General features: G+C 70.7%; 60 protein-coding genes and 1 pseudogene (2 of these 61 only partly in view). 51 read left to right on the top strand and 10 right to left on the bottom strand.

Annotated elements, in window-relative coordinates:
• The 9 genes from ACFW9Z_RS01620 to ACFW9Z_RS01580 form a co-directional block, all read left to right on the top strand.
• A protein-coding gene (locus ACFW9Z_RS01620; RefSeq protein WP_384632647.1) for a hypothetical protein crosses the window boundary here: on the top strand, positions 1 to 734 show its 3' portion. It extends 172 nt beyond the left edge of the window; 734 of the gene's 906 nt are visible here — the last part of the coding sequence; its start codon lies off the left edge, out of view; it ends in the stop codon at positions 732 to 734.
• A complete protein-coding gene (locus ACFW9Z_RS01615; protein WP_384632644.1) occupies positions 731 to 1,909 on the top strand; it encodes a GntR family transcriptional regulator in 1,179 nt (392 codons plus the stop codon). The genes ACFW9Z_RS01620 and ACFW9Z_RS01615 overlap by 4 nt, the downstream gene beginning before the upstream one ends.
• The gene (locus ACFW9Z_RS01610; protein WP_384632641.1) at positions 1,906 to 2,523 is read left to right on the top strand and encodes a DUF6624 domain-containing protein; all 618 of its coding nucleotides are present in this window, start codon (positions 1,906 to 1,908) and stop codon (positions 2,521 to 2,523) included. The genes ACFW9Z_RS01615 and ACFW9Z_RS01610 overlap by 4 nt, the downstream gene beginning before the upstream one ends.
• Entirely contained in the window at positions 2,520 to 2,888 is a 369-nt protein-coding gene (locus ACFW9Z_RS01605) for a DUF6415 family natural product biosynthesis protein (protein WP_384632638.1), read from the top strand. Before ACFW9Z_RS01610 ends, ACFW9Z_RS01605 begins: the two co-directional genes overlap by 4 nt.
• The gene (locus ACFW9Z_RS01600; protein WP_384632636.1) at positions 2,885 to 3,601 is read left to right on the top strand and encodes a DUF6624 domain-containing protein; all 717 of its coding nucleotides are present in this window, start codon (positions 2,885 to 2,887) and stop codon (positions 3,599 to 3,601) included. Before ACFW9Z_RS01605 ends, ACFW9Z_RS01600 begins: the two co-directional genes overlap by 4 nt.
• A 3-nt stretch (positions 3,602 to 3,604) precedes the next feature.
• Positions 3,605 to 4,060 carry a DUF6082 family protein gene (locus ACFW9Z_RS01595; RefSeq protein ID WP_384632633.1) on the top strand — a complete coding sequence of 152 codons (456 nt, stop codon included), beginning with the start codon at positions 3,605 to 3,607 and terminating at the stop codon, positions 4,058 to 4,060.
• A 247-nt stretch (positions 4,061 to 4,307) separates the two neighbouring features.
• Positions 4,308 to 4,736: a hypothetical protein gene (locus ACFW9Z_RS01590; protein WP_384632631.1), complete on the top strand. Its 429-nt coding sequence runs from the start codon at positions 4,308 to 4,310 to the stop codon at positions 4,734 to 4,736.
• A 90-nt stretch (positions 4,737 to 4,826) separates the two neighbouring features.
• Positions 4,827 to 5,615, top strand: a complete 789-nt coding sequence (locus ACFW9Z_RS01585) for a class I SAM-dependent DNA methyltransferase (RefSeq protein ID WP_384632628.1) — start codon at positions 4,827 to 4,829, stop codon at positions 5,613 to 5,615.
• Positions 5,612 to 6,505, top strand: coding sequence for a hypothetical protein (locus ACFW9Z_RS01580; RefSeq protein WP_384632625.1), 894 nt, complete (start codon positions 5,612 to 5,614; stop codon positions 6,503 to 6,505). Before ACFW9Z_RS01585 ends, ACFW9Z_RS01580 begins: the two co-directional genes overlap by 4 nt.
• A gap of 71 nt (positions 6,506 to 6,576) precedes the next feature.
• Here the strand turns inward: ACFW9Z_RS01580 and ACFW9Z_RS01575 are convergent, their stop codons facing one another.
• From ACFW9Z_RS01575 to ACFW9Z_RS01555, 5 genes are all read right to left on the bottom strand, one after another.
• Positions 6,577 to 8,400, bottom strand: a complete 1,824-nt coding sequence (locus ACFW9Z_RS01575) for an ABC transporter ATP-binding protein (RefSeq protein WP_384632622.1) — start codon at positions 8,398 to 8,400, stop codon at positions 6,577 to 6,579.
• Positions 8,401 to 8,640: 240 nt separating this feature from the next.
• Positions 8,641 to 9,057 (bottom strand): lasso peptide biosynthesis B2 protein, encoded by a 417-nt coding sequence (locus ACFW9Z_RS01570; protein WP_384632620.1) that lies wholly within the window; start codon positions 9,055 to 9,057, stop codon positions 8,641 to 8,643.
• On the bottom strand, positions 9,054 to 9,356 hold the full coding sequence (locus ACFW9Z_RS01565; protein WP_384632618.1) for a PqqD family protein: 303 nt from the start codon (positions 9,354 to 9,356) through the stop codon (positions 9,054 to 9,056). The genes ACFW9Z_RS01570 and ACFW9Z_RS01565 overlap by 4 nt, the downstream gene beginning before the upstream one ends.
• On the bottom strand, positions 9,350 to 10,822 hold the full coding sequence (locus ACFW9Z_RS01560; RefSeq protein ID WP_384632615.1) for an asparagine synthase-related protein: 1,473 nt from the start codon (positions 10,820 to 10,822) through the stop codon (positions 9,350 to 9,352). The genes ACFW9Z_RS01565 and ACFW9Z_RS01560 overlap by 7 nt, the downstream gene beginning before the upstream one ends.
• 380 nt (positions 10,823 to 11,202) lie before the next feature.
• Positions 11,203 to 11,376, bottom strand: a complete 174-nt coding sequence (locus ACFW9Z_RS01555) for a hypothetical protein (protein ID WP_384632612.1) — start codon at positions 11,374 to 11,376, stop codon at positions 11,203 to 11,205.
• Between the two features lie 243 nt (positions 11,377 to 11,619).
• Between ACFW9Z_RS01555 and ACFW9Z_RS01550 the strand changes: the two genes are divergently transcribed.
• From ACFW9Z_RS01550 to ACFW9Z_RS01365, 38 genes and pseudogenes are all read left to right on the top strand, one after another.
• Positions 11,620 to 13,035: a hypothetical protein gene (locus ACFW9Z_RS01550; RefSeq protein ID WP_384632609.1), complete on the top strand. Its 1,416-nt coding sequence runs from the start codon at positions 11,620 to 11,622 to the stop codon at positions 13,033 to 13,035.
• Between the two features lie 39 nt (positions 13,036 to 13,074).
• Positions 13,075 to 13,443, top strand: a complete 369-nt coding sequence (locus tag ACFW9Z_RS01545) for a hypothetical protein (RefSeq protein ID WP_384632606.1) — start codon at positions 13,075 to 13,077, stop codon at positions 13,441 to 13,443.
• Positions 13,433 to 13,864 (top strand): DUF6093 family protein, encoded by a 432-nt coding sequence (locus tag ACFW9Z_RS01540; RefSeq protein WP_384632602.1) that lies wholly within the window; start codon positions 13,433 to 13,435, stop codon positions 13,862 to 13,864. Before ACFW9Z_RS01545 ends, ACFW9Z_RS01540 begins: the two co-directional genes overlap by 11 nt.
• Complete coding sequence (locus ACFW9Z_RS01535; protein ID WP_384632599.1) at positions 13,864 to 14,292, top strand: HK97 gp10 family phage protein; 429 nt, start codon at positions 13,864 to 13,866, stop codon at positions 14,290 to 14,292. The genes ACFW9Z_RS01540 and ACFW9Z_RS01535 overlap by 1 nt, the downstream gene beginning before the upstream one ends.
• A complete protein-coding gene (locus tag ACFW9Z_RS01530) occupies positions 14,289 to 14,732 on the top strand; it encodes a hypothetical protein (RefSeq protein WP_384632597.1) in 444 nt (147 codons plus the stop codon). The genes ACFW9Z_RS01535 and ACFW9Z_RS01530 overlap by 4 nt, the downstream gene beginning before the upstream one ends.
• A 133-nt stretch (positions 14,733 to 14,865) precedes the next feature.
• Positions 14,866 to 15,522 carry a hypothetical protein gene (locus ACFW9Z_RS01525; protein WP_384632594.1) on the top strand — a complete coding sequence of 219 codons (657 nt, stop codon included), beginning with the start codon at positions 14,866 to 14,868 and terminating at the stop codon, positions 15,520 to 15,522.
• A 2-nt stretch (positions 15,523 to 15,524) separates the two neighbouring features.
• Positions 15,525 to 16,079 (top strand): hypothetical protein, encoded by a 555-nt coding sequence (locus ACFW9Z_RS01520; RefSeq protein WP_384632592.1) that lies wholly within the window; start codon positions 15,525 to 15,527, stop codon positions 16,077 to 16,079.
• Positions 16,022 to 16,420: a hypothetical protein gene (locus ACFW9Z_RS01515; protein ID WP_384632589.1), complete on the top strand. Its 399-nt coding sequence runs from the start codon at positions 16,022 to 16,024 to the stop codon at positions 16,418 to 16,420. Before ACFW9Z_RS01520 ends, ACFW9Z_RS01515 begins: the two co-directional genes overlap by 58 nt.
• A gap of 34 nt (positions 16,421 to 16,454) precedes the next feature.
• On the top strand, positions 16,455 to 20,723 hold the full coding sequence (locus ACFW9Z_RS01510; protein WP_384632586.1) for a phage tail tape measure protein: 4,269 nt from the start codon (positions 16,455 to 16,457) through the stop codon (positions 20,721 to 20,723).
• Positions 20,723 to 21,673: a phage distal tail protein gene (locus ACFW9Z_RS01505; RefSeq protein WP_384632583.1), complete on the top strand. Its 951-nt coding sequence runs from the start codon at positions 20,723 to 20,725 to the stop codon at positions 21,671 to 21,673. Before ACFW9Z_RS01510 ends, ACFW9Z_RS01505 begins: the two co-directional genes overlap by 1 nt.
• A gap of 13 nt (positions 21,674 to 21,686) precedes the next feature.
• A complete protein-coding gene (locus tag ACFW9Z_RS01500) occupies positions 21,687 to 22,613 on the top strand; it encodes a hypothetical protein (protein ID WP_384632580.1) in 927 nt (308 codons plus the stop codon).
• Positions 22,610 to 23,722 (top strand): hypothetical protein, encoded by a 1,113-nt coding sequence (locus ACFW9Z_RS01495; protein WP_384632577.1) that lies wholly within the window; start codon positions 22,610 to 22,612, stop codon positions 23,720 to 23,722. Before ACFW9Z_RS01500 ends, ACFW9Z_RS01495 begins: the two co-directional genes overlap by 4 nt.
• Positions 23,723 to 24,157 carry a hypothetical protein gene (locus tag ACFW9Z_RS01490; protein WP_384632574.1) on the top strand — a complete coding sequence of 145 codons (435 nt, stop codon included), beginning with the start codon at positions 23,723 to 23,725 and terminating at the stop codon, positions 24,155 to 24,157.
• A 148-nt stretch (positions 24,158 to 24,305) separates the two neighbouring features.
• A pseudogene (locus tag ACFW9Z_RS01485) lies at positions 24,306 to 25,220 on the top strand (peptidoglycan-binding protein); the annotation flags it as partial.
• Between the two features lie 325 nt (positions 25,221 to 25,545).
• Positions 25,546 to 25,791, top strand: a complete 246-nt coding sequence (locus ACFW9Z_RS01480) for a hypothetical protein (protein WP_384632571.1) — start codon at positions 25,546 to 25,548, stop codon at positions 25,789 to 25,791.
• A gap of 83 nt (positions 25,792 to 25,874) precedes the next feature.
• Positions 25,875 to 26,321 carry a hypothetical protein gene (locus ACFW9Z_RS01475; protein WP_384632568.1) on the top strand — a complete coding sequence of 149 codons (447 nt, stop codon included), beginning with the start codon at positions 25,875 to 25,877 and terminating at the stop codon, positions 26,319 to 26,321.
• A 151-nt stretch (positions 26,322 to 26,472) separates the two neighbouring features.
• Positions 26,473 to 27,045, top strand: coding sequence for a hypothetical protein (locus ACFW9Z_RS01470; RefSeq protein WP_384632565.1), 573 nt, complete (start codon positions 26,473 to 26,475; stop codon positions 27,043 to 27,045).
• Between the two features lie 88 nt (positions 27,046 to 27,133).
• Positions 27,134 to 27,337, top strand: a complete 204-nt coding sequence (locus ACFW9Z_RS01465; protein ID WP_384632562.1) for a hypothetical protein — start codon at positions 27,134 to 27,136, stop codon at positions 27,335 to 27,337.
• A 110-nt stretch (positions 27,338 to 27,447) separates the two neighbouring features.
• On the top strand, positions 27,448 to 27,792 hold the full coding sequence (locus tag ACFW9Z_RS01460; RefSeq protein WP_384632559.1) for a hypothetical protein: 345 nt from the start codon (positions 27,448 to 27,450) through the stop codon (positions 27,790 to 27,792).
• A gap of 16 nt (positions 27,793 to 27,808) precedes the next feature.
• Positions 27,809 to 28,789, top strand: coding sequence for a recombinase RecT (locus ACFW9Z_RS01455; protein ID WP_384632556.1), 981 nt, complete (start codon positions 27,809 to 27,811; stop codon positions 28,787 to 28,789).
• Between the two features lie 63 nt (positions 28,790 to 28,852).
• Entirely contained in the window at positions 28,853 to 29,995 is a 1,143-nt protein-coding gene (locus tag ACFW9Z_RS01450; RefSeq protein WP_384632553.1) for a PD-(D/E)XK nuclease family protein, read from the top strand.
• An 88-nt stretch (positions 29,996 to 30,083) separates the two neighbouring features.
• Positions 30,084 to 30,983 carry a helix-turn-helix domain-containing protein gene (locus ACFW9Z_RS01445; RefSeq protein WP_384632550.1) on the top strand — a complete coding sequence of 300 codons (900 nt, stop codon included), beginning with the start codon at positions 30,084 to 30,086 and terminating at the stop codon, positions 30,981 to 30,983.
• A gap of 60 nt (positions 30,984 to 31,043) precedes the next feature.
• The gene (locus ACFW9Z_RS01440; RefSeq protein WP_384632546.1) at positions 31,044 to 31,370 is read left to right on the top strand and encodes a hypothetical protein; all 327 of its coding nucleotides are present in this window, start codon (positions 31,044 to 31,046) and stop codon (positions 31,368 to 31,370) included.
• Positions 31,371 to 31,459: 89 nt separating this feature from the next.
• Complete coding sequence (locus ACFW9Z_RS01435) at positions 31,460 to 32,083, top strand: hypothetical protein (RefSeq protein ID WP_384632543.1); 624 nt, start codon at positions 31,460 to 31,462, stop codon at positions 32,081 to 32,083.
• Positions 32,084 to 32,294: 211 nt separating this feature from the next.
• Positions 32,295 to 33,785 carry a DNA cytosine methyltransferase gene (locus tag ACFW9Z_RS01430; protein WP_384632540.1) on the top strand — a complete coding sequence of 497 codons (1,491 nt, stop codon included), beginning with the start codon at positions 32,295 to 32,297 and terminating at the stop codon, positions 33,783 to 33,785.
• 33 nt (positions 33,786 to 33,818) lie between these two features.
• Positions 33,819 to 34,550 (top strand): hypothetical protein, encoded by a 732-nt coding sequence (locus ACFW9Z_RS01425; protein WP_384632537.1) that lies wholly within the window; start codon positions 33,819 to 33,821, stop codon positions 34,548 to 34,550.
• Between the two features lie 19 nt (positions 34,551 to 34,569).
• Positions 34,570 to 34,977 (top strand): hypothetical protein, encoded by a 408-nt coding sequence (locus ACFW9Z_RS01420; protein WP_384632534.1) that lies wholly within the window; start codon positions 34,570 to 34,572, stop codon positions 34,975 to 34,977.
• A 33-nt stretch (positions 34,978 to 35,010) separates the two neighbouring features.
• Positions 35,011 to 35,820, top strand: coding sequence for a hypothetical protein (locus ACFW9Z_RS01415; protein ID WP_384632531.1), 810 nt, complete (start codon positions 35,011 to 35,013; stop codon positions 35,818 to 35,820).
• Between the two features lie 157 nt (positions 35,821 to 35,977).
• Positions 35,978 to 36,319 (top strand): HU family DNA-binding protein, encoded by a 342-nt coding sequence (locus ACFW9Z_RS01410; RefSeq protein ID WP_384632528.1) that lies wholly within the window; start codon positions 35,978 to 35,980, stop codon positions 36,317 to 36,319.
• A gap of 62 nt (positions 36,320 to 36,381) precedes the next feature.
• Positions 36,382 to 36,882, top strand: a complete 501-nt coding sequence (locus ACFW9Z_RS01405) for a hypothetical protein (protein ID WP_384632525.1) — start codon at positions 36,382 to 36,384, stop codon at positions 36,880 to 36,882.
• A 61-nt stretch (positions 36,883 to 36,943) separates the two neighbouring features.
• Entirely contained in the window at positions 36,944 to 37,546 is a 603-nt protein-coding gene (locus tag ACFW9Z_RS01400) for a hypothetical protein (RefSeq protein ID WP_384632521.1), read from the top strand.
• Positions 37,547 to 37,846: 300 nt separating this feature from the next.
• Positions 37,847 to 38,482, top strand: a complete 636-nt coding sequence (locus tag ACFW9Z_RS01395) for a hypothetical protein (protein WP_384632518.1) — start codon at positions 37,847 to 37,849, stop codon at positions 38,480 to 38,482.
• A gap of 59 nt (positions 38,483 to 38,541) precedes the next feature.
• Positions 38,542 to 38,844, top strand: coding sequence for a hypothetical protein (locus ACFW9Z_RS01390; protein ID WP_384632515.1), 303 nt, complete (start codon positions 38,542 to 38,544; stop codon positions 38,842 to 38,844).
• 88 nt (positions 38,845 to 38,932) lie between these two features.
• Entirely contained in the window at positions 38,933 to 39,940 is a 1,008-nt protein-coding gene (locus ACFW9Z_RS01385) for an N-6 DNA methylase (RefSeq protein ID WP_384632512.1), read from the top strand.
• Positions 39,937 to 40,461 carry a hypothetical protein gene (locus ACFW9Z_RS01380; RefSeq protein ID WP_384632509.1) on the top strand — a complete coding sequence of 175 codons (525 nt, stop codon included), beginning with the start codon at positions 39,937 to 39,939 and terminating at the stop codon, positions 40,459 to 40,461. Before ACFW9Z_RS01385 ends, ACFW9Z_RS01380 begins: the two co-directional genes overlap by 4 nt.
• On the top strand, positions 40,458 to 42,101 hold the full coding sequence (locus tag ACFW9Z_RS01375; RefSeq protein WP_384632506.1) for a DUF4192 domain-containing protein: 1,644 nt from the start codon (positions 40,458 to 40,460) through the stop codon (positions 42,099 to 42,101). The genes ACFW9Z_RS01380 and ACFW9Z_RS01375 overlap by 4 nt, the downstream gene beginning before the upstream one ends.
• A gap of 57 nt (positions 42,102 to 42,158) precedes the next feature.
• Positions 42,159 to 42,743: a DUF6349 family protein gene (locus ACFW9Z_RS01370; RefSeq protein WP_384632502.1), complete on the top strand. Its 585-nt coding sequence runs from the start codon at positions 42,159 to 42,161 to the stop codon at positions 42,741 to 42,743.
• Positions 42,740 to 43,246, top strand: a complete 507-nt coding sequence (locus ACFW9Z_RS01365; protein ID WP_384632499.1) for a hypothetical protein — start codon at positions 42,740 to 42,742, stop codon at positions 43,244 to 43,246. Before ACFW9Z_RS01370 ends, ACFW9Z_RS01365 begins: the two co-directional genes overlap by 4 nt.
• Before the next feature lie 334 nt (positions 43,247 to 43,580).
• On the opposite strand, the gene ACFW9Z_RS01360 is transcribed toward ACFW9Z_RS01365, so the two are convergent.
• Positions 43,581 to 44,582: a LysR family transcriptional regulator gene (locus ACFW9Z_RS01360; protein ID WP_384632496.1), complete on the bottom strand. Its 1,002-nt coding sequence runs from the start codon at positions 44,580 to 44,582 to the stop codon at positions 43,581 to 43,583.
• 135 nt (positions 44,583 to 44,717) lie between these two features.
• On the opposite strand from ACFW9Z_RS01360, the gene ACFW9Z_RS01355 reads away from it, so the two are divergent.
• Entirely contained in the window at positions 44,718 to 45,923 is a 1,206-nt protein-coding gene (locus ACFW9Z_RS01355) for an MFS transporter (RefSeq protein WP_384632493.1), read from the top strand.
• A 179-nt stretch (positions 45,924 to 46,102) separates the two neighbouring features.
• Here the strand turns inward: ACFW9Z_RS01355 and ACFW9Z_RS01350 are convergent, their stop codons facing one another.
• Together ACFW9Z_RS01350 and ACFW9Z_RS01345 are read right to left on the bottom strand one after the other, a co-directional pair.
• Complete coding sequence (locus ACFW9Z_RS01350; protein WP_384632490.1) at positions 46,103 to 46,996, bottom strand: hypothetical protein; 894 nt, start codon at positions 46,994 to 46,996, stop codon at positions 46,103 to 46,105.
• The gene (locus ACFW9Z_RS01345; RefSeq protein WP_384632487.1) at positions 46,993 to 47,382 is read right to left on the bottom strand and encodes a hypothetical protein; all 390 of its coding nucleotides are present in this window, start codon (positions 47,380 to 47,382) and stop codon (positions 46,993 to 46,995) included. The genes ACFW9Z_RS01350 and ACFW9Z_RS01345 overlap by 4 nt, the downstream gene beginning before the upstream one ends.
• 234 nt (positions 47,383 to 47,616) lie before the next feature.
• Here ACFW9Z_RS01345 and ACFW9Z_RS01340 point away from each other — a divergent pair, with 234 nt between their 5' ends.
• Both ACFW9Z_RS01340 and ACFW9Z_RS01335 read left to right on the top strand, forming a co-directional pair.
• Entirely contained in the window at positions 47,617 to 52,527 is a 4,911-nt protein-coding gene (locus tag ACFW9Z_RS01340) for a CHAT domain-containing protein (RefSeq protein ID WP_384632484.1), read from the top strand.
• A 99-nt stretch (positions 52,528 to 52,626) separates the two neighbouring features.
• Positions 52,627 to 53,910, top strand: coding sequence for an MFS transporter (locus ACFW9Z_RS01335; protein ID WP_384632481.1), 1,284 nt, complete (start codon positions 52,627 to 52,629; stop codon positions 53,908 to 53,910).
• 62 nt (positions 53,911 to 53,972) lie between these two features.
• Here ACFW9Z_RS01335 and ACFW9Z_RS01330 read toward each other — a convergent pair whose 3' ends face one another.
• On the bottom strand, positions 53,973 to 54,713 hold the full coding sequence (locus tag ACFW9Z_RS01330; RefSeq protein WP_384632478.1) for an SDR family NAD(P)-dependent oxidoreductase: 741 nt from the start codon (positions 54,711 to 54,713) through the stop codon (positions 53,973 to 53,975).
• Positions 54,714 to 54,818: 105 nt separating this feature from the next.
• On the opposite strand from ACFW9Z_RS01330, the gene ACFW9Z_RS01325 reads away from it, so the two are divergent.
• The gene (locus tag ACFW9Z_RS01325; protein ID WP_384632475.1) at positions 54,819 to 55,442 is read left to right on the top strand and encodes a TetR/AcrR family transcriptional regulator; all 624 of its coding nucleotides are present in this window, start codon (positions 54,819 to 54,821) and stop codon (positions 55,440 to 55,442) included.
• Positions 55,443 to 55,540: 98 nt separating this feature from the next.
• On the opposite strand, the gene ACFW9Z_RS01320 is transcribed toward ACFW9Z_RS01325, so the two are convergent.
• Positions 55,541 to 56,429, bottom strand: the 3' portion of a protein-coding gene (locus ACFW9Z_RS01320; protein WP_384633354.1) for a carboxyl transferase domain-containing protein. 473 nt of this gene lie beyond the right edge of the window; only the last 889 of its 1,362 coding nucleotides appear in the window; the start codon falls outside the window, past its right edge; the stop codon is at positions 55,541 to 55,543.

Below are 56,429 nucleotides of genomic sequence, written 5' to 3'. Positions count from 1 at the left end.
GACGGTGCGGCCTGCTTCGAAGCGCGACGTCGAGGCCGAGCGACGAGGAGGCGGCCGAGTTGAGCCGAGCCGTCACTCGGCTCGACCGGATGCTCGAACGACTCGTGGCGATCGCGGAGTTCCGCGAATGGGAGCCCCCGTACCCGAGTGTTCAGGCCGCCATCGTGCAGGCCAAGGCAGTGCGAGGTCAGCAACCGCAAGTGGTAGGCGGGTTCGAGACCGACCGTGCCCATCTGCGCCTGATGGCGATGGCGGCCTCGGACATCCTCGCCCGGCTGATTGACGACGAGGAGCGAGTTATGAGCCTCCCGCGAACGTACTGGTGCCACGCAGCTCTGGAGGCGAGCACGCCCGGAGCATCGCGAACTGAGGGGTGTACCAAGGCATCGGCCGAGGCCGCCGTCGACTGGGTGCGCGAGTCTGTCCGGCAGGTGAGTCCGCGCCTCGACCGCAGTACGTTCCACCGGGTGTGGGGATGGCTCGGTGACCACCGTGCCGTGCGGGCGGCCGTGATCGCGCTCCGTCAGAGCGAGCCGTACAACTTCTCCATCGACATCCCCGCCGGCCGCCTGGTCTGGACCGTGCACCACGTCGGCCAACTTCCGCTCGCCTCCCCGTGCGGATGCCGCCCGTTCAGCTGCTACAGCTCCTTGTCTACTCCGCCTCGCCTAGGTGCTCCGCCTGCTGGTTCGGCCCGCCTGCCCATGCCGTCCACCGTCATCGGAGCGTCATGACCACCGCGTCCACGACCACGCAGCAGTGCGCGGAGGGTGCTCCGTCTGAGATGGAGTATCAGACTGTTCGTCTGCATCTCGTTGCGTTGCAGCGGACCACGAACAGGTTCGTGATCGCGTCCGCCGCGGATATCGTCCGTCACTGCGAAACGGTGTGGGGCCTGGTCGAGCCGTGGCTGCCGCAGGCACAGGCCCGGCTCCGTGCGGCCGATGGATCGGCTTCGGACGCGGCCCGATGGAGGTCGACTATCGGTGCCGTTAGCCGAGTTGACAGCCACGCGCTGACGAGTGACGACCTGCTGGAGCTATGCTCTGCGGCCCGTCGCCTGCTCGGGCGGCTCATGGAAGCCGAGCGGCCAGGACCCAGCGTCGCGGAAATAGCGGCCCGGCTTCGGGAACTCATCGCCTCCGGCGCCTTCCCGCCCGGCAGCCCGTTGTCTGTCGCTCGGATCGCTGCGGGCCTGGGGTGCGACCGAGCTTCGCGCGTGCGGGTTGAACTGGCTCTCCGCGATCTGGAGATCAAGGGCGAGGTGACCTTCGGCCGCTCCAAACGTGCCACGGTTGTCGGGGAGCGGGAGGCCATCGACCGGCCTGCACAGATCGCTGAGTGGCTGCGCGCCCTCATCCAGGCCGGCGTCTACCCGCGCACGACCGAATTGCCCTGGGTGGATCTGCTCTCCCGGAGCTTCGTATCCCCGCGCGACACCGTCGTGCGCGCTCTCGACATCCTCGTGGACGAGGAAGTTCTGCTCCGGGGACCGAAGAAGCGCCCCGCCGTCTGCTGGAAGCTGCCCTTTCCCGTTGCGTCCCCTCCGGACATCGACAGCTTGCTCGCGCGGCTCACCGACATCGTGCCGCCCGACGTGGACCTCAGTCCCTTTCGCGTAGAGGAGGCTTGCCGTCGTGCCCGTTCCACGTGGAGCTGCCGCATTTCCCCGCTGCCCGAAGACCTGACGCACACGATCGACGTGCTGGTCGGTGCGGCCGAGCAGTTGATCCCCCTTGCCGCCTTGCGGTACGCGGATAACGAGGAGGTGGAAACCCGTCTGCGTCGTACGGCGGTGACCGCGCTCGCGGACCCTCCACCGGACGTGCTCCGGCGGACATGGCACGCGGCCTGCTTAGGCGCAGCGGTCCAGGACATCCTTCTCCTCCTTGCAGGAGACCTCACGTGAGCACTGACCCTCGACCCGACGACGGTGCGGCGGGCACAGCCCCGTGCCGACGACCAGACATCGCCAGAACGCTGATCGGCTGCGTGGGAAACGCAGTGTCCCAATGGGCCCGGATCGCCCGCTCCCAGGTCACGGAACACGAGATCGAGATGTTCCGCCACGTCGACCACGCGAACGCGCAGCTCCTCGGCCGGGTGATCAGGGACCACGGCTGGCCGGGATATCGCCTGGTGGGCGAAGACGGGGCCAGTGCCGCATGGTGGATTGCCCTTCATGCCGACAGCCTGCTCACCGTCCAGAATCTTGCCCTCCAACTGATGTACGAAGCCGTACGGCAGGGTGACGCGAGCCTCCCGCAGTGGGCGCACCTCACCGACCGGGCTTTGACAAATGCCCACAAATTGCAAGAGTTCGGCACGCAGTACCGCCAGGGCGCCACCGGGTTGGAGCGGCAGCCGGTGCATGCCCCGGACACCCTCGACCAGCGCCGCATCGCGATTGGACTTGTGCCCGCTGCCGATGCCCTGGAGACGCTGCGTCGACGCCTCGACGCCCCACCACGCTATGGGGCGCTCCCCGGAGAGCCGCCCGCCGATTTGTCGGGTACGGCGTGAACGGGCCTGGCGGCGTCCGTACGGAGGGCGCGCGCAAGCTCACGAAGAAGGTCCTCGCCTGGAGCACGAGCGAGGAGGAGGCCCCGACGCTGGAGGAAGCCGACACAGCCTTGGCCCTCCTCACGACGTACGGGAAGGAGTTCCGCGACACCGTAACGACGGCGTACCGCCAACTGCCTGCCGGCTCCGCCGTGGCCGAACGAGTGCAGGCCACGCTCGGCGAAGCGAGCCGTCGCCTCGACCACCCGCTGCCCGAACGTACGCGTAAAGCCGTCGTGGGCCGCGCTCAGAACATCGCGCGGCTGCTCGAAGCCCTGCTTCGCGCGGCCGCCACGACCGAGCATGAAGATATGGATCGCCCGTGACCTCGTTCCGGCCGGATCTGGCCATCAATCTCTTCGCCCGCGTTGACGCGGCACGCCCCGTCTGGTCTGCCCGACTCTCGTACGAAGAGCGGGTCAAGCAGGTGGTACTCCCCGGCAGATGGGATGTGGACCGCGAAAACACGGAGTTCCTGCGGGCAACCATCGAGGAGCACGGATGGCCGGGGCACCGTCTGGTGGGTGAGGGCGGAGCCCACGCTGCCTACCTCATTGCCCTGCACGCTGACCACGACGTCGATTTCCAGTGGCTCGCGTCCAATGCGCTCGGCGAGGCATCGGCCATGAGGGACGCCAGTTCGGTGGACTGGGCTCACATGTACGACCGGTGTCACGTGAACAGCGGCAAGCTCCAGATCTACGGCACTCAGTACCGCTACGGCCTGAACGGCCCCGAGCTGCTGCCTGCCAGCCTCGACGACATCGACTGGCGCCGTGAGTTCGTGGGCCTACGGCCGATCGCGGAGGCCCGCGCTGCCGTTCTGCACCGGCATAGCCCGGATCGGCCACCGGGAGACGGACTGGAGGAAGAACCCGGACCGCGAGGTCGGCTGCTCTGGGCGCTTCGGCCCCACGCCCAAGCCCGAGCGCCGCCGGATCGATCACGCAAGTCGTCCGCCCCTCAGCAGGTGAGGAGGGCACCCACTCCCTTGCGAGGGCGGATTCGCAGGTCCCCATCCGATCGAAAGGGCTGTTGACGAATGAAGATCACCACCGCCGTCCTCGTGGCGGGCGCAGCCGCTGCCGGAGTTGGCGTCGCCCACCTCTGGCAGGCGGAGCGACACCAGCGCCAGCGGAACGCGCTCTCGGCTGCCGCGATGCACCAGGAGTACCTGCGCTACGTGGAGGGCAATCCGGAACTGCAACGCCTCTGGGTGCCCGAGGACGGATCGCTGGACCCTGAGGAGTACCTCCGGCGGACACATGCCAACCACCTGTTCTCCGCCCTCGCCGTGCGATTCCGGGTCGGCATCATCGACGAAGAGAATCTGCGCGTCCAGGCGAATTGGATGATGTCCCGCGCGGTCGGCCGGGACTACTGGTCGTCCTTCTCGGGCTTCCGCGAGTCGGAGGCCCGCGACAAGCTCGATCGTCGGTTCAACAGGATCATGACCAGCGAATGGCTCGCCCGCCCGGAAGTTGACGCCCTCGTCTGACCCGCCGCAGACGCGCGTCACCCACAACTCCCTGCCCGTGCTGTGGCATCGCGCGGATGCAGGGGCACAACCCCGCTCCGGACGTCACGAATCCGACGAGCGGGTAGCGCCCCGGCCGGCAGACCAATGCCGACCGCGACACGGACGGACAGGTCACCAGACCCGGCCAGGGCGCGCGCATCCCACACACCTTCCATCGGGTGCAACCGACGGGAGGCTCTCTCCACCGGAGTCAAGAGGAGCACACATGCATTCTGCACTGCTCGAATCGCCCGACACCCAGGTCCGCTACCGCGTGATGACCGGCGAGGACGACGACCGCGCCCGTCGCGGTGCCAAGAAGATCGTCGGCCGCTCCGAGGTGTCCCTGCACTGCAAGGACGCCGCGACCATCGAGAAGACCGTCGAGGCCCTGCGCCTGTCCGACGCCGAGCTGGTCAAGCGCCCCGAGGCGTCGAAGAAGTACGACTGGCAGTCCGTGTTCGTGGAGCCCGAGCAGGGCAACGCGGACGGCGGCGGCAAGGTCCTGTTCGGCGTCGCCTGGTACGACTGGGTGTACTTCGCCGAGAAGGCCGGGGTGTACGGCGACAAGATGCACAGCCACATGTTCGGCAACCTCGGCATCACCGAGGAGGACGTGACCGTCACCCACTGGCGGGCGGGCGTCGCGGCCTGACGTAGCCCCTACAGCACACCGCCAGGGCTCGGCTCCGGTACACGGAGCCGAGCCCTGGCCATGCCGTGCCCATCACACCGAGGAGGAAAGATGACCGATCGCACGGAGCAGGGAGCACGTTGGGACCTCTGGGCCCCGCACTACGACCAGGACACTGCCGGGCAAGATCACCAGCCGACCGCCGCGGGCCTGGCGGACCTCGCCGGACCGGGGCCGATGCTGGAGCTGGGCATCGGCACAGGGCGGATCGCCTTCGCTCTCGCGGAGTGGGGCGTGCCGGTCACCGGGATCGACGCCTCACCGCGGATGATCGCGCGACTCGAAGCGCGCGCCGCCCAGGACCCGCCGCGCGTCGCGGTGCGGGCCGTCACCGGGGACATGGCCCGCTTCGCCCTCGGGGAGCTCTTTCCGCTGATCTACGTCAGCGTCAGCACGATCTTCCTGCTGACCAGCCAGGACGATCAGGTCGCATGCTTCCGCAGCGCGGCGAAGCATCTCCGGCCGGACGGCCACTTCGTCGTTGAGGCTGCCGTGCCCTACGCCTCCGGCCTGGCTACGGAACGTGACCAGATGATCGTCCGCGAGATGAGCGAAGATCACCTGAAGTGGTCGGCCTTCCTCCACGACGCCGCCACGCAGACCGTCCGCGCCCAGGAGATCCGTATCGGCACGGAGGAAGGCTTCCGGATGCTGCCCAACCTCATGCGCTACGCCCATCCCGCCGAGCTCGACCTGATGGCCCAGCTCGCCGGACTGCGCCTGGAGCGTCGTACGGCGGACTGGGCGGGGAACCCCTTCACCTCGACCAGCACGCACCATGTGTCCGTATATAGTCACCTGCCAGCCGAACCCGCCCTGCCGACCGGAGCGCCCGCATGACGACCCTCCTCCCGCAGCTCCTCCCAGAAGCTTTCGGCACGGCGGAAACCGCCCATGTATCCCTTGTTGCTGATCGACGCGGCACCGCCTTGTGGCAAGTACACCTGGACGACGGCAGCCGCTACGCGCTGAAGGCGACCACCGCGTGCACGGACCCACAAGGCCACGTCGACTCCGAGCACCTGGCGCTGGTCGAAGCAGAGCTGCTGATGGCCTTGGAGCACGACGGTGTGTTCAGCGACCTCTACCGGGCGCACGGCGAGCTGCCGGACGGCACCGGTACGTGGCTGACGCTGCGCTGGCTACCCGGCGAGGAGGCGGAGACCGCCTACGGCAAGCTCCGCACGACGCCCGATGACCAGACCGCCGCCCGGTACGCGGCGGCGATGGCCGGCGCGGTGGCCGACCTGCACGAGGCGGGATGGACACACGGCGACATGCAGGAAGTCCACTTCATCCTGGACGGCGACAGCGCGCACCTGCTCGACTTCGCGATGGCCCAGCCTCCCGCCGACATCCGGATCGCCACCCGCCGTGCGCCGTACCGGGGGGCCTACGACTTCTTCATGTCCCCGGAGCTGGCCGCTCGCCGCCTCGCCACGAAACCGTCCGAGCACCTGGAGCTGACCACGGCCTCCGAGGTGTGGTCCCTGTGCGCGACGATCTATGCGTGCTGGACCGGGGTGTACCCGATCAGCGAGAAGGACACGAAGCTCAGCACGCCTGACCTCCGCGCCGAACTCGCCCGCGGGCAGTACCGCCCCCTGCCGACCGTTCGTCCCTGGGCGTTCCCCGAGTTTGAGGACATCGTCTCCACCGGACTTGTCGTCGATCCCGCCGAGCGACCGACAGCCCGCTGCCTTCAGCACATGTTCGAGGAACTCCTGTAGCAGGACGCTCGCTCGAAGGTACGGCGGCCGCTCTGCGTCTGGGTTGGCCGCCGTATCGTCATGACCGCTGCTCACCGGTCCATCTGGAGCTTGTGCAGCGCGTAGAACTGGCCCCCCAAATCCAGTAGTTCGTCAAAGGTGCCCGACTCTACGATCCGTCCTTGGTCGAGAACGATGATGCGATCAGCCAGCCTTGCGTTGTCCAGGCGATGGGTGATGAACAGCGTGGTCCGACCTCGCGCCAGGGTCTTGAGACGGTTGAAGATCCTGTGCTCGGCACGGGCGTCCATCGCGGCAGTCGGTTCGTCCATGATCAGAACGGCGGCGTTCCGGTGGAAGGCACGGGCGACGGCGATGCGCTGCCACTGGCCGCCGGACAGGTCGTGCCCACCCCACCAGGAGCGGGCCAGCGACGTGTCCAGCCCGTTCGGCAGAGCCTCCAGGGCTTGATCGGCACCCGCGTGCTCGGCCGCCTCGTGGACAGCTGCGTCGCCTTCCGGGCGGGGGCTGCCGAGGGTGATGTTCTCGCGGGCGGCCATCGGCCACCGCGTGTAGTCCTGCGGTACGAGCCCGACGTGCGACCACACGCTTGCCGGATCGGCGTCGGAGAGGTCGGTGGTGTCCCACCGCACGGTGCCGGCCGTGGGCAGAAAGAGTCCGGTCAACAACCTGGCCAGCGTGCTCTTTCCGGAGCCGTTCTCACCCACCATGGCGATCACCTCGCCCCGCCGGATGTGCAGGTCGATGCCGTGGAGTGCGGGCCCGTCGGCCCCGGGATAGGTGAAGGACACCCCGGTCGTGGTGATGGTGTCCGGCCCGTCATCCGGGATCGTGGCGGTGCCGCGCTCGCACCGCCACGTCTTGGCGTCGGTGAGGAACTTCGCCCAGTCGTCCAGCGACAGGGAGGTACGGAAGACGGACGCACCGGCCCGGACGAGGGATCGCAGGGCGCCAGTGGACGTGCGTACCGCGATCACCGCCGCACCCGCGACGGCGAGGTCCATGCGGCCGGTGGAGACGAGGAAGACCAGGGCGGCCCAGGTGCCCATGGTGGCGACTGTGCCGAGGGCATCGCCCGTGGTCTGGACGAGAAGGGCGTGCCGTGTGGCGGTGAGCTGTTCGTTCTCCAGGCGCTGCGAGACGATCCGGTACTGGCTGGTCAGGAAGGGAGCCATGGTGCCCGCGCGGACCTCGTCGGCGTTGTTGCGGTCGGTGGTGTAGGTCCGCAGGACGTTACGCAGCCGGGAGTCGGAGAGGTTGCGGTGCTTGGCCGCGTGCTCGATGCGGGCCCCGCGCACGGCCCCCCAGCCGCAGGGCAGGACCGACAGGACGAGCAGCGGCAGCATGATCCAGTGCAGCGCCGAGACGACGACAGCCGCAGCCAGCAGCTGGGCGGCGGCACTGGTGAGGACCTGGGTGTCCGTGATCAGGTCGCCGGTCTTCTCCGCGCCGCTGCTGGCGGCTTCCTGAGCGTCCTCGAAGTCGGGGTGCTCGTAGGCGGACAGCTCCGCGGTGGTGCTCGCGGCGATGACGGCGAGGTCGGCTTCGCGTACGGCTTTCGGGGCGAGGCGCGCGGCAGCGGCGCGGGCGCCGAGGTCGAAGAGGTAGCGTCCGGCGACGGACGCTCCGGTGATGATCAGGGCCGGGGTGGAGTGGGTCAGGCCCTCCGTCAATTCGTCGGCGGCGAACAGGCTGCTCAGTACGCGGGCAGTCGCGGCAAGGGCGCTGGCGGTGAGAGCGGCGGCGGCGATCTGGCAGAACAGGAGTGTCAGTACGGCCGTACGATCCGTACGCCAGCCGAGGACGGCCGCCTGCTTGAGGCTGCGGGGGAGCCGGGCCGCGATAGCCCGGGTGCTGAGGTTGCCGTATGCCTTGTCGTGAGGGCTGGTCTCCATGCGCATCACGGGTGGAGGCCCAGGCGTCACGTCGGGAGCGACGGTTGCTGGTGAAGTCACCGCTCCATGAAGACGGGCAGCCGAGCGGGCGGCAACGCGTTTTGAACAGCTACGGGGCAACGGCCCTGGTGGACCCGGACGGGCGTCAATTCAAGAGCACCGGGTTCACTCGTATGGGTGAACCGTGGTCCGGGGCGAGGAGGCTCAATCCGACCCCGGACCACGGGGTTCGGGAGCCGCTCAGAGAACGGTGATCACGGGGGTCCACGGACGGTCGAAGGCGTCGCCCTCATCCCGGCCGGCCGCGCCTCCGGGGACCTCGGCCCAAGCGTGCGCGCCCTGCGGCATGAACCGGGCGCCGAGAACCCACTGGGCACGGCCGCCGGTCAGTGATGCTGCGATCACCGTGGCGAGGCTTATCTCCAGGCAAGCGACCCGTCCCGGCCACCAGTCCGGTGTCATCGCACGCACAGCGGTGTGGAGCGCCCGAACCCGCGCAGGCGAGACGTACCGCCGTCGGGGGAGTGCGCGGACACAACGGACCTGGGCGTGGAGTGGGGCCTTGGAGAGGGGCAGGGCGACGGCGAGCGCGAGCCGCGCGACGAGGCGGTCCCGAGCCGGGATCGCGGGCAGGACATGAGGGGTCATCATGGTCATCGGCGGTGCCACCACTTCCGGGGACGTCGGGGTTGAGCGGTTTTCAGGTCGGTCAGTACGCCCAGGTCCAGCAGCTCGTCGACGACCCGGTTGACGGCCGCAGCCACGGTCTCCGGGTCCAGACCGGCCGGTACTGCGATCTCGTCGGCAAGGCCCGCCGTTCCTCCACGCCGGGTGATGGCCGTCCAAACGCGGCTGGAGTCCGCGTCGAGGATGTGCCAGGTACCGGCCGGCAGGTTGAGTACGGCGGTCCCGTGCTCGGTGGTCGCGTAGTGGATGCCGGGCGCCAGGGTCAGCACGATGATTCCTTGGGTTCCGCGACGGTGGGGCGCTCGGTAGCCCCGAGCCACCAGCACGTCACGAGCAGCTGGTGGAGTTCCGCCAGCCCGAGCGCGCTCTGTCCGCGGGCTGCACGATTGAGGGTCTGGACGGCTGCCGTGCCGTCGATCAGCCCGGCCTTCACCAGCGGGCTGTCCAGAATCAGGGAGTGCAGGGCGGCGTGATGGAGCGCGAGCCCGGCTATACGTTGCGTGGTGAAGCTCCCCTTGGACCGGCGGTCGGTCAACCACTCGGGCAGGGCGGGCAGTGCCGCCCGCAACAGTGGCTTGTAGACGGCGACACCGCGGCGGGCGGACGGCGGAACGGCGAAGGCGGCTCGGACGACACGGTTGTCGATGAAGGGATGGGTGGGGCGGATACCCAGGGAATGAGACATCGGCTCCTCGGCGCGGGCATCGGCGCCGACGGACCGCAGCGCAGACCACTGGTCGAACTCGTCCGCAGGCTCGCCCGGCACCGTCGTGGCCGCGCTCCGCAGCAGGGCTGCGACCGAGTCACGGCCCTGATCGGTGAGCCAGCTCGCCGCCGTACCGAGCTTGCACCACGACCAGCTGCCCGACGCCGTCGGTGTCACGGGCCCTGCCTCCAGCGCACTGGCCGCAGCGAGGAGTGAGCCCTGGTGACCCAGCCGGGCGGAGTTCTGTACGGCGCGCCACACCAGGCCGGGCGCCTGGTTGCGCAGACGGGCCCACGCGACGACCTGGCGGTGCGCCTCACGCCGGTGCCCCCGCTCGTACTGAGCCACCCAGCTGGCGGAGGAGCCGTCGAGGACCACGTCACCGCCATGGCCGGTGAGGTGACACGGCAGTCCAACGGCCGGGACCTGGTAGCAGGCGTCGAGCGTGTAGTTCGCCGCCCCTGCCGATGGCTCGTCACCGGCCGGTACGGGAGAGCTGAAGTCGAAGGGAAGCTGTGCTTCACCGCCTCGGGCGACGTGGTGCGGTACCCGTGCGATCTTGGCGACGCGGGCGGCGTAGACGGCGTCCTCCTTGCTGGTGAAGCCGTCGGTGTAAGTCACCGCCGTCACCTGCCCAGCCTCGGCGGCGAGCAGGACTGCGGTCGATGAATCCACACCGCCGGAGAGATCCGCCCCCACCCTGCCGTGCGCGTCCCGGACCCGGTCGCGGACGGCTGCGGTGAGCTGCTGCCCGAATACCTCGGCGGCTGCTCCCGGGTGTTCGGCGGGCTGGACCCGCCGAACATCAATCAGTTCGGGAACGGGGCCACGCAGCAGCAGCCCGTACCCGCCCGGTACCCGGCGGACTCCGCCGAACGCAGTAAGGGCGGGCCAGTGCTGTCCTCCGGCGGCGAGCCGGGCCGTCAGCACCTCCAAGTCCGGGGCAGCGCCCAGCGAGGCGGCCAGCCGGTGTGCGTCGGTGGCCCACCAGACCTCACCGCCGCGCACCGCGTAGACGAGGTCGCGCATCCCGGACAGGTCACCACACACGAACCGGTGTGCGCCGTTCTCCGCGACCACCCAGTACGAGCCGGGCCATTCGGTGAGCAGCCCCCACCAACCCTGTGCGACCGCGTTGAGAGCCAGCCGAAGTTGGTCGTCGTCAGCGCCGCACTCGCCCGCGACGGCGATTCGAACGGTGCCGCTCCCCGCTACCCGCAGGGGTACCTCGGGCGCGCACCGGACACCTCGCAGTCCTTCGACCGGCCTGCCAGGCCGTACGAGACCCGAGTCTCCCGTACGTCCCGTGATCCACTCTGTTCTCACTTCGGAGCCTCCTCGTTTCCCAGCGCCACCCGGAGGGGCACCGGCCGCCGGCCGGTGCCCCTCCACCTCGTCACGGCTTGGGCTCACATGCCTTCGAAGTAGTTCGACTTGTCGGAGTCGTTGGCGACCTGGCGGCCGAGGGTGAAGTCGGCCACGGTGTGGGTGTCCACGACCGGGGCGAAGCCGACCGCGACGGTCGACGTCTCGGTGGTCTCCGACGAGCTGGGCGTAGCCTCGGTCTGCTGGGGCTGGTTCATGACTCGCTCCTTGTTCGTTGTGTCCGACCGGCTGGCCGAACACCTCAAGGACACCCCCGAACGCTGTTGCGAAGCGAGATCGAATATGCGGGTGAACCGTTGCGGATCAAGAACTTGCCTTCCTTTGCGGGCTGTTGCGAATCGTTGCGAAGACCGCTGGAAGCTGTAGTTAGCTGACCGCCTTGGGTAACTTGGAAGGCCGTACGCCCCACGATTCAGCCGCCCTCACTGGGGAGCCCGAAGGTGACGCATCCGAAGACACGGCGCAACGAGGCGCTGGCCTACTGGGTAGGTGTCTCGCGTGCCACGCTCGGTCAGCTCGCTGATGAACTCGCCCGCACCGCCCGGAGCCACGAACGCTTCGACATTGAACCGGACCGCTCCCGTATATCCCGGTGGGTCAACAAGAGCGAGCAACCCCGGCGGCCAGTGCCGGAATTCCTTGCTGAGACGCTCACCCGACTGTGCGGCCTCGCGGGCCCCTTAACCCTTGCCGACATCGGGCTCGCCGGAGCAACCGCTAGTCGGCCGTCACACAACTGGCGTTCTCAGACGGTCGTTTCAGCCATCATTGACACCACGCGGAGCGACGCCGTGACCGATGACGCAGCCCCCATCGTCAACACACTTCTTCACGGTCCCCAGCTCATCGACGCGGTTCAGCCCTGGCTGCACCTCCCGGACGGCGGCGCTCTGCCCGATGCCACCCGGCCGGGCCGCATCGGTATGAGCGACGTCGCCGCGATCCAGGCCACGACGGACGTCTTTCGTGGCCTCGACAACGCGCACGGCGGCGGTCTGTCCTGGCGTGCCGTCGTCGGACAGCTCCACGCGGTCACGGACAAGGCCAGGCAGGGTCGTGTCAGCGACGAGGTGGGTCGGCAGCTATTCGTCAGCGTCGCCGACCTGGCATCCGTCGCCGGATGGATGGCCCACGACGTCGGACGGCACGAACGCGCTCAGGAGTACCTCCTCCTCGGCCTCAAGGCCGCCAAGCAGGCCGGACCTGATGGAGCAGCTATCGCCGGGCATCTCCTCAACTGCCTTGCCCGCCAGGCCAACCATCTGGGGAGCCCTGGCGACGCGCTCGACCTCGTTCAGCTCGCCCAGTACGGCACCCGGAAGCTCCCGCCGGGGCGGCTGCGCGCCATGCTGTGCACCCTCGAAGCCCGCTGCCACGCCGTCCTCGGACAGCTTCCCGACTGCGGACGTGCTCTCGGTGCTGCCGAGGACGCGCTTGCCGCTGAGCGGGACGCCTCTGAGACACCAAGCTGGGCTGCCTGGTTCGACTCGGCGGAGTACCAGGTCACCGTGGGTGTGTGTGAACACCTCGCGGCCGAACACGACCCGAATCGTGGCCGCCGGGCCGCCCGCGCCATCAAGATGATCCAGACCGGCACCGCCGAGCGGCCCGATGAACGGACCCGAAGCCGTGCCTTCGATCAGATCGCCCTTGCTCGTGCCACGCTCCGCGCCGGACATCTCGATGCGGCCGACGAGGTCACAGCCACTGCTCTCGACCTGCTGGGTCAGGTCAACTCGACACGCGTCATCGACCGCCTTCGCGAGCTTGATTCCGAGCTGGCCGCCGCACCTGCGGCCAAGGAGACCAGCCAAGCACGCGAGCGCATCCGGGCCGCTCTCCCTGCTGCCGCCTGACGCAGTCTCCTGTCCGACAGCCGCTCTAGCGTCGGCTGAATGAATCACAGCGAAGACGTTCGGCGCGTAGAGATCACGGCGAGGGGCAGGCGGGCCGACATCGAGATCGACAGTGCCCGGATCGACCCGGGCGCCGTCAAGGCGTACTCCGTCAGCCACCTGGCCGGGCAAAGGCCCGAAGTCCTGCTGCACGTCGCGGATCGTGACGATACCCAGTGGTCCGGGCTGGCCCGCGTCGCGGTGGCCGATCTCCCCGACCCCGGGCCGGCGGCGGCCGTGTTTCTCGACGCGATCGACCCGGAGGCGTTGGAGCGCGCCGCGTTGGCTCGCCCAGACCTCGGCACCGAGCCGTGTTCGTTGACGAAGGCGATGCTCACTCAGCTCGGGGAGTGGGCTCGTGGCCTTTGACGTGGACGGCGCCCGTCGGGTGGTCGGCCGCATCCTGGACGACAAGCTGGAGGTGTGGCGCGACGGCGCGGGCCGTACGGACGACGTGCTGGACGAGACCACCGGCAGACTGGTGCCGCCCGCGCCCGACGAGGAGCTGGTCTGGGACGGGCTCGGCGCGGTGACGCCGCTCGGCCGCCCCGCCATCACGAAGCCGGTCGGCGGATCGGTCGCCGTGGAGCCGCCGACCACCGACTACCAGGCCGTGCTGCCGGTCGACGCACCGGTGCTGCGGCGTGACGACGTGGTGCGTGTCGCCGGTTCGGCCCGGCCCGGAGGGCCCCGCGATCCTCAGCTGGTCGGCCGCAGGTTCCGGTTCTCCGACGAGACGGTGGGCACCTACAGCGTGGTGCGCATCGTCCGGGTCCAAGTGATCGACTGATGGCTCCGGCGAACCCGCACCCCAACGCCCACCCGGACGCGACCGCTTTCCGCGATCCGATCGCGCTGGCCGCCGCGCTGGCCCGGATGGGTCCGGCGACCCGCGCCCGTACGCGGACGATCACGCGGCACCACGCCATGCTGCTGCGGGTTCGCATCCAGCGGAACGCGAGCGGGCGGCCGGGCCCGAACGTGATCACCGGGCAGTACCGGGCCTCGTGGGACGTACGGATGCGCACCGGGGGCGGCGAGGTCACCGCCGAGGTGGTCTCCGACGCTCCGCAGGCGCGGAGGCTGGAGTACGGCTTCGTCGGCGTGGACTCGATCGGACGGCACTACCGGCAGCCGCCGTTCCCGCACGTCGAACCCGCCTTCCGACAGACCGAACCGGCCTTCATTCAGGCCCTGGAGGATGGGGTGCTGCCGTGACCGCCCGGCTGCCGGTGACCCGCGCACTCGCCGCCCTCGTGGAGCAGGCCACCGGTCGTCCATGTGGGACCGGCGAACTCCCACGCGTAGAGGGTGATTCCGGCTGGGAGCCGGCGTCCGCCCCGTACACGATCCTCGACTCGCTGCCCGGCGAGTTCGGCGGACCGCCGTTCTGGGACTGGCACGCGGACGCGGCCTGGTCCTACCAGGTCACCTCAGTCGGGGAACGGGGCGATCAGGTCGAGTGGCTGGCCGACCGCGTACGCGTCGGCGTCGTCGGCCGGACCGACGGACGCTGGGCCTATGACCTGCATGTTCCCGAAGCCCGCGTCATCGACCGTGAGTTGACGTACGACTCCGGAGGGGAACCCTCGGTGTCGGCGGCAGGCGCTATCGTGTCCTACGTGCAGCGGGTCACGATCACCGTGACCCCGGCATGAAGAGACGTTTCTTCGATCCTCACCGCGGAGGCCCGCGCGGACGCTGAGCCCTACCAGGCCAGGCGAACCCCCTTTGATCATCAAGGGGCAGGGCCTCGGCACGGGACGCTGCCCCAGAAGTGGGAGCGGACCTGTGTCCACGAGCACGAAGAAGAACACCCAGACCCGATTTCTGCGGCGCGGCATCTCCAAGATCCTCTGGGTGCCGGATCTTAACGACCCGAAGTACCCCAGCCGCCGGGAGATCACCAAGGCGTTCGTCCTGACCGATGCCGTCTCGGACATCGAGGGCTGGGCCCTGGAGAACGATCCCATCGAGACCCCGGACATGGGGAGCACGTTCAACTCGTCGATCCCGGGCAACGACAAGGCTGAGAACTCCAGCCTGACGTTCTACGAGGACCGGTTCTCCGACGCGGTCGAGCGGCAGCTCCCCAAGGGGGCCAAGGGCTTCGTGATCCTGCTCCGTAAGGGTGACCTGCCCGGTTCCCGCTCCGTCGACGTCTTCCCCGTCCAGGTCGCCACCCGCGCCGCGACCTACTCGACCGGCAACGAAGCGGCCAAGTTCCAGGTCACCTTTACGATCACCGACGAACCTTCCCTCGACCGGCCGGTGCCGCCGGCGCAGCCCCGGCCGCTGCCGGACGAGGACTGCGAGACCGACCACGACCACGGCCACCACCACGGCGATCACGACGGTGATCACGTTGACGTGAAGGTGGTCAGCACCACCAAGACGAAGACCGAGACCGAGGCGACGGTCCGCGAGCACGACGCTGACGAGGGCTGATCGTGTCGCGCCCCGCACAGGCCAAGCGCCCCGCCCCCTCCGCTAGCCCGGCGGAGGGGGCCTGGTCGGCCAAGATGGACCGCCTCCGCCGCAGGCGTAAGGCGCAGAACCGGCTCCGTGTCTGCGACGACAATGACCTGCGCCAGCGGTACGACGAAGCCCAGCAGGCCGCCCGACGTGCTCGGTTCGTCGCGGAGGCCAACCCCGGTGACGAGCTGGCCGAGCGCCAGGCCACCGACGCCGACTCGGCGCACGACCGGGCGCTGGCCGCGCTGGACGCCGAGTCGGAGTTCCTGACCTTCCGCGCGCTGCCGCGCCCGGTGCTGGAGGACCTGATCTCCGAGCACCCGCCCACCGAACAGCAGGCGGAGGCGGGGGCGATCTTCAACGCCGATACCTTCCCCGCCGCCCTGGTGGCGGCGGCCTCCGTGGACGGCATGAGCCACCAGGAGGCCGAGGAGCTGCTGAACGGCTGGTCAGCGCCGGACGCGAATGCCCTGTGGGACGCGGCCTGGCAAGTCCAGCAGGAGAGCCGGGTCGAGCTGGGAAAAGGCTGAGCCGTGATGCTGGCCTGCGCGCGGAGCTGGAGCTGTGCGAGAGGTTCCAGATCCCGCACTCGCAGTTCCTGGGCGGCGACGGCCGCTGGTCCGACCTCGACCGGGCGAAGGCACTGGCCTGGGCGGAGTGGCAGCGGTCGGTGTGCCCGGAGTGCCGTACGCGGCTGGAGGAGTGGGACCGCACCCGCGGCGGCGACCCCCACGCCTACGTCACCGACACCTTGCGCTGCCCCGGCTGCGAGCTGATCGAGCAGGAGCGCGATCACGTCCCGCAGGACCGGTCCGGCTACGGCGTGAAGATCCAGCTCCTCCCGCGCGAGCAGTACGAGCCGCGCCCCTGATCCACCCCGCACGTATGTAAGGAGGCCGCCAGCGGTGGCCGGGTTCACCCTCACGGTCGCGATGCGCGCCGAGGTCCGCGACCTGATCGCGGGAACCCGTGCTGCCTCCGCACAGATGCGGACCCTGGGGGACCGGACAGACGCCGCCAACCGCTCCCTGGCCCGGCTGGACGCCAACGGGGCTCGGCTCGCTTCGCAGTTCACCGCGCTGAATCGTTCCGCCCGCGGTGCCGTCGGTGAGCTGAACCGGATCACCGCCCGCGCTGGGGCCGCCCGCGCTGCGCTGCGTTCCGCCGGGGACGACGGGGCCCGGTCGATGTCCCGGCTCCAGCGGACGACCGCCGGTGCCGGTCGGCGCGGGACGTCGGCGACGAACATGCTCGCGGGCGGCGCTCTTGTCCTCGGCACCGGGGAGATCATCGAGGAGGGCAACCACTACCTGCGGCAGATGAACCTCTTCCGCGCGGTGACCGACGCGACCGCCGGACAGATGCAGCGGGCCGGCGTCGTCGCCCGCGAACTAGGCAACGACCTGACGCTGCCCACCTCGACCTCGGCGGACGCCGCCGAGGGCATGGTCGAGCTGTCGAAGGCCGGTTTCCGTGCGGACCAGTCGATCGACGCCGTACGCGCATCGCTCCAGCTCGCAGCGGCGGCCGACGTCAACGCTGCCACGTCAGCCAAGTATTTGGGTGACATCATGGATCAGTACGGCCTCGGTGCTGATCAGGCGTCCCGCGCGGCCGACACCCTCGCCGCCACAGCGAACAACGCGTCGGGCTCGATCACCGACATCTACTACTCGATGCGGTATGCGGGCCCAGTCGCGAACGCGCTCGGCGTCACCCTCCAGGACACGGCTGCGGCCGTCGGAATGCTCGGTAAATCTGGCATTTTGGGGCAAACAGCGGGAACCAGCCTGCGCGGGATCTTCGCCAACCTCGCCGCGCCGACGCCGATCATGAAGAACGCGTTGCGTGATCTCGGGATCGAAGCCTGGGATGCCGAGGGCCGATTCAGGGGCCTGCGCACGGTGATCGACGGCCTGTCCGAGGCCGAACACAGCATGAATCAGCAGGACTTCGTGGCCGGCGTCACCCGTGCTTTCGGCAAGCCTGCGCTCAGTGGTGCGGTGGCGCTCGCGCATCAGGGAACCGAGAGCTTCGACGCGTTGTCGATGGCGGTCGAGCAGACCGGCTCGGCGGCGGACATCACCGCTTCACGTGGTGAGGGTCTGGCCGGTGCGATGACGCAACTGCGTACGCAGGCGCGCCAGACCGGCATTGCCCTGTACGACGGCATGGCGCCCGGCCTGGAATGGGTGACCCGTCTGCTCACCCGCGGCATGTCCGGGGCCACGCCGTACTTGACCCAGGCGATCGAGTACGGCAACGACCTCGCCACTCTGTTCGGCCCGGAGCTGAAGGCGCAGACGAAGGACGGGCTCAGCGGCCTCATTGAGGAGGCCCAGCAGCTCGTTGGTCCGCTCCAGGACATCGGGGAGCACTCCCTCGCCACCGGTCTCAACCTGTTGATCAACGCGGGGCGCACGCTCGGGGACGTTCTGGAGAACGCCGCCGACGGCGCGGAGCCGATCCTGGAGGCCGTCTCCGGGCTCGGGGAGGAAGGTGGCGCGGCAGCCGGGACGCTCGACATCATCGCCACCGTCGGCAACATCGCGATGGACGCGGTCTCCGGCCTGTCGATGGTGCTCGTGCCGATCGGTCATGCCGTCGGCGGCCTGGTGAGTGCGTTCGGCGCGCTGCCGGGACCGATCCAGTCCGCCGCTTTGGCCATGTTGCTGTTCCGTCGCGCCCAGCCGGCGCTGACAAACATGGCGACCACCATGACCGGGCCCGTCCGCTCGGGCATCAGCTCGTTCAACCAGCAGATGCGCGTGCAGCAGTCCTTGGCCGCCGCGTCCGGTGTCGCCCTGTCCCGGTACGGGGCGGCATGGGCTGCGGTCCAGGCGCGCGTCGGGTTTCTCGGCAACATGACCTCGGCGTTCCGCAGCGCGAACGGTGCCGGAACCACGTTCATGGGAACGCTCAACGGCGTTGGCAGGGCGGCCGGATCGGGGCTGCGCTCGGCGCTCGGCGGTGTGACCAACGCGCTCGGCGGGCCGTTCGGCGTCGTGATGGCCGGGGTGTCGGTGGGCCTGGGGCTGCTCGCCTCACGGCAGCAGAAAGCAGCCCAAGCAGCAGCCGAGCACCAGCAGCGCGTCTCCACGCTTACGTCCGCGCTGCGCGAGTCCGGGGGCCAGATCGACAGCAACGTCCGCAACGCGGCGGCGCAGTCCCTGCTGGACACGAAGACCGAACAGGGCCAGCTCGCCAAGGTCATGGACCAGGCCGGAGTACCGCTCGCCTCGCTCACCGACGCCTACCTCGGGCAGGGCACCTCGTTGGACGCGCTGCAGAAGCAGCTCCAGGCCACGGCCGACAAGCACAAGGTGTGGAAGAACGTCGCCGGGGGCAAGGCGACCGTCCAGGACTACTCCGAGGTCGGCCAGCAGTACAAGGACGCCGCCGACGCGCTCGGGTCGGTCAAGGGCGAGATGTCCGGGGCGTTGAAGAACGCCAAGGACCTGGCCAAGGCCACCAAGGGCGCCGCAGACGGAACCTCGGCGTACGACCGGCTGAAGGCGGCCGTCGGCGGCCTTGCCGACCAGACCGCCGACGCCGACACCCGGACCCGGTCCCTGAAGTCCGCGCTCGACCTGCTGTCGGGCGGCCAGATCTCTCTCCAGGCCGCCGAGGCCAAGGTGAACAGCGCCGTCCTCGACCTGAAGGACGGCAGCAAGAACGTCGACCGCAGGCAGGGGTACGGCGGCAAGCAGCTCGTCAACGAGGACAAGACCCTCAACACGACGACTCGGAACGGACAGGGCCTATACACCCAGCTCACCGCGCTCTCCGACGCAGCGGCCGACGCCTCCGTGGCCACCTTCGACCTGGCCCAGCGCAACGGCGAGGACCTGCCGGCTGCGCTCGCGAAGGCCCGAGAGCAGATGAGCCGGGCCCGGACCGAGGCGATCCAGGCCGCTCGCGGCTACGGGCTGACCAAGGCCCAAGCCGAAGGCGTCGCGGACAGCCTCGGCCTGCTGCCGTCGAAGGTGTCGCTGCTGCTCCAGACCAAGGGCATGGACTCGACCTTGGCGAACCTCATCGCGGTGCAGGCAGAGTTCCAGCGGCTGCCGAACGCAAAGACGATCAAGGTCGACTCCCTGTCCGACGGTGCGCAGAAGAAGCTGAGGAGCCTGGGCTTCACCGTGAAGACGGTGCCCGGCACCCGGCAGATCAAGATCACCGCGCCTACCGCCGGGGCGAAGAAGAGCCTCGACACCCTGATCGACAAGCTCGGTCGTACCCCGAACAGCAAGAACGTGAAGGTGTCCGCGCCGACCGCCGCGGCGATCAAGAGCCTGGAGGCCGTTCAAACGAAGATCCGCGCGACGCCCGGTGCGAAGTCCGTCGTCGTGCGTGCACCGACGGCCGAGGCCCGCAAGCAGTTGGAGGCGTTGGGATTCAAGATCGAGAAGGTCCCCGGCTCGAAGAACGTGAAGGTCACGGTGCCCACGGGCGGGCCGCGCAAGGCGGCCGACTCCATCCAGCAGCGCATCGACTCCCTGCGCGGCAAGGAAGTCACGGTCACCACCCGGCACGTCACGGTCTTCGACCAGCTCCGGCAGTCCAACAGTGACGCCGCAGACGCCATCCGGCGCCAGGCAGAGGCCCAGGCTCGCGCCGCCAAGAAGCACGCGGACGGTGCGGTCGTGGACTACTTCGCGGACGGCGGCGTCACCGGGGGAACGGGCCGCGAGAGGCACGTCGCGCAGATCGCTCCGGCCGGGAGCTACCGCATATGGGGTGAGCGGGAGACCGGCGGGGAGGCTTACGTGCCTCTGGCCGCGGCCAAGCGCGAGCGCAGCAAGGCGATCGTGGAGACCGTGGTCGACCGGTTCGGCGGCCAGGTCGAGTGGTACGCCAACGGCGGCGTCCGGAACGCCCGCGGCCGCGACTCCAGCCCGATGCTCGCCAGCTCCTTCAAGAGCGCCCGCAGCGTCGCAGCGATGGCGGGCGTCGTCCGCTCCTTCGACCTCCGCACCGGCAGCGACCGTGCCCGCACCCGCGTGGTCGATGCCCGCGCCGGTGGCCGGGTCCAGGTCGTCGTCGTGCGCGAGCAGCAGCCGCTGATCGGCTCCATGCCGGTCACCGTTTCCGACAGCTCCGCCACCCCCGAGCAGATCGGCACCGAGATGATGCGCACCCTGCGCAACGCGCAGCGGGGCGGGAGAGTGTGATGACCACAGCACCGAACAAGAACCCCGAACTCGCTCCATTTCAGTATGAGATCGGCGGTGTCGTCCTCGGCACCGGCAGCCTCGTCCCGGTCGGGAACATCGAAGGTCTGGGCTCCCCGGCCACCCGGTCGCAGGACGCTGACAACGCTAACGGCGACGGCACCGCGCCGGGCCGCGACTTCTACGGGCCGCGCCCCCTGCGCTTCGAGGCGGGCATCAAGACACCCGGTGACCCGGAGAAGGCCGCCGAGATTCTCGCCCGGTTGGAACGGGCCCTGGACGACCCCGCTGCCCGGACCAGCCCGGACGGCCGCCATGTTCTGCGTGGCCGGTGGCCTGGACACTCAACGCGCCGCCTGTACGGGCGACTTCGCCGCATGGAGGCCACCAGCAGCGCCACTGCCGTGCACGGGTGGATACCCCTGGACATCGAGTTCGTGGGCCTGGACAGCCCGCGTTGGTACGACGACGAGCTGTCGGAGCTGACGCTCCCTCTCGACCAGGCCGCCCGCGCGGAGGGTGCCGACCGCACCGTGGACGAGGCGATGGACCGCCCCGTCGCCTGCCGCCGCACCGCCGACCGCGAGCACCGCCCGGCCGACGACCGGCCCGGCTGGGTCACCAACCACGGGGACGCGCCGACCTACCCGAGCCTGCGCATCCACGGACCGGTCACGGGGCCACGGATCTGGAACACCGTCACTCGCCGTGTCCTCGAACTCGACCTGTCGCTGCGCGAGGGCGAGTGGGTGGAGCTGGAGACCCGGCCCAACACCTGCTGGGCGCTGCGCAACGGCACCGTCAACGTCGCCAACGACCTGAGCCCTGCGAGCCGCCTCGATCTGTTCACCCTGCCGCCCGGCCGGTCCGAGATCGCGTGGACCGCGGCCGACCCGTCCGGCACCGCGCGCCTCGAGGTGGCGTGGCGGTCCGCGTACACCACCCTGTGAACGGAGAGCACTCGTGACGCTGCAACCCCCCATGATGGTGCGCGGGGCCGACCACTCCGCCCGCGCGATGCGCCTGATGATCCGTGATCTGGCCCGCGGCCGGCAGGGCGTCGCGGAGAGCGAGGACCTGAAGGTCCGGCCCTTGGAGACGCCCGGACCTGGCGTCCGCGTCGGTGACGGCTCCGCGCTCATCCACGGTGCCCGCCCGTGGCAGGGGGCCTACACCCAGAGCAACATCGGTGACGCCCGCGTGGAGGTCGAGCCGACCGGCCCGTTCGCGCGCACCGACCTGATCGTCCTGCGGATCGAGGACCCCGAGTGGGAAGGGGACCGCGACCCGCGCACCCAGGAGATCGGCTACTTCCACGTCGTCCGTGGCGTGGCCGCCGACGCCTCCGCCGTACCCGAGGGGATGACCGGTCTCGCCCTGGCCCGGGTCGCCCTGCCGCGCAACACCGCGTCGATCACCGCCGAGATGGTCACCGATCTGCGGCAGGTCGCGAACCCGCGCTCCGAGCGGGTCCTGCGCGCCGTGCACCCGACGAAGACGGAAGAGGTGCCCGGCAAGCACGGCCAGTGGGCGGCCTGGCCGGAAGAAGCGGCGTGGGATCTCGACGTCCCGGTCTGGGCGACGACGGCCACCGTTGTCGTCACGCTCTCCGGGCTGCGCGCGGAGGCGGGTTCGGTGTACGCCGAGCTGCGCACCCGCCTCGGAGAGCGGGCCGCGAAGCCGACGGTCGTGGACGACGACGGGACCACCACCCGCCGCTCCTCCGCGACCCTGGCCGACACGCTCGCCGTGCCGGCTGCCTACCGGGGCACCCGCCAGCACCTGGCCGTCGAGATCAACCAGAACGACAAGTACGGGGACGGCGAGCTGACCGTGGCCAAGGGCACGACGGTCACGCTCGACGTCGCCTTCACGGAAGGGCCCGCGTGACGATGGCCGACTACCGCTACATCGTCGCGCGGGCCTCGACCGGCGACGTGCTGCACTGGAACCTCCCGCTCGGCGAAGTCGAGTACGGCCCGGAGATATCCGGGCCCGGCTCGCTGAAGGCGACCTTGCCGACCTCGTTCCGCCGCGCGCTGAGTGCCACCCTCGACGCCGGGGACACGGTGCTCCTGGTCGAGCGCGACGCCCGCCTGGACTGGGGCGGGGTCCTGTGGCGCGCCGAGCCGGAGGGCAACACCCTGCCTGTCGAAGCCTCCGGCTTCACGAGCTACCTCCACAAACGCTTCGACTTGCACGGCAACCTCGGCGGCCGCGGCCCGTACATCGAAGCGGACCCGTGCGCGGTGATCCGCGATGTGTGGGCCTACGCCCAGGACCAGGAGGACGGCGACCTCGGCGTGGTCGTGGACGACACCAAGTCGAAGGCGAAGACCGGCACCGCGAAGGACCCGTACACCACGACCAAGACCGATCCGCGCAACCTCGGCGAGATGGTGGACGAGATGGCCGAGATCGATGACGGCCTGGAGTGGTCGGAGACCGTGGCCTGGCGCGGGCGCCGCGCCGAGCGCCGCATTCTCCTCGGAGCCCCGCGTCTCGGCCGGCGGCGGGAGGACCTGACGTTCACCACCGGCGCGAACGTCGTCGGCAACCCGCACGTCATCAAGGACGCCGACTCCTACGCCCAGTGGGTCATCGGGCTCGGCGCGGGCGAGGGCAAGAAGCGCAAGGTCGTCGTGGACGGCGAGCGCAACGGGCGTCTTCGCCTGGAGCACCGGCTGGAGACCAGCGAGAAGGACGAGGCGAAGCTGAAGCAGCGGACCCGCCGGGAGCGGCTGGCCCGCCAGGTCCTGCCCTCGCTGACCGAACTGGAGATCATCGATCACCCCGCCGCCCCGATCCACGCGCTGCGCGTCGGGGACGACGTACGTATCCGCCTGTTCGAGCCGCACACCGAGTTCGACGGCTGGTGCCGGATCGTCGGGTGGACCGTACGGCCCGGCGAGGGCGAGACCGCCGAGCGCGTGACGCTGAAGCTGGAGCGCACGAACAAGCCCGAGGACGAGGCGGGCGACGAAGGATCGGAGCAGTAGATGCCGGACACGATCGCCGCCCTCGGCCGCCGCATGGCCAAGCTGGAACGCCGGGTCACCGCGCTGGAGCGCGCCCGCCGCGCCCCGTACCCGGAGTGGAGGGACCTCCCGCTCACCGGCGACACCTCCGTCCCCGACGAGGAGCAGCCGCCGCAGTTCCGCGCGAACCCGTGGGATACGACAGAGCTCTGCGGCCGGGTCGGGCTCGAAGGCGGCCGGGCCACCGACGAACAGCTCGTCGCCCTGCTGCCCGAGGGGTACTGGCCCGAGGCCCCGCGCACGGTCGATGTCGCCTCCGACGCGCGGCGCGCACTTCAGCTCGATATCGACCCGAAGGGCATGGTGCGGCTGCGCGTCCAGGGCGGCGGCAGCGTCCGCGCGACGTGGCTCAGCCTCGACAGCACGTCGATCCGTACCGACCGCGACGACGCCTGACTGAGCGGCGCACCGGCTGCGGCTCGGTGCGCTGCCGGTAGCATGACGACCTGGGTGACCCTCCGCCCGCTTCGCACTCCCGAGGGACCGGACCGCCACGGCGGCCACGGCCGACTGCCATCCGGCGCAGGGGAGATGGACGAAGCGCGTGGCTACACCGCTGAGCGCGGACAGGTTCCTGTCCGTGCTGAAGGGCGCCGGGCTCGGCGTGGTCGAGCACGGGAAGTGGCGCACCCACAACCGGAACACTCACGGCAACTGGGGCCCCGCGAACGGGGTCATGATCCACCACACGGGCCCGTACAGCTCCGAGAAGGACATGGTGGAGCTGTGCCGGACCGGATATCAGGACTTGCCCGGTCCGCTGTGCCACGGCGTGATCGACCGGTCCGGCACCATCCACCTGGTCGGGTACGGGCGTTGTAACCATGCCGGGATGGGTGACACGGACGTGTTGCTTGCGGTCATCGCGGAGAAGAAGTCCCTCCCGCGCGACAACGAAGCCGATACGGACGGGAATCGTCACTTCTACGGCTTCGAGTGCATCAACACCGGGGATCAGCCGTGGCCGTCGGCACAGCTCGACGCGATGGCGCGCGCAGCGGCGGCGGTCTGCCGCGCGCACGGCTGGAACGAGCACAGCGTGCTGGGCCACAAGGAGTGGCAGCCCGGAAAACCTGATCCCGGCGGTATCGACATGGACGACTTCCGCGCCCGTGTCGCCCGTCACCTCAAGGACGGCAGCAAGCCGAAGCCCGACCCCAAGCCCGACCCCAAGCCTGACCCGAAGCCGAAGCCGAAGCCGAAGCCGAAGCCGAAGTACGCGGCTTACCCGGGCAAGGAGTTCTTCCGCGAGGGCCGCTCCTCGCCGGTCCTCGCCGCGATGGCGAAGCGGCTGATCGCGGAGGGCTGCGACTCCTACGACTCCCCGCCGGGCCAGGTGTGGAACGAGGCCCACCGACGCTCGTACGCCGCCTACCAGATCAAGCGCGGCCACCACGGCGCCGACGCCGACGGCATCCCCGGCCCCGAAACCTGGGCGGACCTGCGTGTCCCGCACCAGGCCGGCGCTCCAGCACCGACTCCGACCACCCCGAATCAGGAGAACGACCCCATGCCGCAGGCACTCGCCGACGTCGCGGAGCGCACCCTCGCCACCTACCTCCAGTCCCTCCTGGGCCTGATGGCCGCCTCCAGCACGACGGACATGGTGTCCCTGTCGGCGTGGCAGGCCGCGGCGGTCTCCTCGATACCCGCCGCGCTCAGCGCGCTGAAGTCCACGGTCGGCACCGTCCTGGGCAGGCCCGGCACGGCGTCGTGGCTGACGCTCAACCGCGACCCCGCCACGCCGAAGCACTGACGCCCCGGTGAGCAGAGAGGAGGACGTCGTGCCCGAGGGGCAGGTGGCTCTTGCCCTGGCCGAGCTCCGCTCGGCGCTGGAGGTCGGCTTCGCGCGGATGGACGGCCAGCTCGCGCTGCTTGTGCAGCGCAGTGACCAGACCGACAAGGCGCTGGAGGAGCTTGAGGAGCGGGTGGCGGCGCTGGAGAAGACGCGGTGGCCGCTGCCGACGGTCGCCGTTCTGGTGAGCATCACGGCGGTGGTGCTGACCGTCGTCAGTCTGGTCCGTACGTGATCCGACGGATCGGTTGTCAAGGGCCCGTGTCCGACACGGTTCATATGGTGAGGGCGAACTGTTTCTGCGGCCTGGGGGTCTTGATGGATACGACGTACCTGCATGTCTCCGACCTGGAGGTGGACACCGCGTTGGCGGACCCGGCGGTTCCGCTCGCCGTCCGCGCGGTGTGGCAGCTTCTGTGGGAGTCGGAGGTCCGACCCGAGGAGGTCGTGGCGCTCGATGTGCCGGACGCCGAGCTGGACGAACAGCTGGTCGTCATCCGGGACTCGAAGGAAGGCGGCATCTTCGAGACCGGCATCACTGCGTCGGCGGCCGGCGTGCTGCGCGAGTTGATCGGTACGCGCACGGAGGGGCCGTTGTTCACCGTGGACGGGCGCCGTCTGACCAGGGCCGAGGCGGCGGAGGCATTTCGTGCGGCGACCGACGGGCGCACCCTCCATGCTCTGCGGTTCACGCGACAGCTCAAGGAGCGCGACCGCGCCCGGCGCAACGCCACTGCCAGGGAGGCGGAGGAGAAGTCCGCGTAGAGCGCGGCAACGCACACGGCCCCCGCCGAAGCGGGGGCCGTTTGGTCCTCTTGGAAAGACCGCCGCCACCATAGCAGCGACCGCCGCGCACGCCGGCATCTGCGTGCGGCTACGCTGCCCCTGCATCCAGTACGGCACAGCGGAGGACGGAATGAGTCGGCGCAAGCCGTATCTGGTCGGGCACCAGGAGTTCGCCCGGTTGTACCGCGTCGATCCGAAGCAGGTCGCGCAGTGGCTCTCCCCGAGCCGTGGCAGCGTGCTGGACCCGTCGACCGCCGTCGTCGTGAGCGGCGTGCGGTACTGGCCGTTGGGTTTCGCGGCCGGGTGGGGCGCAACGACGGCCCGGTTCCGGCAGGTCGACCTCGACGCGAAGGCGCAGATCATCGCGGAGCAGGGCGAGGGCTGGGAACCACGTCACGCCGACGAGCTGCCGCCGATCGTCGGCCAGCACGAGATTATCCAGGTCTTTGGCCTGCCCGCGCAGGGGACCTTGGCCACGACGATCGCGAGCGGGCGCTTCCCGGAGCATGACTGGCTGCTGTCGGGCTCGATGCTGTGGCTGCTGGAGACCGTTCTCGATGCCGCCGAGATGTTGCGCGAGACCGCGCGGAGCCTGCCGTGGGAGGTGGACGAGACGGTCGTCGCCGCCGTGCGCAACGGCACCTACGACGGTCCGGGCAGCCGCGTCCTCACCCGTGGCCGCCACGCCTCAAAGGGCCTCTGACCTGCGCAAACACTGTACTTTGCCCTGAATTGCCAATAAGATATATGTAATCCCCTTCACGGGGCGGCAGTTCACGAAGGAGGCAGTAGTGCAGTTCATCGTCACGCCGAGCGGCGACGAGGTCGCGATCGCGAGGGCGGAGGAGGTGGTGATCCTGGAGGGCGCGCTCTCCCTGTACGTCATGAAGAACCCCAACTCCAACATCGCGGTCCGCGTCCTGCGGGAGGTCTCGTCGGCCAACGAGTCCCGGATGGAGCGCATGGAGGCCGAGGTGGAGCGTACGACTGCGTGAGCGGAGTCGGGGGCGCGAAGTCGTGCCGATTGCCGGTGGGGTTGATCATCTGAACGCCAACCCGCAAGATAGGTGACATTCTTGAAGTCGGTCACCATCAGGGGGTTGGCGTGGCATCCGTCCAGGACGAGCTACCGGGTCTGGTCATCCATACCGTGCGGCAGCCGGACGGCATGGCCCCGTCGATACAGGCCCAGTTCGAGACGTTCCACCAGCTCAATCCATGGGTTCTCCGGGCCCTGGAGACCCTGACCGCCGACTACCTCAAGCGCGGCGCCCGCCGCGTCGGCATCGGGATGCTCTTCGAGGTCCTGCGCTGGCGGTACGTCACAGCGACCGAGGGCGACGAGTTCCGCCTCAACAACAACTTCCGCAGCCGGTATGTCCGGCTGCTCATCGAGCGCCACCCCGAGTGGGCGCGCGCATTCGAAGTCCGCAGCCTGCGGACCGACTGAACCTCTTGGAGAGAACGTGACCGACGAACCATCCGCCGAACCCGCCACCGTGGAGGGCGCGGTGGTCGACAAGACCCAGACCGCCAGCCCGGTTGTCCGGCCGAGCGCCGTCGTGCTGCGTGCCGATCAAACGGAGTTCGACGCTCGTCAGATAGGCGCCCTGGCGATGATCAGCCCCGGACTGGCGCAGGCACCGCGAGCCCAACTGGCCATCTTCTTCCATTACTGCGTGAGGACGGGTCTCGACCCGTTCGCGCGCCAGATTTACATGATCGGCCGCAACAACTGGAAGGCCGCCGACGACCCAGACGAGCCTGAGAAGATCTGGACCATCCAGACCGGCATCGACGGCTTCCGCACCGTCGCGCACCGTGCGGCGGCGCAGGCCGGAGAGCCCGTCTCGTACGAGGACACCGTCTACTACGACTTCGAGGGCAACGCCCACGACGTCTGGCTGGCCAAGGCGTATCCAGCCGCGGTCAAGGTCACCGTCCTGCGTGGTAACTCCCGCTTCCCGTTCATCGCCCGGTGGGACGAGTTCGCTCCGACGTACTACGACCGCAAAGAGGGTGGGTACGTCGTGGCGAAGATGTGGAGGCAGATGCCCGCCCACATGGTCCGCAAGTGCGCCGAGGCCGGCTCCCTGCGCATGGCCGCACCGCAGGACCTCTCCGGCCTTTTCGTGGATGAGGAGATGATGCGGGCCGACGCCGAAGCCGTCGTGCGCGAGGCGGAGGACGCGACCCGACGCCTGCGCGCGGCCGCCGGGCTCGAAGCGAGCGACAGCTCCGGCGACGGCGGGAAGAACGAACCCGCCGACACCCCCGCAGCCGAGAACCAGGACGCGGCGAAGCCAGCGAAGCCGAAGCGGAAGCGCCCCGCGAAGAAGGCGGATTCGGCCGTAGAGCAGGACGGCTCCGCAGTCGACTCCGGCGAGGCTCAGGCCCCGGCGAGGCGCAAGTCGCGTAAGGCCGCTGCGTCCCGCACCGCTTCCTGACCCTGCCGACATTGGGTGCCGTCCGTTGCCGACGGGCGGCACCGCATCCTCTTGGAGACCATCGTGACCACCCTGGCCATCGCGCCGAAGCGGCCCGTCAGCCTCTGGCCCGCCGCTCACGCGGCGGACGCACGCCGTCCCCGCTCCCAGCAGACCAAGCTCGGCGCCAGCGACACGGTGTGCGCCCGCCGCGCCGGATACCTCCTGCACGGCCGCACCCCGACCGACACAGGCGAGAAGCGCAAGGCGATCCTCGGAACCTGGTTGCATGCCGGGATACTTGAGGCCGCTCGTGAGGAGTACGGCTGGATCGTCGAGCGCCGTGTTGAGGATCAGACCCTCCGAGGGCACATCGACGTTGTCCAGCTCGACAGTGCCACCGCCGCCCGGCTCCCGAAGCGGCTGCGCCCCACGCTCCCGGCCGAGGAGACGACCGTCGAGGACGTGAAGAGCAAGGGCACGTACCAGTGGGACAGCGTTCTGCGCTACGGAGCGAGCGAGGCCGAGCTGCGGCAGGCGTACCTCTATTCCGACCTGCTCGCCCACGAGGGCTTCGCCAGCGTCCGGGGGCAGCGCCAGCTCGCTCGTCTCGGGCCGATCCCCGTTGCCCGTATCCGCTTCCGGTTCATCAACCGCGACTCGGGCGACGATCACGTTCAGGAGATCGCCTACGAGGCCGCCCGCGCCCGCCGTGCCCGTTGGTGGGTCCAGCAGGTGCGGTCCGCCGCCTCGCCGGAGGAGCTGCCCCGCACCTTCCAGGGGCCGGGCATCTCCGCGATCTGCGATCACTGCCCGTTCCGCACCGCGTGCTGGGGGCCGCTTATTGCCGGGCGCTCACCGCAGAGTCAGCTTGTCCACGACGACGAGGACCGCGCCAAGGCGCTGGCCGAGTACGTCGAGGCGGGCGAGCAGATGAAGCCGCTCAAGGAGCAGCAGAAGTTCGCCCGCGCCAAGCTCGACGGCTCTGAGCCGGGCACGTACGGCGACAACGTCCTGAAGTGGAGCGGCGGCAACCCGACCAAGGTCGATGACGTCGAGGCGATGGTCGCGATGTACCGCCGTGCGGGGCTGGAGGTCCCGATGGCGCCGGACGTGACAGCCATGAAGGCGACGCTCAAGGAGGTCGGCATCCCGGTGCCGACGCGCCTCGACCACGACCGGCGGACCGCGGTGAGCATCAACGTCACCGCCAGCAAGAAGTCCTGATCGCGCCCACCGCCGGGGCGGGGGCCTACGCGTACTCCGCCTCCGCCCCGGCGTGGTGGAAGCCGTACGGAACGACAGAGAGGTGCCGGTGAGCATCCACATGATGGTGGCGGCTGGCTATCTGCCGAAGGAGGTGATCAACAAGACGCAGAGGCTGGTCCTGATGAAGATTGCCGACTCAGCCGACGACCAGACGCGTCTGGCCCGGCCGGGCCTGGAACGAATGATGGCCTGGGCCGGCGTGGGGGAGAAGACGGTCATCACGGTCGTCACGGAGCTCATCGGGCTCGGCCTGGTCGAGCGGGTCACGGTCGGCCGTGTCGGCCTGCGTGCCGAGTACAGGGTCTTCCCCCACGGCGTGCCGCCCATCCCGTCCACTGAGGAGCTGATCGAGCGTCGGCGTGCGCAGCAGCGTGCTCCGAAGAACCCTCGGCTGGCGAGGAACACCCCGCGCCGCAGGCCGTCGGCTGCCGCTCGTACGCAGCAGGATGTCACCGCGAGGGAAGAAGCGCGGGCAGCTGTCGAGCCAGGGTTGCCCGAGGGGAACCCTGAATCGGATCAGAGCAGGGTTGCCGCGGGGGAACCCAGTGGGTTGCCGCAGGGAAACTCGGCGGGTTCCCCCGGGGAAACCCCTTCTCTTCCACCTTCTTCCTCTGTTCTTCCTAACCCCCCTACCCCCAGGGCTGACGCCGCAGGGGAGCCGGGCGCGGCGCAGGGAGCCCAGCAGCGGGCGGACTGCCCGAAGCACGAGCAGCCGGTGGCGAACTGCCGGGGCTGTGGCACGAACCCGCGCGCCGGGCGCGACGAGGCGCGGCGCGAGGAAGTCGACCGGGCGCATCGCGGACAGCAGGAATGGCTGCGGGAGTTCTTCGCCGAGCAGGAGCGCCGTATGTCCGGGACAGACCCCGCAGCCGTGGAGGAGGCCCGTCAGCGGGTGCGTGCACTCAGCCGAATGGGGCGCGAGAAGTTCCACAACTCCCGCAACTAGCTGGGGCGTTCGCAAGTTCACCAACATTGACGCCCCAGTGTTCGCCATTAAGATATAAGCATGAGTTCGGAACTGGCCGAACTTACCGACCTCTTGGAGACCGACTTGAGCTCATCAGCACTCGCCCCCGCCCCCGACGCCTATCTCGTGGTCGCGGAAGTGATCCACGGCCCGCACCTCCCCCCGCGAGTCGGCGAGGGTCTCTACTGCTCCGCCGAGTGCGCCGAGCACGGCGTCCGCGAACTCGTCAACGCGCTCGCCAAGGAGGAGGGTGGCAGCGGCTTCGTCCTGCCTTATCAGGGCCGCATGATCGGCTGCGCCGTCGCGCGCGGCGGCCGCCTGTGGTCGGTGCAGATCCTCGCCCGCAGTGAACTGCCCACCGTCTGAATCCCGCTTCGCCTGAGATAGGTGACATTTCTCAACGGCGGGCGTGCGTCTTGCGCGCCCGCCGTGCACATCCTCTTGGAGACCAGAACATGACCACGATCATCGCGCCTCTGCCCAACAGCAGCCGCCGAGACGACCCACTGTGGCTTCGGATGTTCCACAACTACGGCCACGTCATCACGCCGCTGCGCTACGCGGGCTGGGTCACCGACATTGAGACCGCTGGCGGAGGTGAGTTCTACATCCACGCCGACCTTCGTGACGGCACGGAGGTGGCCATCGCCTCCGAGTACAGCCTGCCCGTCGACCCGGCCGAGGTGACCGGCTGGAGCGCCATCCGCCGGGACGTGGAGGGCACCGGCACGCACACCGTCCTGTACGACTCCACCCCGAACGGCCCGCAGCGCCACCACGGCAACAGCCTGTTTCCGCTTCTGGCCCGCATCGACGGCATTGACGTTCCGAGCCGCGCGCCCCAGCTGATGGTGTCGGCAACACGCACGTCCCCGTTCGGCGCGAGCCGGAACCAGACGGCCGGGATCGAGGGCCCAGCCTCCGCTATCGCCCGCTTCGCGGAGTGGTCGCGTCGGCTCACCGACCGCGAGGGCTACCGCCGCGTGTGGTTGCGGCCCGAGCGCGAGGGCTACCCGATGGCCATGTTCGAGGGCGCCGGGCACACCGCCTCCGTCCGCGTCACCCGCAGCAATGACTGACCGGCCGCGCCGCGCGCCGCGCTCCGCAGGGGGCGCGGACCGGTGATCTGGCTGCTGACCGTGTGCGCCCTCGGACTGATCGGGTTCACCGCCCTCGGCATCGAGGACAGCCGCCACCACCGCGCGTTACGCGCCACCGACCAGTCCTGACCCACGGCCGCCCGGCCCGACAACCGGGCCGGGCGGCCCCACCTCTTGGAGACCGAAGACCGTGCCCCGAACCATCCACCTGCTCTGCGGAGCGGGCGGAGACGCCACCGGCCTGTGGGAAGCCGGTTTCGACCCCATCCTCGGCATTAACCATTGGCAGCCCTCCGTCGACACGTTCGGGCTCAACCACCCGACCGCAGAGGCGCGTTGCGCCGACATCCAGAACTACCCCGTGCGCTGGCTCCCCAAGGCGATGGTGCTGTGGGCCTCGGTCATCTGCACCGAGATCAGCCCCGCCGGCGGGAGGAAGCGCCCCGACCCTGTGCAGGACGCCCTGTTCGAAGAAGAGGAGCAGTGGCGCGAACTGCCCCCTGAAGCCTTCGAGATGACCCGGGTGACCGCCTGGTGCGTGCTGCGTGCCGCCGAGGCGAAACGGTTCCCCGCCGTCGTCGTGGAGAACGTCGTCGAATTCGTCACTGACTGGCTGCTGTTCCCCGTGTGGATCGACGGCATGAAGAAGCTCGGCTACCGCGTCCAGATCGTGTCCGTCTCCTCCGCGCACATCGGCTCGGAGACCAACCCGCACGCCCCGCAGTGGCGCGACCGCGTGTACCTGGTCTTCACCCTCACCGGGATTCGCCGCCCCGACCTCGCGCCCCGCCCGCTGGCGCACTGCTTCGAGTGCGGGCGGGACGTCAAGGCGAGGCAGAGCTGGCGAGACCCGCGGGTGAAGGTGGGCAAGTACGGTGCCCAGTACGACTACCGGTGCCCAAGCACCCGCTGTGGCCGCGCGCTGGTGGAACCGTACGTTCGGCCCGCCTCTGACGTGATCATGTGGGACAACATCGGCCAGCGGATTGGGGACCGGGACAAGCCGCTGGTGCCCAACACCATGAAGAGGATCGCGGCAGGGCTGGAGAAGTTCCCGTACGAGCCGTCCGTCGTCACCCTCACGCACGGCAAGGACGGCACCGCCCGCGCCTTCGCCCCGCACACTCGGCCGTTGCCGACCCGTACGGCCAAGCTCGGTGAAGCCCTGCTGGTGCCGGTCGGCGGCTCGTGGAACGACACGGCCTCTCCCATCGAGGAGCCGATGCGCACGCGGACCACCCGCGAGAGCGAAGCCCTCGTCACGGTGGACCCGTTCATCGTGGAGTTCCGCAACAACTGCGACGCGGCGCCCATCGACGCACCGCTGAGCACCATCGCCACGGCCCGTCATCACGGCCTGGTCGTGCCCGACGGTGACGTGCGCACCCGGGCCCGGAACACGCTGGTGATCCCGTACCGCAAGGCCGCGCCGAAGAACGCGGGCGAGCCACTGCACACCCTGGCCACCCGCGACTCGGCGGCCGTCGTGCGCAGCGCGCCCGCCATCGAGGACTGCTACTTCCGGATGCTCCAGCCGCGCGAGCAGCTTTCGGCCCAGCGGTTCCCCGATTGGTACGAGGTCGTCGGCAACAAGGCCGCCCAGACGCGGCAGGCCGGCAACGCCGTGAGCGTCAACGTCGCGCGCTGGATCGGTGAACGCCTCAAGCCTGTCCTCGCCTGAACCAACCCCAAGAAGAGAAGGGACACCTCTGCCATGACACCGGCAGTACACGACCAGCTGACCATCCTCAGTGAACAGCGCGAGGAACTGGAGGCCGAGCGTCTGCGCATCGAGAAGGCGTACTGCCTCGCGGTGCTCGACCACATCACGGCGAAGATCCGTGCCGTCTGCCCGGAGGCGGTCTACGTGAGCTTCGCCTTCTACAGCAGCTCCCGCACCCTCGACCTGCACTGCGTGCTGGGCGCACAGCCCAGCCCGCTCGGGACGTGCCCCGAGCTGTGGGACAACCAGGGCGAGCCGGAGGACGACCACCCGCTCGACGACATCGCGGACCAGATCGAGTCCGACGTGCAGATCGCGCTGGCTCCGTACTCCTCCCCGGCGTGGGCGACGGTCCGCCGCAACCAGGCATCGGACGGGAACTCCTGGCTGCTGGAGCTGCCGCCCGTCGATCGGGCCGCCCACGTGGCCGAGCTGGTGCGCGCGCACCACCCCGATGCGACCGCCGTCATCGTTGACGGGCGCCGTGCCGGGGGCCGGATCATCGAGGTGGTTGAAGTCTCCGCCGAGGACGGCTCCCATAACCTCACCACTCAGCTGCGCTGGCCCAGCGAGTGCGAAGACGTCCTCACCCGCCTGGTGGGCCAGATCTTCGCGATGCCGACCCTGGCCGGGCGGCACCTTGCCGCCATCCACGACTATCGCCATCCGTACGGCACGAGCAGCGATCTCGTCCGGCTGATGACGCTGCCGCCGACCGCCTAGCGCGCGGGAGGAGGAGCAGATGAGCGGCAACGGGTGGGTCGCGGAGGCCCCCTGCGCCGGGGACGCCCGCTTCACGTCCGAGGAGACGGCTGCGGACCCGGCGGAGCCGCTGGTCCTCCAGCTCCTCGCCACCTGCCAGAGCTGCCCGTTCCGCGCGCCGTGCGTCGACCTGGTCCTGCCGAGCAGTGCCGCGTTCGACGGCGTCTGCGGCGGGCGGCTCTGGCACAACGGCCAAGTCCTCGCGACCTGCGACAACGCGCAGCCCGCCGAGCTGCGCGAGCGCGGGCGGCGCCCCATTACCCACGGCACCGAAGCCGGTGCCCGTGCCCACAACCGGCGCGGGGAGCGCGCGTGCTCCCTGTGCCGGGAAGCCGGACGTCTCGCCCAGCAGGCCCGCCGGGCCCGCAAGCGCGCCACCGGCACCTGATCACCACCCCTACAACTCCTGCGGAGAAAAAGCATGTTCACCATCAAGGCCCGCGACCTGGCGGCCGCCCTCGATAGGGTTGCCCCGCACCGCTTCCGGGCGGACGACGACACTCACGACGCCGACGATCTGATCCTCGACTGCACCCCCCGTCACCTCCACGTCGTCGGATGCGGCGACCGAACGCTCGCCGTCGCCCGTACCGCCGTGGCGGGCGACGTGTGGACGTTCCCCGTCAGCTACGACGACGCCGCCGCGCTGCGTGCCTGGCTGGAGCCCTCCGAACGTGTCACCGTCGAGCACGTCACCCGCGACGGTCACCAGCAGCTCCTCTGCACCGAGGGCATCGCGCAGATCACGGTGCCTGCCGTCTCCCATGTCGGCCGGCTGCCCTGGCGCGCGCTGCTGCGCCTCGTGCTCGACGCCCGTGACCATCCCCTGGCCAGCGCCCGCCCCGTGCAGCTCAACGCCGATGACCTCGCCCTGTGGGGGAGCGCCAGCACGGACGGCGAAGCGATCGAGTTCCGTTCCCTGGGGCCCGTCGGGACGCTGGTGACCGCCGGACCCGACTTCCTCGGCCTCCAGACCCCGCACAGCTGGGACGGCCCGACCCCGGGCGCGGGATGGGCCTCTTCGCTGCGCACCCGGCTGTTCCTGTTCGCCGGGAACCTCCTCGAGGTCGGGGCGCGGTACGCGGACATCACGGGGAAGGCGTGGGTGGTGCCCGCCCGGCCCGGCCCCGGCGAGGAGCCGACGCTCGTCTCCGCCGACCACGTGGCCGTCGCCCTGCCGATCTCCAAGGTGCTCGCGGTCGGAAAGTTCCTCATCCGGCTTCCCGACTGACCAGAGATAGATGACATTTATGAAGCACGTTACGGACTACCGTGCTGCGGTATGCGACGACGTCGACCCCGGGTTCGGGCTCAGCCCCCTGCCCGTCGCGTGGCGCGCCCGCCCCTCAACTCCTGAGGCACAGCATCCGATTCGAAAGGAACGCCCCATGAACAAAGCCCAGCTCATCGCCGCCGTGGAGGACGAACTCGGCGGCCGAGCGCAAGCCACCGCCGCCGTGGAGAGCGTGCTCGACGCCATGGTGCGCACCGTCGCCCGCGGTGAAGCCGTCTCCGTCACCGGCTTCGGGACCTTGGTTCCCAAGGCCCGCCCCGCGCGCAACGCCCGCAATCCGCGTACCGGGGACGAGGTGGAGGTGGCCCCGACCCGCGTCGTGAGGTTCCGCCCCGGCGCACGGTTCCAGGACCTCGTGGCGGGCCGCCGCGCGATGCCGGACTCCGGCAACTGCATTCAGAAGGACCCGAAGACCCCCAAGGCCGTTCGCCCGTAACCACCCGCACACCAGGGGCCGCCCGGCGTGTACCGGGCGGCCCCGCCGAAGGAGCACGACAGATGGACGACCGTTCCGTGGGCGTCGAGATCGACGCCACCGCGACGTGGCTGGAGGAGCGGGGGATACGCGGTGCGGCGAGCCTGCTGCGGCGCGTCGCCCGGCAGAGGGACGAGGCCGTGCACCAGCTCGGCCTGCCATCCGGCTCGCCCGCGTACCGGACCGACGGGGCCGGGCGCACCGGCTCGCGCGACCTGGACGCCGCCGTCGAAGCGGCGATGCTGCGCACCGATGTCGCCCGGTTCCAGGCTCTTGTCGAGCGGGCTGGCTGGTTGCCTGACCAGGATGCGAAGCGCCTGTGGCGGTGGCGTGACGGCTGGTGGGAGTTGAGCCACCGGCGCCGGAATCCGAAGGACGGTTACCACGACACCGGCTGGTACCTGTGGGGCCCGGCCGGCAGCTACGACGGCGAATGGGCCGACCGCCACAAGGGCCCCGCCATGGACGAGGCCGAGCGGCTGATTACCAAGCACCGGGCGTCGACCCGCGGGGACGGCCGGTGAACGGCCGCGCGATCCGGCGAGCCGGAGGTGCCGTGTGACCGCCGAGCCGCAGAGTGCCCCGGTGACCCTGCCGAGCGTGCAGGAGAAGGGGGAGTGGCAGCCGCGCGTCGTCGGCCTCGACCTGTCGCTGACCTCGACCGGCGTCGCCGGTGCCAACTGGGCGTACGCCTACCGGCCCGGACGCCGCCGCAGTCACGAGCGCCTGCACTGGCTGCTCGCCGCCGTCGCGCTCGGCGTGAAGGGCAGCGCGGACCTGGTGGTGGTCGAGGGCGCCGCGTACGCCCAGGGCGGGCAGGCCGGGCATCACGAGTTGGCCGGGCTGTGGTGGCTGGTCACCCAGTACCTGTGGAGCAACGGCATCCCGTACGCCGTCGTGACGCCGCACGGCCGCACGATCTACGCGACCGGCCGGGCGAATCCGGCGCAGGAGTGGCCCAAGAAGGACCGGTCCCGCGTCGCGAAGGGGATGGTGCGCGCGGTGGCGGTCGAACGGTACGGCGTCGCGTGCGAAGGGCCGGGCCGCTACGACCAGGCCGACGCCACGATCCTCGCGGCGATGGGCCTGGACTGGCTCGGCTACCCGACCGTGCCGGTGCCCGACACGCACCGCCGGGCGCTGGAAGCCGTGCGGTGGCCGGACCTCATTCCGCCGGCCGCGAATTAAAGGGAATTGAATTGCGGAAAATCAATTCGCATTCCGTCGGCCATTCCTTGCTTCTGGGGTATTTGCCATTAAGATATAAGTAAGGAATTCGGGAAACGCCCGAATCCGGGAGGGAGTTGGAAGTGGAACCCCAGCAGCACACCGGATGCGGCTGCGAATGCAACAGCGGCGGCTTCTGCGGAGGCTGCGGCCACGCCGGATGCGGCGGCCGACGCTAACCACAATCCCGAGCACAGCCCGCGCCCCCGGCCCAACGCCGGGGGCGCACCCATACGCGCAAGCGTCCTCTTGGAGACCCAGATGAACACCTACTCGCCCGGAGTCCTTGAACTCGCCGAACAGATAGGACTCGAACCCGAACACGTCGCGGAGGGGCTGCGCCTGGCGTGCCGCTCCTTCAACCACGTTCAGACCGCGACCAACATGACCGTCGAGCAGTTCCTTCGCGCCTTCACCCACAAGCGGCACTCCGTCGCCATCGTCGCCAACATCGCGCTGCGACGGGCCGGCCGCCGCGACGACGCCCTGCTCCTCATGGACATCTACAAGGCCAGCGTCGGCATCGCCCCGCACACGCCGCCCATCCACACCGGTATCGGCACGCTGCCCGAGCACCACAACGACCCGCTCGTCCAGGACGCCATACGCATCCTGACCGCCGCCGGGCTCCCGCCCATCCACACCGACGGCGTCCACGAACTGCGCCCCGGCTTCCAGGTCCTCCCGGCCGGCTGCGGTGAACTCCCCGGCTTCGTGTTCATCGCACCCGACCCCGGAGCCAAGGGCCGGACCGGGTTCACGGGCGGCGACCTCGGCTACCTCGCCGTCATGCGCTGGGCCGGATGGGGCGTCATCACCGAAGCCCTCCCCGGCGGCCTGTACGCCGCCTGCCACCCCGACTACCGGGGCAACCCCTTCCCTGCCCCCACCTCCTGACCCGCCCGTGCCCGGCCGCACGCGCGGCCGGGCACGGTCCACCCGAAAGGCACCAGACCGTGAAGCTCCCCGTAGACGACGCCACCCTGGCGTCCTGGTCCGCTCTCCTCGGCCTCACCGATGCAGAGCAGGCCGCCACCCTCGAAGAGATCGAGACCACCCTCCTCCGAGGCTACGAGTACCGCCCCGAAGAGCTGAGCGACGCCACCTTCGACCAGCTCATCAGCGACATGGACGCCGAAGAAGCGGCCCACATGTTCCTCATCAGCGGACTACGCCAGGCCGGATACCGCAACGCCGCCCACGACATCGAGGTGGGCGGCATCGTCGCCACGCTCAACTCCCTCCAGCACACCGGCTGACACCGCCCACACCCCGCTCACGCCGCCCCGGTCGCGCACCGCGTACCGGGGCGGCCCCATGCGCGCCCGCAGAAAGGATTCCGCAGTCGTGTCCGACGACTTCCTGCCCCGTGCTGCGGCCCCGGCCGCCGCCCGGCCCGCCCCCTCGTGGGCGAAGAAGCCCCCGCCCAAGTCCAAGGCCCGCACCACCGGCAAGATCACCGCACGCCGCTACGCCGCCCCACGCGACCCGCACGAACACGCCCGCAAGATCGCGGAGAACGCCCTCGAAGCCTGGTACCAGTCCTTCGGCGGCAGCAGCATCGACGTCCCGCTCGGCACCGTCGCCGGACTCTCCCTGCTGCGCAACGTCCCCGGCCTCCCGGACCTGGTGCTCAACCTCTCGCCCGAAGACCTCCCGCAGCTCTTCAAGGAGATCTACCTCGGCCACTGGATCAAGCGCCCCGACCTCATCAACCGCGCGATACGCCTGCACGACTGGGCCTGGAACCCTGAGCCCGACAAGCAGCAGCTCCGCGCCGTCCACGCCGTCACCCGCGCCGCCATCAACACCGGCCTGCTCGACCTCACCGGCCACGACGACATCTGGCGACGCTCCGAAGCCGATGTCCTCAGCCCGCTGCTCACCGGCCTGCGGCACAAGAGCGACAAGAAGTGGCGCGGCGAGTACCACACGCCGGCGTGCGTCAGCGACCTGATGGCGAACATGACCATCGACAAGGACTTCGTGAAGCCGGGCATGTCCTTCCGAGAACCCGCCATCGGCAGCGGCACGATGTTCCGCTCCGTCGCCGTCCGCCTGCGCGACCTCGGCCTCGACCCGCACGACTTCCACTGGTACGGCAACGACGTCGACTCGCTGTCCGCCGCGTGCGCCGCCGTCAACGCGATCATCTGGGACCTCGGCCCCCGCTGCCTCATCGGCTGCGCCGACTCCCTCGCCCCGGACGACGACTACGCGAAGACCCGCGCCGAAGCCCTCGAAGCCTTCGAGGAGCGCGACCGGTACGTAGGCACCGCCCACTCGCTCGTCGCCGTCCGCCGCGCCTTCGACCTGGTCGACGAGCTCATGCCCAGCAAGGAGCCCGTGGCGTGACCAACACGTTCGATCGCCCCGGCACCACGCCCGTCGTCCGCCGCCGACGCCCGGCCTTCGCCGCGCCGCGCGACGAGATCGACCTGCCGCCCCTCGACCAGATCGCCCCGACCCTCGACCCTCCCTGGCTCAAAGAGGAATCCGACACACCCGACCGCAAGGCCGCCTACCGCCACCCCGACGGCCACCGCCTCGGCGTGCGCATCCAGTCCCGCGGCCTCGCCATCCAGACCTGGATCACCGCAGGCCCCGACCTGCCACCGCTCCCGGACGGCGGTACCGCTACCGAGCAGGCAGAAGCGCAGGCAGCCCGCGACGCCCGGCTCCAGCCCGGCCGCACCTGGCACGCCGTCTTCAACACGCGCACCAGCGAGGCCCTGGCCACCGACCTCGGAGCCCTCGTCCGCGACCGTCTGCTCCCCGCCCTCACGAACAAACCGCGCGGCCTCCCGGCCCCGCCCCCACCCACCCGCATCGGGCAGCCTGACCCCACCTCCACCGCAGAAGGAACCCAGAAGTGAGCCCCGACAACACCGTGCAGGTCACCAGCCTGGCCAACCTCGCCCAGATCCTGCCGTACCTCCTCGGCCACTACCCCGACGACAGCATCACCCTCCACGCCCCCGGCCCGAACTTCGTCGACGGACCGACCATGACGTGCCCCCTGCCCGACGACCCCGCCGAGTGGAAGACCACCGCCGAGACCGCCGCCCGCCGGTTCGCGGCCTACGCCAACGACCAAGGACACAACCCCGACCAGGGCGTCATCATCTACCTCACCCGCGAACCGCGCCCCGACCAGACCCCCTGGGACACCGCCGCGCTCCTCGCTCCCGTCGCTGACTGGCTCACGACCGAACTCATGGAGCACCGCGGCGTCGTACTCCAGACCATCGGTCTCGTCTCGAACCGGTGGTGGGCGTACGAGTGCGCCACCGAAGGGTGCTGCGAGGGTGAACCGCTCCCGTCGCCCGACGACCCCACCAGCATCACCGCGCAGATGGCCCGGCTCGGCCGAACTCCCGGCCCCCGCACCCGAGACATCATCGCGGAGTTCCGGCCGACCACCGTCGACCTGGAGATCCTCAAGGACCTGCACGTGACCACGTTCCGTTTCAAGAGCCGCTGCGCCACCAGCGCCGGACACGACGCGATGCTCTCGACAACGTGCACGCAGATCGACGCCGCCATCAACCAGTTCCGCAGCGGCGCGACCGCGCTCAACCGCGCCCTGACCACCCAGCTCATCGTCGGCCTGCAAGACGACGCGGCCGTGGACGCCGGCATGATCCTCGCGGACGAGGACCTTCCCCACGCCCGACGTCTGTGGGCCTACCTCGCCCGCCACTGCGCCGACCCGTTCACGCAGGAAGCCGTGCCCATTCTGACGCTGTTCGCCTTCACCGCCTGGAGGCAAGGCGACCTCATCGCAGCCCGCGTCGCCCTGCATGACGCCATCACCACCGACCCCGGCTACGAACTGGCCGTCGGCATCCACCTCGCCACGATCGACGGCGAAGACCCCCGAGAGCTTCTCGCCGCCATCCGCGAGAGCCAAGCTCGGCGCACGGCGCACCTCCAGCACGCTGTCCAGATCGCCAGCGAGTACCTGCCTGCAACCGACAGCAACGCCGAGCGATACCGCGAAGCCCTCGGCTCCGCCACCCTCGTCTACGAGCCCGAGACGTTCGCCGACCACCAGCGGCTCATCGCCCGTTACGGCACCGTCGACACCGTCAACGCCGCCCTGGCCGACATACGCAGCGGGCGAGGCCAGCTCAAGGACGAGGTCGCCGCCCGCATCATCCTCGGCCTGCAAGACCGAGGAGCCCGAGACGCCACGATGTCCGGCGGCGAGGAGAGCGACCTTGCCCACGAACGGCAGCTCTGGGGCGACCTCGCCCGGCGGTGCGTCCCGCCGTACACCGACATGGCCCCGCCGCTTCTGACCCTCCTGGGCTGGGTCGCCTGGCGAGAGGGTGACACCGTCACCGCCGCCCACGCCTTCTCGGACGCCATCGACATCGACCCCGGCTACGACCTCGCCGAGTTCCTGCTCGAAGGCGTTCGGAACGGGACCGACCCGGCCCCGATCCTGGCGGTGGTGCGCGAGGAGGCCGCGCGCTTCGAAGCGGGCCGAGCGGACCTCGACAACCTCTGACCACCACGGTGGCCCCGGCCATCTCGCCGGGGCCACCGCCAGCCCGGAGACCACCTCATGACCACCTCTCCTGACGAACCCCGCGGTGCCGTCGCCCGCCACACCGCCTACCTGCCCCACCGCTGGGACAAGTCCACGAACGCTCGCCCGATCTGGCGCATCGACTGGGGCCAGCCCGGCTTCACCCACCGCACACCGCCCGAGCCCACTGCCGACCACCGGCCCACCGTCCTCGTCCGTAGTTGGGACCGGGCGGCTCCCGACGGCTCCGGCGACACCTGGCCCTACCTCCATCGCGGAGCCTGCCTCGGCTGCACGTGGGAGGGCCCTGACCGTCGTCGTACCGACGAGGCCGTCGAAGACGCCCACGACCACACCCACCCCGGCTGGCGAGACCTTCCCGCCCTGCCCCAACGGCAAGGACGCGGCTGGACCACCCATGCCACCAACCTCTACCCCGAAGGCTGGTTCGACGCGGGCGGCCCCGTGCGCACCCTCCGCACAGGAATCGAAAAGCGGCATCTGCCCGGCGCAGCACCAGGAGGCGGCTACGACCTGGCCGTCACCCCACCGAAGGCGCGGCAGATCACGGTGATCACCGAGGCGCTGCCCCTGGAATACGACGCGAGCGAGGCGGCGTGAGCAACATCGAATCCGTCACCTGGCTCCGTGACGAGTACAAGGGACGCGAGGACGAACTGATCAACTTCGCGGGAGGAGCAGCACTCGTCGGCGTCAGCCGCTCCACCGTCAGTAACTGGGCGAAACGTCACTCGGACTTCCCCAAGATCGCCCTGCTCACGGGCATCGGAGAGCGGCGCGCGAAGTACGTCCCGCTCGCGGAGTTCCTCGACTTCGCCCGAGCCCAGCTCAGCAAGGAGCCCGGCAGCAAGACCCCGGGTCCTCACCGCCCTGCCGCGCTGATCCGAGCCGAGAAGGTCGATCATGCTCAACGCCAGATAGCGCGGCTCGAAGCACTTGAGAGGCGCCAGGCCGTCACCCTCGCCAACACTCGCAGGGCCTTGGCGAAACACCGGGCGCAGCTCGTGATCGCGCAGCGGCAACTGGAAGCGGAAGTCGGCGCGGTACGACAGCTCCAGGAAGAACCCGAAGAATCCGTTCCGCCGGACTCGGTGCCGCGATAGCCTTGTCCCAGGCGGCTGACCTGCGAGAAGCCGTACGGCTCCACCCCCGGGCACAGGGGGCGGGAGCCCGCTCCGCCGGTAAGGCACTCCGCTGCGCCGGAGTCTGTCTCTTCCTCCATCATGTAGTCCGCCACCAGCGCGGACGCTCCCACTCGCCCGTTCTGCGGCGCGTACGATCGGACGCGACTGCGGCCCCAGTGGACACGCAGTGGACGGAAGGACCAGGAAAGACCAGGAAGCCGGCGGAGGAAGGCGAAGGGGATTAGGGCTCTGACCTGCGATTATGGGAAGATCAGGGCATGATCGGGAATCGATCGTAAGATCCGAAAAGGACTCATAATCCGTCGGCCGTGGGTTCGAGTCCCACCTGCCCCACCGAGCGTCCCCAGGCAGAATCGTTCTGACCTGGGGTTTGCGCTTTTCCGGTAGCGGGTCGGGACGCCGGTCCCGTGATCTCGGTGAGCGCTCCCGCGAAGGCCTCCGCCCGGGTGGAGGGCCGGGTGCGGTGGTGGATGAGGCCCAGTTCGGATGCGGGCAGGTCCTGTACGGGGACGAAGGCGAGGGAGTCGCGGCGGCCGTGGTAGTCGGCCGTGGACCGGCACAGCAGCATCGCGCCGCGGTTGGCCGCCGTCAGGCTCAGGCCTTCCTGGAGCGTGTTGACGGTGGGTCCGGTCGGTACGGGGAGGCCGCCCGGGGTCAGGCCGGGTGCCTGGGCCCGGCGCCAGTACTCGGGGGCGCCGCCGTCGATGCCGATGAGCCGGCAGTCGGCGAGGTCTTCGGCGGAGAGTGATTCCCGGGCGGCGAAGGGGTGCCGGACGGAGACGGCGAGGGTCTGCGGCTGCCGGGAGAAGACCGGGCCGAGGACGAGGTCGTCCTCGGCCACCGGAAGCAGGACCACCGCGCAGTCCACCTCGTGGCGGCGCAGCGCCCCGAAGGGGTCGGAGAGCGGGATCTCGACGATGGTGACCGCGCAGTCGGGATGCCGGTCGCCGAACAGGGCGATCGCCCGGCCGAGGCAGTCGTCGACGGTGCCCTGGAAGCCGACGCGCAACTCCCCGCCCATGCCCCGCGCGGCGGCCCGCGCCCCGTCGACCGTGGCGTGCAGGGTGTCGTACGCCGGACGCAGGTCCGCGAGGAAGCGCTCGCCGAGCGGGGTCAGCCGTACCCGGCGGCTGGTGCGTTCCACGAGCGGGGCGCCGATACGGCTCTCCAGGGAGCGCAGCAGCTGGCTGACCCGGCTCTGGGACACGTACAGCCGCTCGCCCGCCCGTCCGAAGTGCAACTCCTGGGCGAGCACGAGGAACGTCTCCAGCTCGCGTATCTCGATGCCGCTCACGGGTCCCTTTCCGCCTGTACCGCGTGGCCGCTCCGCGCGGCCCGTTCAGTAGCTCTGCTTATTCAGTAGCCCCGCTTATCGAAGGATGAGGGATCGGCCGTTGTTCCCGCAGGTCGGCGCGGGTTGGCTGGTCGCATGGCACAGACTGAGGAAAAAGCGGGCACCACCATGGTGCCGGAGCGGTCCGCGACCCGTGGCTGGCTGGGCGTCGCGGCGGTCGCGAGCGCGACGTTCACGGTGGTGACGTCGGAGATGCTGCCCGTGGGCCTGCTGACGCCCATCGGGGACGCGTTGCGGGTGAGCGAGGGCACCGCCGGACTGACCCTGACCATCACCGGCCTGGTCGGAGCGGTGTCGGCCCCGCTGCTGACCCCCCTGCTGGGGCGGTTCGACCGGCGGACGGTGCTGTGTGCGCTGATGGCGGTCCTGGCGGTGGGCAACCTGCTCGCGGCCTGGTCGCCGGGGTTCGCGGTGATGGTGGCCGCCCGGGTGCTGGTCGGCATCGGCATGGGCGGCGTCTGGGCGATCGCCGCGAGTCTGGCGGTACGGCTGGTGGCGCCGAGGTCGGTCGGGTCCGCGACCTCGTTGGTCTTCAGCGGGATCGCGGTGGCGTCGGTGCTCGGCGTCCCGGCGGGTGCGTACATCGGTGAACTGGCCGACTGGCGTACGGCGTTCAGCACGGTGGGCGCGCTGGCGCTGGTGGTCCTGGTCGCCCTGGCGGTCCTGCTGCCGAGGCTGCCCGCCGAGCATGACGTGCGGCTCGGCGGTGTGCTGCGGCTCTTCGGTGAGGCGCGGGTGCGGACCGGGCTGGTCGTGGTGGCGCTGCTGGTCACCGGTCACTTCGCCGCCTACACGTATGTGCGCCCCGTGCTGGAGGAGGTCTCGGGGGCGGGCGCCGGGATGATCGGCACGCTCCTGCTCGTGTACGGGGTCGCGGGCGTGGCGGGCAACTTCGTGGCCGGTGCGGGCGCCGGGCGGTCACCGCGCTCCACCCTGCTGGTGATCAGCGCGGTGCTGGCGGCCACGGTCGCGCTGGTACCGGTGCTCGGCGGCTCCGTCCTGACCGCCGGAGTGCTGCTCGCCGTCTGGGGCCTGTCCTACGGCGGAGTGTCGGTCAGCACCCAGACCTGGCTGCTGGCTGCGGCCCCCGAGGCCCGGGAGGCCGTCTCCTCGCTGTTCGTCGGCGTCTTCAACGCGGCGATCGCCCTGGGCGCGCTGGTCGGGGGGCTGGCGGCGGACGGCGCGGGGGTCACCGCGGTGATGTGGCTGGGCGGCGGACTCGCCGTCGCGGCCCTCACGGTAACGGCGCTGGGCAGGGCCCCGTTGTCGGGGCGTCTCTGAGGGGGTGCCTCTGGGGTGGGCGTTTCTGGGGCCGGTGTTTCTGGGGCGGGGCGTCTCTGGGGTCGGCGTTCTGGGGCGGGGCGTCTGTGGGACCGGTGTTTCTGGGGTGGGCGTTTCTGGGGCCGGTGCTTCTGAGGCGGGGTGCCTCTGGCGCCCGGTTCGCGGGGAGAGCCTTCGTGTTACTCGAACATCGGTGAGTCCGGGTCCCAGCGGCTCTTGCGGAACCAGGCCGAGAGCTTCACGCCATGGCCCGGGTCGGGCCGGTCCGGCGGTGCGTCGTATCCCATGGTGCCGACCAGGGTGCGGTAGTACACGTCGACGGTCGCCTCGATCAGGTCGGCCAGGGTGCGTGTCGCCTGGCGGCCCTTGAGTTGTGCGCCGGTCGCGATGCATGCGGCGATCAGCAGGGCGGGCCACCACCACCAGGCCAGCGCGGCGTACAGCAGGGCCCAGCCCCACCTTCTTCCGGCCGTCCGGTAGGCCTCGGCCGCCGTGGACAGTTCGGTCTGCGCCGTTTCGGGGAGCAGCAGCCAGATCCGTGGCCAGGCGGCGTCCAGGTCGAGGGAGTAGGACCGGCGGACCCGTTCCCGTACGACACGGAAGCGGTCTCCCGTCCAGGTCGGGCGGTGCGGTTCCAGGGCGCAGATCCGGTCCGCCGCCGCGATCGCGGCCGCGACCTCGTCCGGGGTGGCGGCCGGTGCGTCGGCGCGGTTCACGGCCCGGTGCCAGCGTGCCCGGCGGGAGGTGACCAGGGCGCGCGAGGGGCCGTGGCGTCCCGGCAGGTGCCAGAGCCGGTCGACGAGTCCGCCGAGAGCCGCGGCGGCCGTGCCGAACGCCACGGAGCCCAGCAGGACGGCGGCGAGCAGCAGTACGGCGGTCCCGGCCGACCGCAGGTCCGGATCGGTCGACCAGGCGGTCAGCCGGGCGCGTAACAGGGCGTGGTCGAAAGGGGATGCGCCGCTGAGCGTCAGCGCCACCCCCAGCGTTCCGAGGAACAGCGCACCGGGGAGGGCGAGCAGGCTCACCCAGCGTTCGGCGAGCTTCTTGCCGAGCTCGCCCAGCACCCCGTTCACGCGTCGACGGCGCGGGCGACGAGGGGTGTCCCCCGGCCCGCGCAGACCGGGGCCGGGGTCTGACCCGGCCGGACGCGCCCGCGCCCGGCACACAGACCGGCGGGGCAGGACCACCACTGCGCGCCGCTCTGCGGACGCTCGCCCGGAAGGGATTGGTAGGCCAGTACGTTCGCGGGGTAGAAGCCCTCGCCGAACTCCCGTACCGCCAGCGCTTCCAGCGTGTCCAGATCCGCTTCCAGGACAGCGCTCGGCCGCCCCTCGCGCACCGCTGAGACGGCCCGGTCGAAGTGGTCCTCGGCGCCGTGCCGCCGGGCGAGGTCCGCGAGGTCGGTCCCGGCCAACTCGCGGCAGAAAGCAGCGGTCTTGGCGGGGAGGGAGGTGGTCATGAGACGTCGTCCTTCACGGTGTCGCCCATGGGCGCAAGGGTAGGTCTCACGGCTCGCCCCCTGTGGGGGAATATCGGAACATCCTCCAATCCCGGGCGTTTTCCGGTTGAGGCTGGGACCATCGCGGTGGGGACGGGGGACGGGGGCGGGCGATGGGGAATGGGCGATGGGGAATGGGCGATGGGGAATGGTGGACAGCCGCCGGGGGCGGACGGCCGACCAGGGGCGGTGCCCATGTGCGACGGACCGATCGCCGACCGCGAGAGACTGATCGCCCGTATCGACGAGCGGATACGGCGGGCCCAGGCGGAGGGGAGCGCGGCCCCGCTGATGGAACCGGCGGCGACGCGGGAGGCGGCGGACCTGTACGCGGCCGTCCCGCTGCCGGAGGACGACGTCGAGGTCTGCCACGTACTCGCACGGTTCCACACCCTGCGCCACCGCGTCCTGCTCGCCCACTCGCCCGGGGAGGGCGCCGGGGAGCTGCCTGCCGTGGTGCGCTTCCAGGCCGCTCTGTACCTCCATGACCCGCGGTTGACCGCCGATCCGATGCGGCATGCCGTGGCCGTGGTGCTCGACGCACTCGGCGAAGCGGGGCGACGGGACGGCGGGCGGGGCCGGGGCGAGCTGGTCGGGGAGATCGTCGCGCTGCTGGCCCACCCCGGGGCCGTCCGGCCCGCCGACGGTGGCCGGGCCCGGGTGGAGCACCTGCGGCGGCGCCGGGACGCCGGTGCGGCGGACCCCCACGAGCTGGAGGAGCTGGCCGCGCTGCTTCTGGGCGGTGCCGCTCCGGGCGGCGCCTCGCTGGACGCGCTGACCGAGGCCGTCGCGTGCTACCGGCAGATGCCCGGCCCGGAACGCCGAGCACGCGCCTTCGGCCTGCACAGGGCGCTGGACGCGCGCGCACGTCTCCTCGCGCAGAACGGCCGTACGGACGAGGCCGTCGCGGACGGTACACAGGCCGTGCGGCTGGCCCGGGTCCTCCACGAACACGATCCCCTGGTCCACGGCGTCACGCCGGCACGCGCGGTGCACGGTCTGGCCAAGTACCTCGATGCGGCGCAACGGCCCGGCGAAGCGCTGGAACGGGTCGAGGAAGCGGTACAGCTCTACGCGGGGCTCGCCGAGGGGGATTTCGGCCACCGGGGTCAACTCGCCGACGCCCGGATGGACTTGGCGCGTGCGCTGCGAGCCGTCGGCCGGGCCGGGGAGGCGCTTGAGCCGGCCCGTGAGGCGGTGGACGGGCTCCGGGCCATGGCCGAGGCGGATGCCGAGCCGTCCATGAGGCATCTGGTTCACCGGCATCTGGCCCACGCCTTGGAGGAGTTCGCCGCGTGTCTGAGCGCACTGGACCGGGACGCGGAGGCCGTCGAGCCGATGAACGAGGCTGTGGGGCTCCTCCGTGCCCTGGGGGAGGCAGCGGCGGCGGAGGGGGACGAGGAGGGCGCGGCCCGGTACACGGCGGACCTGGCGCAGAAGCTGAGCCACCTCGGGCAGTGCCTTTCCTGGGCGGGACAGCGTGATACGGCCGTTGGGGCTCTTGGGGTTGCCGGGACCGTCAGGGCCCTTGACGCCCTTGACGCCCTTGGCGCCCTTGACGCTCTCGGCGCCCTTGGCGCTCTCGGTGCTCTCGGCGCTCTGAGGGAGAGCGTCGCTCTCTATGAGTGGCTGGCCGAGCGTGAGCCGGATCGGTACCGGGACGAGTTCGCGGAGGCCCTTTCCGCCCTGGGTGCCGTCCACCGGTCGGCCGGGCGGCTCGACGACGCGTGCTCGGCCGCCGGTCGCGCCGTCGAGCTGGCCCGGGACGCGGCGCGGAGCGGGGCGCCGTCCGACGTCATGGGGCTCGCCCGGGTCCTGATCAGCCGGTCCGAGGCGCTGGTCGCCGTCAACCTCTTCGCCGAGGCGGAGGAAGCGGCGGCCGAGGCCGTGGGCCTGTGGCGCCGGTGGGCCGAGAGGGACCCCGCCTACCGGCCGGGGCTGGCCGTCGCGCTGGAGAGCCTTGCCGCGCGACGACGCGGCCTGGACCGTGGCGAGGAGGCCGTGGCGGCCGCCCGCGAGGCGGTCGCGCTGCGGCGGCGGCTCGTCCTGGACCGGCCGCGCCCGCTGCGGGACGCCCAGGGGTACCACCGGCTCGCGCTGGCCCTCCAGGAGCTGGGCGAGAGCCTGGTGTCCGTCGGCCGCCCGGCCGAGGCCGTGCCGATGCTGCGGCGGGCGGCAGCTCTTCTGCGAGCCCTCGCGCAAGGCGACGACCGCTATGACGAGCGTTATGACGATCGCTGCGACGAGCGTTATGACGACCGCTGTACGGGAGACCGGATCCGGGTCCAACTGTCCGCCGCCGACCAACTCGCGCGGGTCGGCCGCCATGCCGAAGCCCTGGAGCTGTCCACCGATGCCGCCCACCGCGTACGCGGCTTGCTGAGCGCACCCGGTGGTGACGGGAGCGGTCCGGCGGCGCATGCCTACGGAGCCCACGCGTCGGTGCTCTCCCAGTGCGGCCGTACGGAGGAGGCGGTCGAGGCGGCGCGGGAGTGCGTGACGCGGTACCGGGCGCTGGCCGGCGGACCCTCCGGCGGCCACTACCGGGGCGAACTGGGCGTCGCCCTGCTCCGGCTGGCCGCCTGCCTGAGGGCCGCCGGGCGGCCGGGGGAGGCGCTGACTGTCGTCGAGGACGCCCGTGGCGTGCTGGCCTTCGCGGTCACCCTCTCCTACGCCGGGTTCGCTCCCCGCCTGGCCGAGTGCCTGGCCGAGCGGGCGGAGTGCCTGGTCCAGTGCCGGCAGTTCACCGCGGCGCTGGACAGCTCGGCCCGCGCCGTCGGCCTCTACCGGAAACTGGCCCGCTCACTGCCGGAGGCGTACGAACCGGGGCTGGTCGAGGCGCTGGGCATCCGCTCCAGAGTGCTCCACCGCGCGAGCCGGTCAGCGGCCGCACTGGACGCGGCGGTCGAGGCGACCGCCCTGGCGCGCGGGGTCGCGGCGCGGAACCTTTGGGGTCAGGCGGCCCTGCTGGCACAGACCCTGCTCAACGAAGCCGCGGTGCTGACGGCCGTCCACCGCCCGGCCGAGGGTGTCGTCCGTGCGGAAGGGGCGGTGGAGATCCTGCGGGCCCTCGTCGCCCGGAGCCCCGCCGGGCACCGGGAGCTCCTGGCCTCCGCCCTCGGGGACACCGCCTCCGCGCTGATGGACGCCGACCGTCCCGCCGACGGCGTGGTGTACGCGGAGGAGGCCGTCGGTCTGTGGCGGGAGTCCGCGCGGTGGGGCCTGCCCGTCTTCCGCGCCGACCTGGCCAGGGGGCTGGGGACGCTGGCGTACCTCCGTAACGCCGTCGCGCGGCCGGAGGAGGCCCTGACGGCTTCTGAGGAGGCGGTGGAGATATGCCGGGAGCTGGCCGGGCGGGACCCCGTCTCGTACACGGCTCTCTCGGAGCTCATACGTGCCCGCCACGGCATCCTGCTCGGCCTGTGCGGACGGCTCGGTGACGCCGAGGCGGCGCTGCGTCAGGTGCTCGCGTCACCCGCCCTCGACCGCAGGGTGCGCGCGACGGCGACGACTCGGCTCGGACGGTTCCTGGCCCAGCGCGGGGACACCGCGGGGAGCCTGTGGGCGTACGAACGGGCCGTCGCCGAGCTCCCCGGGCTGCCCTTCCAGCTCCTGGGCCGCTGGGACCGGGAGCTGGGCCTGGCCTCCCTGGAAGGGCTCGGGCCGGAAGCGGCCTCGGCGGCGCTCTCCGCCGGGGAGGTGGAGCGGGCCCTCGTCCTGCTCGAAAGGGCGCGCACCACGCTGCTCACGGGGCGGATGCGCGAGCGGGAGACGGAAGGGCCGCCTCCCCGGCGGACGGTGGCGTCTCCCCGGCGGACGGCGGCGCCGGACCTGACCCTCGCCGAGTTCGGCGCCGCGGCCGGCGACGGCGTGATCGTCGTGGTCAACGTGTCCCGCCTCCGCTGCGACGCGCTGCTGATCGGTTCCGGCGCCGAGGGGACCGACGTACGGGTCCTCCCTCTGGACATCACCTTTCACGGGGTGGTCGCCCGGTGCGAGGTGTTCCGCAGGGCACTCGTCGAGGCGAAGCGGCACGGTGCGTCGCTCGCGGAGCGCCGTACGGCATGGGCGGCGCTGACCGAGGTGCTCGCCTGGCTGTGGGAGCACGTCGGCGCACCGGTCGTGGCCGAGGTCGGCCACCGGCCCCCCTCCACCACCGGCGAAACCAGCGAAACCAGCGAAACCAGCGAAACCGGCGAAACCAGCGAATCCGGTGGAACCAGCGAAACCGGCGGAACCGGCAGAACCGGCGAACGGGGCGAGGGTCCTGCGGAATGCGATCCGGCGGACGGGGAGCCGCCGCGCCGCGTGTGGTGGTGTCCGACCGGCCCGATGACGCTGCTGCCGCTGCACGCCTGCGGCCCGCAGGAGGGGCTGGGCGCCGGTGTGCCGGACTCCGTGGTCTCGTCGGTGATCCCCTCCGTCACCGTACTGGTCCACGCCCGGCAGGCCATGGCGGAGCGGGCGGCACGTCCCCAGTCGAGCCTGGTCGTCGCCGTACCGGACCGACCGGGCCAGGAGCCTGCGCTGGACGTGCTGAACGGACTGGACGCACTGGACGTGCTGGACGCGGAGACCGCGAAGATCCCGCCCCTGCTGCCCGATCCGCTCTACCTGCGGAGCGCCGACGCGACGAAGGACGCGGTGCTCCGGGAGCTGGCAGCCCGTTCGGTGCTGCACTTCGCCTGCCACTGCGTCACCGACCCGGCCCGTCCGTCGGCGAGCCGACTGGTCCTGTACGACCACGGGGAGAACCCGCTGACCGCTCTCGACCTGTCCGAGGCCCGGATGCCCCAGGCGCAGCTCGCCTTCCTCACCGCGTGCAGCACGGCGGACAGCGACACCATCGTGATCGACGAGGCCCTGCACATCGCGGGAGCCCTCCAGGCCGCCGGGGTTCCCCATGTCATCGGAACGATGTGGCCCGTGACCGACAACCCCGTCAGCCACATCGCCCCCCAGGTGTACGCCTCGCTGGCGGACGGCACCGGGAGGCTGCGGGTCGCGGACACCGCCCGCGCGCTGCACGAGCACGTCCGCGACCTGCGCGAGCGGTATCCCCGCAACCCCACCCTCTGGGCCAACTACGTCCACCTGGGCCCCTGACGCAGTACCACGAAGACGCCCGAGGAGCGCGGGCGGTGTGCGGGCGGTGTGCGGCGCCGCCGCCTGCGGACGGATCGGCCTTCCCGGCTACCATCCCCTGTGACCGAGACGACCGGAACAGCCGAAACCGGCGAGCCGCCCGCCCGCCGCCCCCGGATATTCGCCGACCTCACCCCGCTGCGGAGCTCGCCCGACTACCGGCGGCTCTGGTTCGGGAACACCGTGTCCTGGATCGGGCAGGGGATGACGGCGCTCGCCGTCTCGCTCCAGGTCTACGACATCACCGGCTCCGCGTTCTCCGTGGGGCTCATCGGGTTCTGCTCGCTCGTCCCGCTCGTCGTCTTCGGGCTCTACGGCGGGGCCGTCGCCGACACCGTCGACCGGCGCAAGCTCGGTCTGTTCAGCGCGGCGGGATCGTTCTCCCTGGCCGTCGTCCTGATGGCCGCCACCTTCGCCGGGGTCGAGAACGTCGGCCTGCTGTACGCGGTCGTCGCCCTCCAGGCCGTCTGCTTCGCGCTCAACGCACCGGCCCGCTCCTCGATGGTCGCCCGGCTGCTGCCGCCCGAACAGCTGCCCGCCGCCAACGCGTTGAGCTCCATGACCAGTACGACGGGCGCGCTCGTCGGCCCGATGCTGGGCGGGCTGATCGTCGGCTGGTGGGGGTACCGCGCCGCGTACACCGTCGACGCCGTCTGCTTCACCGCCTCCCTGTACGCGATGTGGCGGCTGCCCTCGATGCTGCCCGACCGGCAGGAGAGCGGGGCGCGCAAACGGGCCTCCGTACTGGACGGGCTGCGGTTCCTCGGGACCCGGCCCAACCTCCGGATGACCTTCTTCACCGACCTGTGCGCCATGGTGCTCGCCCACCCCCGGGCGCTCTTCCCCGTCGTCGCCATCCTCTGGTACGGAGGTGACGCCCGGACCACCGGACTGCTCGTCGCCGCCCCCGCGTTCGGGGCGCTCCTCGGCGGGGTGTTCTCCGGCTGGCTCGGCCGCATCCGGCGCCACGGCCTCGCCGTCCTGCTGGCCGTCGGCAGCTGGGGAGCCGCCATCACCGTCTTCGGGCTCACCCGGCACCTCTGGCTCGGGCTGCTCTTCCTGGCGCTCGCCGGGTGCGCCGACACCGTATCCATGGTCTTCCGGAACACCATGCTCCAGGCGGCCGTCCCGGACGAGATGCGGGGCCGGCTCCAGGGCGTCTTCATCGTCGTCGTGGCGGGCGGGCCCCGGCTCGGTGACTTCCTGGCCGGTTCGGTCGCCGACCTCACCTCGCCCGCCGTCGCCGTGGTGGGTGGAGGCATCGCCTGCGTCGTCGCGGTCTGCCTGCTCGCCCTGAAGTGGCGCGGCTTCGCCCGCTACGACGCCCGGGACCCGCAGCCGTAGAGCCCGGTCCGAACAGTGCCCCGGACCCGCGGCCATGGTGCCGCATCACCGGAACGCCGCCCTCAGGCCGTGTACCCGCCGTCGACCGCCAGCGAGGTGCCGGTGATCCACTGGGCGTCCGGCCCCGCGAGGAAGGCCACGGCCTTCGCGGTGTCGGCCCCGGCCCCCAGCACCTTCGCCGCCGTCCTCAGCCGCTCCTCCTCCGCCTCGTCCGTACCGTCCGGGTTCATGTCGGTGACCGTCGGGCCCGGGTCCACGATGTTCGCGGTGATCCCCTTGGGCGCCAGGTCGTGGGCCAGGCCCTTGGTGAAGCCGATCAGCGCCGACTTGCTCATCGCGTACAGCGTCACGTTCGGCACGGGTACGCGGGTGGCCCAGCAACTCCCGATGCTGATGACCCGTCCACCGTGTCCCATATGGGGGACGGCGGCCTGGGTGGCGAGGAAGACGGCCCGCACATGGACGGCGAGCGTGCGGTCGATCTCGGTCAGCGTCACGTCCTCGATCGGGCCGTAGGGGAAGATCCCCGCGTTGTTCACCAGGATGTCGAGCCGGCCGAACGCGGCCGCTGCCTCCTCGACGGAGCGCACGACGGCCGCCGGGTCCGCGCTGTCCGCCTGGACGGCCAGGCCCTTGCGCCCCAACGCCTCGACCGCCGCCACGACTTCCTTCGCCCGGTCGGCCGCGCTGACATAGGTCAGCACCACATCGGCGCCCTCCTCGGCGAGCCGGAGGGCGGTCGCGGCCCCTATGCCCCGGCTTCCCCCGGTCACCAGTGCCACCTTGCCCGCAAGCTGAGCCATCTCGTTCCTTCCGGTTGCCACCGTGAGCTATTTTTAGGTCAGGCGATCCATAAATACTTAACAGGCAGGATGGCCGAGGGGCAACCCCCGATCGAGGAGGCAGAGTTGGCCGAGAGAGGCCGTCCACGCGCGTTCGACCGTGCCGCGGTGCTGCGGGGTGCGATGGAGACGTTCTGGGAGTTCGGGTACGAGGGCACGAAGCTCACCGACCTGACCGCCGCCATGGGCATCAACTCCGCCAGCCTGTACAACACCTTCGGCTCGAAAGAGCAGTTGTTCCGTGAGGCCGTCGCGCTCTACGACAGCACCGCGGGCTCGGCGACCGGCCGCGCCCTGCGCGAGGAGCCGACGGCCCGAGCCGCCGTCGAAGCCATGCTGCGTGGAAACGTCGACACGTTCGCCGACGCGCGGACGCCGAGCGGCTGCATGATCGTGCTCTCGGCCGCCAACTGCTCCCACCAGAACCGGGAGGTCGCCGAGCATCTGGCCGGATGGCGCCGCAGGGCGGTTGCCGAGCTGGAGGCGCGGCTGGAACGGGCAGTGCGGGAAGGGGAGTTGTCACCGGACACGGACGTCGGATCCGTCGCGGCCTTCTACGCGACCATCCTGCACGGGCTGTCGATCGAGGCGCGCGACGGCGTGCCCCTGGAGCGGCTCCGCTCCACCGTGGACCACGCCGTCGCCCTGTGGGACTCCCTGGTGCGGACGGCGGCCGCCCCGCAGCCGTGAACGCCCCCGCAGCCGGGAACGCTCCTGCGGCTGGGAACGCCCCCGCAGTTGTGAACGGCTCCCGCAGCCGTGAACGGCCTCGCAGTCGTGAACGCCTTCTACGTGACGATCGAGCGGGCGATCCCCAGCTCCACCAGGTCCTGCGGCCGCAGACGGAGCTGGTCGGCGGTGGCGCCCGTCTCCTCCGGGGGCCGCTTGAGGATCGCCGCCGCCAGCTCCGGGGCGATGACGGAGAAGTAACTGTCCGCCGTGACATGGGTGTTGCCCGGCGCCGCGAGGGCCAGCGCACCGCCCGAGCCGCCCTCGCCGATCACCAGCGTCGTCACCGGGACCCGGGCCGCCGCGATGGCCGCGAAGGTGTCCGCGATGGCCGCGCCCGCGCCCGCCCGTTCCGCCTCGGCGTCGTTGGCGGCGCCCGGGGTGTCCACCAGGGTGAGGACGGGGACGCCGAGCCGGTCCGCGAGCCGGATGGTGCGGGCCGCCGCGCGGTACCCGGCCGGGCGGGTCGCGGTGCCGCACTGGGCGACGTACGCGACGGGCTGCCCGTCCGCGCGCAGCCCGAAGCCGCTCAGCAGCCCCGGGTCGTTGCCGCCGCACCTGTCCCCGTGGAGGGGGAGCCGTACGGTGAAGTAGTCGGCCAAGTACGCCTCCGCACGCGGTCGTTGCGCGGAACGGGCCCGCTCCACCGCCTCCCGGCCGGTCGCGGGCAGCCCGGCGGTGGACGCCTGGGCGCGGGGGAGGGGTGCGGCGGCGGGCCCGGGTGCCCCGTGGGCCTGCGCCCCCTGCGGTCCCAGCGCCCGCAGCCACAGCCCCACCGTGCGCGGCAGCTCCCCGGCCGGGACCACCGCGTCGACCTGGCCCGCCGCCAACTGGCCCTCGGCGCCGTACGCGTACGGATCCGCGTCCGGCGGCCGTACCCGGGACCCCGCGAAGCCGATCTGGGCGCCCGGCAGGGCCAGCACCACATCCGCGCCCGCCCCCACCGTG

The organism is Streptomyces sp. NPDC059452, assembly GCF_042750035.1.
GTDB lineage: Bacteria > Actinomycetota > Actinomycetes > Streptomycetales > Streptomycetaceae > Streptomyces.
This window is presented reverse-complemented; position numbering and strand designations above follow the sequence as displayed.

Bases quoted from the DNA above. Each gene is read 5' to 3' on its own strand.
- ACFW9Z_RS01615 (WP_384632644.1), top strand. From the start codon at position 731: ATGACCACCGCGTCCACGACCACGCAGCAGTGCGCGGAGGGTGCTCCG.
- ACFW9Z_RS01595 (WP_384632633.1), top strand. From the start codon at position 3,605: ATGAAGATCACCACCGCCGTCCTCGTGGCGGGCGCAGCCGCTGCCGGA.
- ACFW9Z_RS01590 (WP_384632631.1), top strand. From the start codon at position 4,308: ATGCATTCTGCACTGCTCGAATCGCCCGACACCCAGGTCCGCTACCGC.
- ACFW9Z_RS01585 (WP_384632628.1), top strand. From the start codon at position 4,827: ATGACCGATCGCACGGAGCAGGGAGCACGTTGGGACCTCTGGGCCCCG.
- ACFW9Z_RS01580 (WP_384632625.1), top strand. From the start codon at position 5,612: ATGACGACCCTCCTCCCGCAGCTCCTCCCAGAAGCTTTCGGCACGGCG.
- ACFW9Z_RS01575 (WP_384632622.1), bottom strand. From the start codon at position 8,400: ATGGAGACCAGCCCTCACGACAAGGCATACGGCAACCTCAGCACCCGG.
- ACFW9Z_RS01570 (WP_384632620.1), bottom strand. From the start codon at position 9,057: ATGACCATGATGACCCCTCATGTCCTGCCCGCGATCCCGGCTCGGGAC.
- ACFW9Z_RS01560 (WP_384632615.1), bottom strand. From the start codon at position 10,822: ATGCGCGACCTCGTCTACGCGGTGCGCGGCGGTGAGGTCTGGTGGGCC.
- ACFW9Z_RS01555 (WP_384632612.1), bottom strand. From the start codon at position 11,376: ATGAACCAGCCCCAGCAGACCGAGGCTACGCCCAGCTCGTCGGAGACC.
- ACFW9Z_RS01545 (WP_384632606.1), top strand. From the start codon at position 13,075: ATGAATCACAGCGAAGACGTTCGGCGCGTAGAGATCACGGCGAGGGGC.
- ACFW9Z_RS01535 (WP_384632599.1), top strand. From the start codon at position 13,864: ATGGCTCCGGCGAACCCGCACCCCAACGCCCACCCGGACGCGACCGCT.
- ACFW9Z_RS01505 (WP_384632583.1), top strand. From the start codon at position 20,723: ATGACCACAGCACCGAACAAGAACCCCGAACTCGCTCCATTTCAGTAT.
- ACFW9Z_RS01490 (WP_384632574.1), top strand. From the start codon at position 23,723: ATGCCGGACACGATCGCCGCCCTCGGCCGCCGCATGGCCAAGCTGGAA.
- ACFW9Z_RS01475 (WP_384632568.1), top strand. From the start codon at position 25,875: ATGGATACGACGTACCTGCATGTCTCCGACCTGGAGGTGGACACCGCG.
- ACFW9Z_RS01470 (WP_384632565.1), top strand. From the start codon at position 26,473: ATGAGTCGGCGCAAGCCGTATCTGGTCGGGCACCAGGAGTTCGCCCGG.
- ACFW9Z_RS01440 (WP_384632546.1), top strand. From the start codon at position 31,044: ATGAGTTCGGAACTGGCCGAACTTACCGACCTCTTGGAGACCGACTTG.
- ACFW9Z_RS01435 (WP_384632543.1), top strand. From the start codon at position 31,460: ATGACCACGATCATCGCGCCTCTGCCCAACAGCAGCCGCCGAGACGAC.
- ACFW9Z_RS01425 (WP_384632537.1), top strand. From the start codon at position 33,819: ATGACACCGGCAGTACACGACCAGCTGACCATCCTCAGTGAACAGCGC.
- ACFW9Z_RS01420 (WP_384632534.1), top strand. From the start codon at position 34,570: ATGAGCGGCAACGGGTGGGTCGCGGAGGCCCCCTGCGCCGGGGACGCC.
- ACFW9Z_RS01415 (WP_384632531.1), top strand. From the start codon at position 35,011: ATGTTCACCATCAAGGCCCGCGACCTGGCGGCCGCCCTCGATAGGGTT.
- ACFW9Z_RS01410 (WP_384632528.1), top strand. From the start codon at position 35,978: ATGAACAAAGCCCAGCTCATCGCCGCCGTGGAGGACGAACTCGGCGGC.
- ACFW9Z_RS01405 (WP_384632525.1), top strand. From the start codon at position 36,382: ATGGACGACCGTTCCGTGGGCGTCGAGATCGACGCCACCGCGACGTGG.
- ACFW9Z_RS01395 (WP_384632518.1), top strand. From the start codon at position 37,847: ATGAACACCTACTCGCCCGGAGTCCTTGAACTCGCCGAACAGATAGGA.
- ACFW9Z_RS01370 (WP_384632502.1), top strand. From the start codon at position 42,159: ATGACCACCTCTCCTGACGAACCCCGCGGTGCCGTCGCCCGCCACACC.
- ACFW9Z_RS01355 (WP_384632493.1), top strand. From the start codon at position 44,718: ATGGCACAGACTGAGGAAAAAGCGGGCACCACCATGGTGCCGGAGCGG.
- ACFW9Z_RS01345 (WP_384632487.1), bottom strand. From the start codon at position 47,382: ATGACCACCTCCCTCCCCGCCAAGACCGCTGCTTTCTGCCGCGAGTTG.
- ACFW9Z_RS01340 (WP_384632484.1), top strand. From the start codon at position 47,617: ATGTGCGACGGACCGATCGCCGACCGCGAGAGACTGATCGCCCGTATC.
- ACFW9Z_RS01330 (WP_384632478.1), bottom strand. From the start codon at position 54,713: ATGGCTCAGCTTGCGGGCAAGGTGGCACTGGTGACCGGGGGAAGCCGG.